Below are 54,080 nucleotides of genomic sequence, written 5' to 3'. Positions count from 1 at the left end.
CTGCCGCCTGAGTGGCAGGGGGAAACCCCCGTACTTTGCATCGCGGGGCGGAGCTTAATCGATCAAGCGGCAGCCATCATGGTAGGCCAGCTCACTGCCGCACACGGCCTTAAGGCGAGAACAGAAGGTCCGGAGGCGCTGTCGACCACAAACGTATTTCGGCTCCAGACTGCCGGGATTCATATTATCTGTCTCGTTTACATGGACACGAGTACACCGGCCCACATGCGATACTCTGTCAGGCCTGCGACGCAAATTTCCTAAAGGGATCGTAATGCTTGTGTGCTGCAAAAATGAGGTCGATGAAGACATCCTTGAAAGCCTGTGTGAAAATGCGCGCGCCGATAAAGCGGCTGCCAGTCTGACGGATGCGACCCGCCTTTGTATTGATGTCGTTCGACCGCCCAACCTAGGCAGCAATGAGGAGAACGCGAGCTCGTCAGTAAAGACGGTTGCTTAAACAGGTCATTAAAGGTACGGAGCGCAAATTCCGTTTCGCAAAAACGGAACTTATGCCTTCGTCACGCGTTCCCCGGGCATTACATGGCCGCAATGCTGCAGACCCATGGCGCGCCTCTGCCGAGTCGTTTGCCGAACCCTGCCGAGAGGTCGTGCTCGTGTTTAGAGTCTCCAAGGCCTTTCTTCGATCGCCGAGGTGTGCCGCGTCTAATCGGCGATCCTTCGGCACCGACCAGTGGCGCTTTTCCGGGTTGTGATCAGCAATATCTCCAGATCATTATTTCGCGTCCGATAGGCGAGCGCTGCAAACTGTGTGAGCTTCACCGGCTATCCTCCGGAAGGCGTAGAACAACTTATACTAAGCGAGGTTCCTGGAAGGATTGTGGTGGGGTCTGCAATCCGCGAAAAGGAGCGAGGCTCTGCTCTCATCTTTCCACATACGCGCATTCACCTCCTTCAAACGCACGATCGTCGTTTTGCGCGGGTTAGGCGGCATCTACGTTCGGCAGGAGAAAACTCAATGAGTGAGATGGAGCAGGGTAGAAAGGCTGGCGGCAGCGGAAAGGCATTTACGACAGCGGTTGTGTTAGCAATCATCGCCTGCATGCGCTACTTGTCTGGAGCGTCTTCCTCTGAAACGCGCATTGATTGCTGGGGCGTTGGGCGTTGACATGGAGAGAGGGATTGCAGGCAGATAGTCCGACATTCTGATATAGAAGGGCCCACTATAAATTAATGTTCACAGTGCAAACGCTCCTTGCGCGCAGCTATGCTTTACCCCCGCCTCGGTCCCATGGACGCAGCAATTCCGGCGTCCTCATATCGTCGGGTATCTGGAAATCACGGGCGGCGCCACTTGCGGCTTGCAAGCCCTTGGGAAATCCACTGCGGCGGCTGTAATCGCGTATCGCTGTCTTCCGGTTACCTTTCTCTGCGTTCAATCCGTTGGCGCAGGCCAGATCGATCAGCGTCACGGCGGCGAGCGTGGCGAGCGCCAGTGTGCTTCTGCCCTTGCTCTGATTGTCCTGTTGGACCCCGGTCGCCACCGTTGCAATGTCGGCTAGATCGCCGGCCACGCGCGTCCAGATCCACGGCTCTGGATCGTGGCTTCCCAGAATGGCGATGCCAGTTGCGATTTCGCGCGCGCCGTAGCCGCGAACGACGGTTTCGAGACCCTTAACACCGGCCGCCCTACAGATCGCGCCCGGTGCAACCAGCTCGGCTATGCCAAGCGCTAAGGAGAAGTAGCCGAGCCCTCGCGCCATTTTGTCGTGCGACGATTGCGAGCGTCCGGGAAGTGCGCTTCTGCGGACCACATCATGCATGGAGCCCTCCATTCATTCCCGGTTTCAGCACCACCTTGATGCAGCCGTCCTGCTTGTCGCGGAACGTCTTGTACATCTCGGGCCCACGTTCGAGCGGCTCGGTATGGGTGATGACGAAGGAGGGATCGATCTGATTTTCGAGGACTCGGTTGAGCAGGTCGTCGGTCCATCGGTTCACGTGGGTCTGCCCGGTCCGGATGGTCAGTCCCTTGTTCATGACCGCGCCAAGCGGGATTTTGTCCAGCAGGCCGCCATAGACTCCGGGGATCGAAAGGATACCGGCGGGACGGCAGACATACATCATTTCGCGAAGCACATGCGGGCGATCCGTTTCCAGCATCATGGCCTGTTTGGCACGGTCGTACATCGAGTCCACCGAACCGGTCGCATGAGCCTCCAGGCCGACAGCGTCGATGCACTTCTCCGGACCTTTGCCGCCTGTGAGTTCATTCAGCCTTTCTACGACATTCTCCTCTTCGAAGTTGATCATGATTGCGCCGCCCGCCTTGGCCATCGAAAGGCGCTCCGGAAGCCGATCAATCGCGATAACCTGTCTAGCGCCGAGCAGCACTGCGCTTCGAATGGTCATTTGGCCGACGGGGCCGCAGCCCCAGATCGCCACCGTGTCCGTCGGCTGGATGTCACATTGCACGGCGGCCTGCCAGCCGGTGGGGAAGATGTCTGATAGGAACAGCAATTTTTCATCAGGGATCCCATCCGGGACCTTGATGTGCGTGGCATCTGCGAAGGGGACGCGCAGGTATTCCGCCTGACCGCCGGGATAGCCGCCGGTCAGATGTGTATAACCAAACAGTCCCGCTGTCGTATGTCCGAAGGCCTTGTCGGCGAGGTCCTTGTTGCGGTTCGTCGTTTCGCAGACCGAGAAGTTTCCGCGCCTGCATTGCTCGCATTCGCCGCAGATGATGGTGAAGGGGATGACTACGCGGTCGCCGACCTTGAGCGATTTTCGTGCCGCCGGCCCGACCTCTACGATTTCACCCATGGTCTCGTGGCCCATCACATCGCCGGATTTCATTCCGGGCATGAAGTGGTCGTAGAGATGAAGGTCCGAGCCGCAGATCGCGCAACTCGTGACCTTGATGATGGCGTCCCGCTCGTGTTCTATGCTTGGATCGGGGACGCTGTCGCAGCGGATGTCCGTGGTGCCGTGCCAAACGAGTGCCTTCATGACGATCTCCGCAGCATTGCAAGTTGTTGCGCTTGTTGAACATCAGGTGGAGGCATTCGTTCCACTGTAGCGCTCTGTAAGGCCGCTCGGTGAGGCGGCCTTACGATATGACGTTCCGTGGCATTTCCGGCTGAAATGCGTCCCGGGCCGCGGTTCAGGCATCCTCTTCTTGTTCCTCCTCCTCTTGCTCAGCTTCGAGGTTAATAACCGAGGTCGCAAGCTCGGTCAGCGCCTGATCGGTTGCTTCCTCCTCATCCAGTGTCGCCTGAAGCAGACTTGCGGCATCGGACATGCCGAGTTGTTCGGCCCAGGTGCGAAGCGTGCCGTAGCGCGATATTTCATAGTGCTCGACCGCCTGTGCGGCGGCGACAAGCCCTGCATCAAGGGCAGGCATTCCGCGAAACTCTTTCATGATTTCCGCGCCCTCGTCGGCAATGCCATTGATCGCTTGGCATGTCTTGCCACGCGGCGGTTTGCCAATTATTCGGAAAACCCGATCAAGCCGCTTGACCTGCCCTTGGGTCTCGCGGAGGTGCTTGTTGAATGCGGCGGTCAGATCCTTGGATTGCGCGGCCTTCGCCATCTTCGGCAATGTCTTGATGATTTTGTTTTCAGCAAAGTAAATGTCCTTTAGCGCTTCGTGAAACAGATCGCTGAGCTTCTTCTGCGGTCGGTTGCCGCGCCGCGCAGCCGACTTTGCTTTCTTCGCCCGCCTTGCCATGAGTTCTCCTTTAAATCCGTCTGAGAAATGTCTGCCCCGCGATCAAATGTTCCGTGACGACGAAGGTTCCAATGCGAGATCGGCCGCTCCGGCCGACCCATTACTTCAGCGTGTAAAGGAACGGGGTGATGTCGCGCGAATCCTGCAGCGTAACGTTCATTTGCGGGACGGCATCGGCGGGCAGGGCTTTTTGCGGGTTCTGAATCCACAAGGCCATGTTTTCAGGCGAATTGCTGATGAAGCCCGCGAGGTAGCTCCGCGTGCCCACATGCAGCAGCGGAAGGCCGACAGTGCCTTTGGCATCAGCGATCCGCGGAATCAGATGGCAGCCGCCGCAACCAAATTGCTTGATCAGGGCCATGCCGCGCTTGAGATCGCCGGAAAAATTGGGTGGACCTTGCTTGCTCAGATTTCGTATCGCGCGCCCAGCAAAAGGCCCAAGCAGGCGAGGGCGAGCAGCGGCAACAATGCCCTCGAGGGGTGCGTTCGCCGCTTTGGTTGGCCCGTCTGCAAGACATCCGCATTCGCCGGGCTGGGCGCGGGTCCAGGCGATCTGTGATTTCGTCCACCGTCACATCGCCTTCGGATACGAGCACGCGCGCGCCAGCAAGACAGCATGGGAAGCCTACGCGGAAAGGCAAGGGCGTCTGCCGCGACTCCGCTCTTCTCGCCCTCGCGTTCTGCCACTGCATGAATATTCCCGCGCGCTATTGCACGGGGTACCTAAGCGACATCGGCACGCCCAAACCCTCGTCCGCGGGGGATTTCGCCGGCTGGTTTGAAGCCCATATCGGCGGGCATTGGCGCACCTTCGATCCGCGCAACAACGTGCCGAGGATCGGCCGCGTGCTGATCGCACAGGGGCGCGATGCTTGTCCCGATCACCCAGACGTTCGGCCCAAACACAGTGGTCAGTTTCAAGGTCTGGACCGACGAGATCGCGTGACGAAGGATAATCTCACTTCCGAGTTTGGCACCTTTGAGACATGGCGACCCGCCCCGACGGTGTCCGTTTCAAGGGGAAGACCGGAAATCGTGGGCAGACTGTCAAATGACGCGAATGTGAAGGTTTGCGGATGCCGGCCCCATGATGGTGGCGCTGCGCACGCCGGAGGCCGGCGTACGCAAACCTCCAAGGGAGGAAACCGCGGGAGGTATGGCGAGGCCGCTAAAGCGACTTGCTGCGCCGGTCGACGTCACGATCCATCTGGAAATCCAGCCGGTCGAGAACGAGGTTGGGAGTCAACGGCGGATCGGGTGACTGGTTCCTGGCGGTCTTTGGTTGTCAGGCCTGACCCCGCCCAGTGTCTGGTACTGGCGACCGGGAGCTCGCGCGAGGGCGAGGACTGCTTTGGAACAATGGCGCGGACAAGGCGTTCAACGGCATTCAATCCGGAGGATGCCATGGGATTATTCACAAAAGAGATCAAGACAATGGACGACCTCTTCCTGCACGGGCTGCAGGATATTTATTATGCCGAGCAGCAGATCACGAAGGCCTTGCCAAAGCTGATCGAGAAAGCGACCAACCGCGATCTCATCGCGGGCCTCAAGGCGCATCTGGAGGAGACCAACAAGCAGATCGAGCGGCTGGACAAGGTGTTCCTGAAGCTCGAGAAGCAGCCGAGCGGTACCCAATGCCCGGCCATCGATGGTCTGATCAAGGAAACCGACGAGGTGGCTGGCGAAGTGGACGACAAGGCCGTGCTGGATGCGGCGATCGTTGCCGGCGCGCAAGCCGTCGAGCATTACGAGATCTGCCGGTACGGTACGCTGATCGCATGGGCCGAGAAGCTCGGTCACGACGAAGTGGTCCGCTTCTTGACGACCAATCTCAACGAGGAAAAGGCGACGAACACCAAGCTTAATACGATCGCGCTTCGGAAGGGCGTCAACGCCAAGGCGTCCAACGCAGCCTGATGCAGCAGTCCGTAGGGTGGGCAAAGCGACTTGTCCGCCGTAGCTCAACGAGCGAATGTCGATGGTGACGTTCTTCCTGGCGCACCCCAACTCTCGCTGGCGACCTGTCCGTTCGATCGCGGCCTTGCCCAGGTTCTGCAGCAAAAGCCTACCGCTCTGAACCGGTGCCGTGACTTTTGAATTCTAGGTCAATGGGCGTCAGCGGACTGCGAGCCGGGGAGTCATCGTACCGCGCCGCTAAGTCCAGAAGACGCCTTTTTGTGAAACGATCGGTTGCTATCGCTGCCAACTCACGCGCCGTTTGGGCGCGTTGTTTCTTAAATTCGGTATCCAACATGACACATCTCCAAAGCCATCACCCGAAAAGCTAGATGCTACTCAAGACAATGACATCCGCAAAATGGATGCGCGGATGAATGTGGATAAGCCGAACGGGGAGTACCAATCGCCGGTGTGAGCGGTTCGACATGCGCGGCCCGAGCAGGGTTCGCGAGTTCCAATCCTGCGATATTTTCGCCACACCGTGTACTCAATCGGATCCATTGCAAGCCACCCAAGTTTACAACGGCGCACCTCGGTAGATACTCGCGCCGACGCAAACTTCGAAGGGAGTCGTGCGGTGTCGGCAGTTCGGTTTGACAGCGAAATTGGCTGGGACGGTAATAGCCTGACTGACTGTCTGGGCTACCGTGAATGTTCCCGCGTGTTCTGCGAGATTCTTCGGTCTACTATTCATGGAGTGCCGCTCTTAAGCGACGAGATTTCGTGGGAGATTTCACGGGATCGTGCAGCAATTTTTGATCGTCTGCGACCAGCCGTTGTCGCGAAAGTCGTTCGCAGTCGTGACAAGTCGATACGGCTTCATTCGTCCGACGTCAGTGCGCCAGCACTCGAGCTGGCCGTGGGCTGATGTCCTGAAATTAGACGGGCAAATTTCGATAGTGCGTCGCCTTCTCTCTGTAATGCTGCCGCGAATGCTCTGCGGGATATTTTCTGCAATCAGCCTCTAGAGGTGGGGGTGTCGTGAGGCAAAGGGTATTGACGATGAGGTCACTGCTCATTCTCGTTGCTATCTGCTTTTCGGCAACCGCATTCGCTCAGAGTGCGCCGCCAAAGGTCGGTAACAAATCGCTGGTTCAGGTAAAGCCGAAAGAGCCGATGGGCTGCAAACTCGTTGGAACGGTCCGGGGCACAAAGCTATGGGCTGGTGACTGCATAGGGTCAGAGCTTAGGGGCTCGACAACCACGACGGAAACGCAAGCCTTGCCTGAGCAAGCGACCGCAGTAATCCCGCCCGGTCAGAAAGAGTAAACGCGGCTCAGACGCCTGCCCTCCGGGGAAACGCAGGAATGTACGTCGTCACGCTGGTCACGCAAAAAGGCGGAAGCGGCAAGAGCACGCTCACCGTGGCCCTTGCTGTCGCTGCGATGGAGGACCCAAACGGCGTTGCCGTGATCGAAGCAGATTCGCAAGGCACGGTATCAAGCTGGCGCCGACGGCGCACCAACCCCTATCCGCGCGTTGATCGGGTTGCCGATCGCGTTGAAATTGAGCGTGCAATACCTCGCCTCAGGGCCGAGGGGGTCAGGCTCGCAATTATCGACACCGCAGCCACGAACAACAACTTGAGTAGCTGCGCCATTTCGGTGGCTGATTTTTGTCTCATCCCGGCCCGTCCGAGCCCGGCAGATATAGAAGCTGCGCTGCCCACGCTTACCACCATTCGCAGGTTCAACCGCCGATTTGCCTTCGTCCTCAACCAAACGCCGCCTCGCGGCTATCGGCTGAGCGAAGCTGCGACGGCACTCAATTCGCTCGGAGTACTCGCGCTGCCCTTCATCGTCCAGCGCAACGACTACCAGGACGCGCTCGGGGCGGGTTTGGGCGTCACAGAATTTGCGCCCGAAGGAAAGGCCTCCGAGGAAATTCGCGCGTTGTGGGGCTGGGTTTCGAAACAACTCAACAGGGAGGCGGTGGTTCATGGGTAAACCGCGGTCAAGGCAGCCTGCTCATGCGCGCCCCGTTCGTCGCTCGCTCGTGGAGATCACGGCCGCTGCAGTGAGCAGTGCCGCACGTGATGGAGAGCGCGTGACGTCGCCCGCTCCGATCGCGACTTTCTTCGAGGACGTGAAAGCAGGTGAAACCGCAGCTGAGGGCACTGACCAGCTCACCATGAGCATCACGGTTGCCCCTCCGGCCACGGGGCATGCGGAGGCCTTGGCGGTAATCCAATTGCCTCATCCGGCAGACGCGCTCACCTCGAGCGCTCGCGCGATCTCGAATTCCGCCGATGGTGCCATCGAAATGGCTGTGGAGGCCGTTGAAGATCATCGTGCTCCTGTCCTGCAAAACCTGAAAGTCTGTGTGAGTGCCTCACTGGGTGATGTGAAGGACATTGCCAGCCGAGAGTTGCCGACCGGTCCAGTGCTGGAACCGGCGACTCAGGAAGCGATCAGCAGCCATGGTGCTGTAAGCTCGGACACGATCCCGGCGGCTACCATTGCTGCGACCGTTGCTGACTACCAGGCCAAGGCGTTTGGACTCACGGAGGCGAACATGAGTGCCGCACTGGAGTACGCGCAGCAGCTGGTCAATCTGAGGTCGCCCTCCGATTTCATCAAATTGTCGAGCACGCATGCGCGAATACAGATCGAGCTGATGGTCAAGCAGTCCAGCGAATTGCGGTCGCTTGCAATGAACTTGACGCCGTCCTACGACACCCACACCGCTGCTGATCCCCAGGTGTTAACAAATCCACTGACCGGCCGTAGAGCGCGTTGGTTCCGAACGTGATGTTTTCTTCCTGCGTGGACTGCTGATCTGGTTTGCCGAAGGAAGGATTGATGAACGGCACGTTCCTGATCGCGCTTGGCGCGGCTTGAGGAAGCAGGGCTTGGGCGCGCATCCGATCGCGAAGGCTCACTCCGAATCAGGCGAGCATCATTACCGTTCTCTTGAGTAATAAGGCAGGGGTGGTGCAAATGTTTGGTTGGTTCAGATCCGAGCGGCGTGAGCGCCGGAAGAAGGTTAGACAGGACCGCAAACAGCTTGAAGTAAGGGCGCGGCGATTCCTAAAAAGCTATCTAGAAGCCGATGAAGTGCGAAAGCCTGAGTTCTATCGCGCCGTTGAAGACATCAGCAGGAAATGCCGTCCCCCCGATTTAGATTTTTCCCAACCAGATTTGAACGATGGTCAAATTGCCGAGGCTACGTCGAAAGCTGCGATGCACATGGTTTTGGAACGTGAGAGCCGCCGAGTTGGAGATTTCGTGACTGATGCCTGCGCAACGGTAGCGGTCGCATACCATCGTGCCGCAGGGATCTACGAAGCCGACGCAGACATGCAAGAGTTGGGAACTGCCGCTGTCCACCTACTAACGATGGCACGTCCTATACCAACGCACAGGAAGAATGATTTACGGCAACCAATTTAGAACGCTAACAGTCGGTGACTGCGTTTGTTGGAAAAACATCGACATCGGACCTTGTCACGATTGTCGGGATTGCTTGGAGCGGAGTTTCGACTGATTGGGATGACGGTCATTCGGCTTCAATCCGGCGCAACGATATGGCGCGCGTCGAGAAAGTTAAGTGAATTCGCGTCGGCAGGGCTAGAGCCGAAGCGAAGGTCTAACAAGTAGGTGGTGGCCTTGTGTCTTAGGCTGTCCGCTTGGTACTTAATTCAGCCATCTCTTTCGAATACTTCCCGAGCATGGCGATCCGCTTGCTTGTGAATTCTGCAATGACAGTAAAAAACTCGACGGGCGACCTAATTGTCGCTAGCCTCTGGCTGAATTCAAAAGTAAATGTCATGTTAGCTTGCGCCATTTCCAGCAGCTTTGCTTGATAAGCGCGCACGTTTGCGGTGGCTGACGATAAATCAAATCCTTTGCTCAAACTGTTATCCGTCATCGTCCGGGAGACATCTTCTTGTAGGGCTGTCACTCGATTCTCGATTGCAAGGGGAGCCGCTGGTTTTGAGTCGTTATGAGGCTTGGGGGGCGATTCAGCCGAGCTTGCCGCAACCGAGCGATGGACCTTCGGGCTTCTGACGATAGTCTGAGCGGCCCGCTGGGCCTTCGTGACTATTTTCGGGCTGCGCGCGTGTTTTGACGCCGTTGCCGGTTTGCGTTTTCTCATCTGACACTCCAAAGGATGAATTGAGACCACGGGGGTCATTCGTGCAAAGACAACAGGCGCTGTACTTTAACGTTCCAAACGGCAAGTTATGGAAGTTCCACATGAGACTGTGGCTCTTCCAGATTATTTGGCGTTCAGACCTGAAGGTTCTATGCTTGCGACGCTACTTACGTCGGCGTCGTGTTCGCTTGAGCAAAAGGTTTCGGCCCTGGCCTGAAAGTCGCTTCGCATTTTTCGCCACATGCTGTCGGTATCGATGAACTATTTCATCCCCGGAAGCACCAGCCACTAGACTTGCGGTAGCTTCGAAAGCCGCGTTTATCTTTTCGCTGACCATTAAATTTGCTTCGCGCCGGGCGCTTCTGCCGCCCCGCATCAGCTTCATCATCCGAAGCGCAATTACTGCGTTTGCTTCGGCTGCCAACAACATCAAAGGATTGAACATCCGCTTTGCTCCACGTGATACAAGGCGAATAGTCAGAAATTGTTCCGGAAGCGCCCGCCAACTTGATCGTCAAACCGAATGCTTTAGACCGAAACGAAATGGGTCAATCGAGCCGGTTTGGCGATGTCCGAGCCACTTCCGCTTTACCCGCTCATAGCCGACATTCGCTGGGAGGATAGGCAGGTCCGTTTTGTGCCACTTTCGAGACATGCTCGCTGGCCCCGACTACGTCCGGTTACAGGGGAAGACCGGAAGTAGCGCGCAGATGGCCGAAGTGACGCAACTGACCCGATGCTGACATCACTACGGTGCCGGAGAGGCCAGTGGTTTTCCCTTCTCGACAACGTAAGTGGCAATCACTTTCGCGCCGTTCGGACCCGTCTTGGCGTCGTGGATAGCACCGGGAGGAATCTGGTAGCTCTCACTTGTTTTTACGGTCTTACCCGCTTGACCATCGACCATGAGGACCATCTCGCCATCAAGCATGAAACCTGACTCGGGACCGGGATGAGTGTGACGCCCGATATTTACGTTGGGCACGATTTCAGCCATTCCGATCACCGTCTCATAGTTCGTGCCGGGCACGTCAAACTTCTGTAGTGGAGTCCGCTTTATCGTCGCGGTTTGCTGGGTCACCGCGGGCAAATTCTGCTGGGCCGCGGCGATACCGGTCATCGACAACGTGACCACGGCGGTGCAGTACAATAATCTGAGAAGCATCGTTTTCTCCCAAAGACATATTGGAATTCGCGAAACACTATCAAATCTTCAGGTCTTTGCCATGTCTGAAACTGGCGCTTTTTGGACCTCACTCGATGTTCGACTTAGGTCCGAAATTCGCAGCAAAGCGGACCTGCGACCCGACCCGCATGGTGTTTCATACCCTAGGGCGATCCGGCTGCGGAAAAACGCGCTCGGTATTTGCATGGTATCTGCAAGGCCTGTGAGGCCGCGCTTGCCGAGCTGCGCCGGGAGCGCGGTGCGCGGCAGCTCAAGGCGGAGCCGTCGACGCCGAGCACGATGATCGCAAGATCGATCCTATCGACGAGCTGACGGAAATCACGCTGGCGCAATAAGCGGTGATCAGTCTGAATTTCCGAGGGGCTTTCGACCCTTTCCGGTCATCAGCCAACCCAGATCAGCACGGCACACCAAGCAAAAACGCCCAATGAGGTAATGCGGCAGGAGGCTCCGGCCCTCGTATTCCTTATATTTGTCCTGGGGAATGCCGAGCAACTCGGCAACTTGCCATTGCTTCAAACCAGTCGCCGCCCGAGCGGTTCTTACTCGGTCGGCAAACAATTGCTTAAATTGAGCCTCTGTCTCTGAAATGGCCATACGGACATCATGTCCTAGACAGTTTTTCACGTCTAGGCGCAGGGAAGGCGCAGGTCAACGCCGCCGCGGCGGCCGGCTCAACGAGGCGCAAGCGGCAATGCGCGATCACCTGGTGGCATGCGGTTTTGAATATCTGTGCACCGATAGCGTCGACGCGGCGAATCGCCTGGCTGCAAAGCCGGGTATCCTGGGCGGCGGCGTGGTGCTGATCGGGTGAGGCGGAAAAAAGACGGCTCCAGGTCGACGATTCGCGAAGGTCACCAACCATCCATCCCTGTGTTTCGCCGGTGAAAAACGTTGCAGCACGGCTACAACAAGAGCGAAATGGCACCGTATCTTTACGAGGAGGAGGCTTTTAGCACAACTATTGCATTGCGTGGTGAACACGGCCGCCTGTCCAATAGCTATCGAGGGTTGTCACTGATTCGCGGCAACAAACAACGAAAGCTGATGGCGATTGATCTCTATGTCGTGATGCCGTTCATACCCCGAAATACCGATAATGTGGGGATAGTTTAGTTCACCGAATACATGGGTGCCGGATAGCACTTATGTTGGCGTTGGCGGTCGTCGTTTCGCACCGCTCATGAAAAAACCGGGTCACACTTCCAGGCGGACCCGGCTTTCATGGTCTTTCAACCGGAGCCGCTTTCGCGCCTCCAACCATGAGGTACGCTACATTGGTTAAATCTATCGTTCAAGACAACATTCCGCGGAAAACCAAGTTCACATTCGAGGAAGCTGTGGACGTTTGGCTTCGGCGTTGGGCCGGTCAGTTTCAGCACGAGATAGCGGCGGCGTACGTGATCAACGTGCGTGCGGTCAATCAGGTGCTAAAGGAAGCTACTCACGTCGGCAGCAAGGAAGAAGCCGCTCGTCGTTTTGGACAAACTGCATAGCATGTGGCGGGTGGGCGGCCTCGGCCGCCCGCTTTGCCATCGTCTTGCGATCAGCGAACGATCCGAAAAACCTGGTTCCGCCGCGGCGCTGGTGTCGCTGTCGCGCTCTGCGGTTCAACGCCTTCATGACAGCGATCCGCGCCAGCATTTCCGGCCCATCGCGCTCGGCGACCAGCAACAGCGTTTCCATCGCGACTGCCAGTCGGCAGCATCGTGCTCGGTTTTCGGCAGCGCGTCGATATATTTGGCGGCGTCGCGCAGCGTCAACAACTCGCGCCCGTCGGGCAAATGATAGGGTCAACGAACCGTTTGAACCAGGCCATCAGCCGCACCCGGATCATCTTATCGGATGTGAAACGCCAGCAAAGCTCCAAGCGAAAACAGGAGCATCGAAGCGCTCATTGATGTCGCAAGGACGGTAGCGTAGGTCGGTCTTGGATTGCGGAAGGCAAATCGCTGGATTAGGTAGCCCGCAATTAGCCAGATTGCGGCGCCGGCGCCGAGTGTTGCGCCGGCAATCGCTGCCTCCACGACCCCGTCGTTCATACCCGATCCTCGATCAATGATTTCGCCGGATGCCATCCGGTGATGAAAACCCAATTGAACGTCGGCGAGCGGATTCGTGTCGGTTCGATTTGTAACCTTCGCGCCAGGAATTTCGTAAAGTGATGCATCGGCGCATCATTTTTGACGGCGATTACGCCTCCCTGGCTGGCACCATCCGGCGCCATGCTGTCGCCAGTCCGGCGGCATCCGCTCCCCGCGATCGAAGCGGCGATATTTTTCTTCTGTCCATGTGGTGATCACGCCACGCCTGAAAGTCGCCCTCGGTGCAGCGCGGCAGGTAGTGTTGCCAGGCTTTCGCAAAGGCGGCGGGCCTCATCGAACGTGCCCGTCGTGCCGCCGTATTGCTCGCCGCAGCCTGGATAGAACCCCCAACTCCATTGCCATTGCGGTTCGGCGTTCGGGCCGATGCAGCTCGCGATCGTGCCGACCCGAACGTCGCCATAGTAGACGAACCAGCAATCAGCGCGGTCAGGATCACGGCGGCGGGTGAGGCCGGGAGCCGATCGCTACAGGCCGAGGCAACTGGCGCGGCCAGGTCGCGCTGCTGGTCAAGCTGGTCGCTCGCCCGCGCCGGTTTGACCGGCTCGGCCTCGTCGCGCGGCTGGAGCCGGCGGACCGCTCGCGCCCGGTCATGGGACGTCCAGCGCGCGCCACAGCGCCGTTCTGGGATCGCCCAGCCGGATCTTGTCGACCCGTGGCCGGCTTAACCCGCGAAGGTCCTGGCCGGCGGCTGGCGGCAAATCATCGGGCAGGTAATAGCGCGCATTATCGAGCAGCGGCTCGACCAGCGGCAGCGAAATCCGGACGCGCGGGACCCCGCTGGGGCCGGACGAAACCGGAAGCATCATCACCGTCGTGGTCGCGCGCTGCATGGGCCGGCAGCCTGGCCCTGGCTGTAGGATCGGTCAACCGGGCTCGCTATTTCCTAGCGTTCTACTTTGGACGTAAAAATGGACGTAAAACCGATTTTTGATGATTTCTGTCGAATGGAATTAGAACGTCCGAAATGCAAGAAGTACCTGTGCCGTAATGGTTTTTGTTGGTAAGCGCGGAGGGACTCGAACCCTCGACCCCATGTTTAAAAGTCACGTGCTTATAGCTGCAAGTCCTGGGTACGCCGAGTCCAGCTCGGGTGGCACAGGTACAAGCTTTCATGACGCGTGGTGCGGCCGATCCAGGCGGGATGACTTGATCAAAGCGGTATTCACTACGGTCGAAGGCTGAACCTGCTGATCGACGTGCCCCGCTTCTCGGGTGTCCACCATCGCCGCCGGCGCAGTGTCTGCCGAGCAAATCTTTGATGACGTCAAGGCACTCGACATTCGCTCCAGTGAAGAAGACCGACGGAGATTGACCGGACAATGCTTGTGGATGAGGATCGACCGGCCGCACGGGTGTACCGAAATCCGAGGCGGCGTCCTAGTGGCGTAGCGCGGCGGCCTGAACCGGAGGAAATGAATGTCAGCGGCGATCCGACCGGCCACCATGAAGGGACCCGCCATTTTTCTGGCGCAGTTCATCGGCGATGCGCAGCCATTTAACAGCTTCGATGCCATCTGCGGTTGGGCGGCAGGACTCGGTTACAAGGGCGTTCAGGTCCCGACCTCCCATCCTCGCCTGATCGATCTCGACAAGGCCGCAGCCTCTCAGACTTATTGCGATGAAATTGCCGGCGTGGCTGCGAGCCATGGTCTGGTGATCACCGAATTGTCCACCCACCTGCAGGGACAGCTCGTCGCGGTTCACCCGGCCTACAACGAAGCCTTCGACGCTTTTGCACCGCCGGCAGTCAGGGGCAGGCCGAACGAACGTCAGATCTGGGCGGTAGATCAAATGATGAAGGCCGCGCAGGCGTCCCGCCGTCTTGGCCTTACCGGCAGCGTGAGTTTCACCGGCGCGCTGGCCTGGCCGTTCCTTTATCCCTGGCCGCAGCGGCCGCCGGGCCTGATCGAGACGGCGTTCGACGAACTCGCGCGCCGCTGGCGTCCGATCCTCGATGCCTATGAGGAAGCGGGCGTCGACCTCTGCTACGAGATCCATCCCGGCGAGGACGTCTGCGACGGCATTACCTTCGAGATGTTCTACGAGCGCACCGGCAATCACCCGCGCTGCGCGATCAACTACGATCCGTCCCATTTCGTCCTGCAGCAACTGGACTATCTGGCCTTCATCGACATCTACGCCGAGCGCATCCGCGCCTTCCACGTGAAGGACGCGGAGTTCAATCCGACCGGGCGGCAGGGCGTCTATTCGGGCTTCCAGCCCTGGATCAATCGCGCCGGCCGCTTTCGCTCGCTCGGCGACGGACAGGTCGACTTCAAGGCGATCTTCTCGCGGCTGGCCGCCATCGGATTCGACCGCTGGGCGGTGCTCGAGTGGGAATGCTGTTTGAAGAACGCGGAGGACGGCGCGCGCGAAGGCGCCGCCTTTATCCGCGACCACATCATCCGCGTCACCGAGCGAGCTTTCGACGACTTCGCCGGCGGCACCAGCGACGATGCGCAGATCCGACGGTCATTGGGCCTCAGTTGAGCGTCGGAATGAATCGACAGGAGCGCGCGACATGGCTGCGCCACGCATTCGACTTGGAATGATAGGCGGTGGGGAAGGCGCCTTCATCGGCGCCGTCCACCGTATCGCCGCGCGCCTGGACGATCGGTACGAACTCGTCGCCGGCGCGCTTTCGGCCTCGCCCGACAAGGCAATCCGATCGGCGGCGGCGATCGGCCTTGGGTCCGATCGATCCTATCCTGACTTTCGGACCATGGCGCAGGCCGAGGCCGCGCGAACCGACGGTATCGAAGCGGTTGCGATCGTCACTCCAAACCATATGCACGCACCAGTCGCCGACGCCTTCCTGGATGCGGGTATTCACATCATCTGCGACAAACCGTTGACCACAACCCTCGAGGAAGCGCGCCGCTTGCGCGACAAGGCACGCACGAGCGGACTGATATTTGCCGTCACCTATAATTATTCGGGTTATCCGCTTGTCCGCCATGCACGCTCTATGGTTCAGGGCGCCGAACTCGGCGCGATCCGGATCGTGCAGGTCGAATATCCGCAGGATTGGTTGGCCGATCCGCTTGAGGCCACCGGCCAGAAGCAGGCCGACTGGCGTACCGATCCGGCGCGCTCGGGCGCCGGCGGCTGCGTCGGCGACATCGGTACCCATGCATACCAGTTGGCCCACTTTGTCACCGGGATGATGCCTGAGCAGATTTTGGCCGAGACGACCATCTTCGTGCCGGGCCGCCGTGTCGATGACAACGTGCAAATTCTGCTGCGTTACGGGAACGGGGCGCGGGGGGCGTTGTGGGCGAGCCAGGTTGCGCCCGGAAACGATAACGGGTTGCGGTTACGGATCTTCGGCGAGAAAGGCGGTCTGGATTGGCGACAGGAAGAACCGAACCTTCTCGTCTGGTCGCCGCTCGGTGAAGCACCACGGTCGATCCGCCGCGGCACAACGTCCATGAACGCCGCCGGTCAGCGCGTCAATCGTCTTCCAGCCGGCCACCCTGAGGGATATCTGGAAGCGTTCGCGACGATCTATGCCGAAGTGGCCACAGCTATTGTGGCCAGTCGTACCGCTTCCCTTGCCGATCCGGCGCTGACCTTTCCAACGATTGAGGATGGCTTTGCCGGTGTTGCGATGGTGGACACCGTCCTACGCTCGAGCGCAGCCGGAGGAGTCTGGATGCCGGTTGAATTGTGAGCGGACCGACTACCCATCGTCGGAGCTCCGCGTCATTCTTAACGATGATGGGGCTTCGTTGGGGGAACGGTTGGTCGCCTGGAGTTGTCGTAGAGCAACGCTCTGCAAGGAGCCGCGCGTCACCTGCGCTACCAGTTCCGTGAACAAAACAAGACGGAAATGTTCATCAGAGCAATAAGAAAATCAATAACTTAGAAGATGCTCACAGCGTTCGGCACGCAGGATCTGTCTTAGAACGCGACGATCAGCGAAGGTCGGGAGCCCCCGGAACGTCCGGAGGGGGTAGCTTGGGCCGAATCTCGACGCCCTGGACCAGCCGCGAAAATGCTGATGAGAGTGATGCCCGATCCTCCGCCTAGTCCGCTGACCCGCACGGTCTTCGGCAATGTAATTTGGGGGATCATGCTGAAACATCATGAAGATCAATGAGGCACATTCTGCCCCTCAATAACACCTTGAAATCGTTGGCCACGCGAACTTCCGTAAGGACTGCCAGCCTCCCAACTGCGCGCGCCTGACATTGCGCGCTAACCCGCTGCCTGAAAAAGCAATTTGAGATGGTTGCAGGTCCCCGCAACCACCGATACCGACACTCCCGCAGTCGCCACTGCGGGAGTTTTCGTCTTTATAGACTTTATAGACTTTTCACGGTCTTGGCGGGTCATCCAGCTCAAGATCGTGCCCAATTCGCCATAGAGGGTCGCATTCATTTCGCCGCGACTGGGACCAGGTGCCAGAACTATTCGTTCGATTAGATGGCGCAGAGCTTCTGTGGCCTCCGCCCGGTCGTCCGGCTGGTTCAGTGCCTCTGTGAGACGTTCGACCTTCTTAGCGTAAATGTTTGAGGTGGTCGGCAGGATATCCGGCACATCCGATGGGCTTTCGCTCAGAAGGGTGACCAGTTCTGCCTTGCGACTTTCGAGCCCATCCATCGCCGCCTTCATGGATGGCTGGAACATGCCCTCTTTGATGGCCTCAATAATACCTTGATTTGCTTCTCCACCTTGGCCAGTTCCGACCGCCAAGTTTCACCATTCGAACGCCGTTCGCGATTGAGCCGGTTCGTCTCCTCTGCATAGGCGCGCATCGCTTCGGAAACCACCACCGGCGCCATCATCCGGTCCTTCAATCCGGCCAGGACGCGCCGTTCGAGTTCTTCGCGCGGAATGGTTCGGCCGTTCGAGCAAGAGCCGTTGGTAACGTGCGCAGAACAAACGAAGCGATCCGCACCTCGCAGCGAATAGGGCCCGCTACAGCAGCCGCAGAAGATCAATCCCGATAGGAGCGACCTGGGGCGACGCGCGCTGTTCAGCCGATTTTTGGCGTGGTGTTCGCGAATAGCTTCGGTCACGTTGACATATTTGTCAGCAATTTCGCCTTGACGAGTTTTCGCGGCCTGCCAGAGCGCGTCATCGAGAATGCGCAGCTCCGGAACGTCGGTGACGATCCACTCTGACTCTGGGTTGAGGCGCGACACCCGCCGCCCCGTCGATGGATCTTTTACATAGCGCTGTCTGTTCCAGATTAGGCGACCGATGTACAACTCATTGTTGATAATGCCGGTCCCGCGCTTAACGTGCCCTCGGATAGTCGTGTCGTTCCATAGCTTCCCTTCCGGGCCGGCGACGCCCTCATCATTGAGTGTCTTTGCAATAGTGCGCGGACTGATGCCCTTCGCGAAATCGCGAAAAATGCGACCGATGACGTTGGTTTGGGCTGGATCAATCTCACGATAGCCCCGGATTGGGTTCCCACGTTCATCTACTTTCTTGATGACGCGATAGCCGAAGCAGAGTCCGCCACCGGACTTGCCGTCCTCCACGCGCCCCCGCAGACCTCGGTGCGTCTTGGCCGCAAGGTCCTTTAGAAACAGCGCGTTCATCGTACCCTTAAGTCCGACGTGAAGCTCACTGATCTCGCCTTCCGCCAACGTGAGGATTGGCACGCCCACGAAACGCAATTGCTTGAATAGCGTGGCCACGTCGGCCTGATCTCGACTGATACGATCTAATGCCTCAGCCAAAACAATGTCGAACGCGCCGCATTGAGCATCCTGCAACAAGCGCTGAATGCCAGGCCGGAGGATCACACTGGCGCCAGAGATGCCCGCATCCTTATAAGAGCTGACGATTTTCCACTTCTCGCGCTTGGCGTACTCGCGGCAGATCCGGAACTGGTCCTCGATCGACGCATCACGCTGATTGTCAGACGAATAACGAGCATAGAGCGCAACGCGAGTCATCGACAAGCTCCTTACGGTTTCCCGCGAATAATGGCGCACAAGCGCCGCTCCTTCTCTGCAGAGCCAATCCGAGGAACTTGGCCTTAATTTGCCCAAACAACCTTTGCGCGATGAAAGCAGCCGATCGTTCGTCGTCTCCAGGATTGGGCCACGGGCCAGCGTTCCGTCACTCCTCGACACTAGCGGCACAGTCCTTGACGGTATGCTGACGCAAGCCGATGCCAGGTCAGGAGAGATCTGGTGGGTGGATGTGGACTCGTCGTCAACGTCCAGGTAGGGCCGCCGTTAAGGCGAGATTGATCGTGAAGTTCAACGTCATATCCATCTCGCCGAACGCGCAGCGATTGAAACCAGTCGGACCGCTATACCGTCGCGGGTCGCGCGACGTTGCCGGGCTTTACGCCCGCCATGGGCGGCACCTCGATCCGCCGGAGCGGCTGCTGCGGGCGCAGCCGCTGCAGGCGTTCCAAACGGTGCGCTCGGAACGGGAGCAGCTCGACTACAATCTGTTGTTCCGCTGGTTCGTCGGTCGGTCGATAAACGATCCAGCGTGGGATGCGACTGTGTTTTGCAAGAACCGGGATCGGCTGCTCGACGGCGACATTGCGGCCAAATTCTTTGTCACCGTGCTGAACCTGCCGCAGGTGCGTGGGCCCTCTCGGAGGAATAGCGGGCAAAAAGCGCAACGCGGGTCATCGCAGAAATCCTTTCAATCCCAATTGGCCTCGTCCTCCGTTCCTTCGGATACGATAGGCCTGTTGTCGTTGGCGGCGTGCAGCCGCTCAAAATCTTCCCTCGCCATGCGGCGGCCGATGATGCGGGCCAGCGTCAGCGCGGCGCGGTCGACGCGTTGCCACGTCCCGGCATCCGGTTGGTCGCTCGCATCGTTATTGTCGTTGGCAGGAACGATCCGGCCAGGTTCTGTGTTGCTCTCGTTCTCCACGCCGTCCCCGCTCTCGAATGAAGACAAACGGGAATGAAGCGGCAGCGAACTCACGACGAGAAGTCATAAATGATCGCCGGAGGGTTATAGCGCCGAAACGGCGGAAAATAGGATTGTTAGTCGAGATTGGCAGCCCGTCACACGAACTGCAAGGCTTTCTGGACCGGCAAGAAGACAATCCAACGGACCACAATAAAACCATGCCGCCACCTCTTCGTCGTGGGTTGGTAGCGCTGGGTGCGTCCCCAATCCGCCTTTGTCTGCTTGGAGAGCCCAAACCGGGGCGACGTCAGGCGGTCAAGGCCGAAGCCGCGAAGCGGGGGCGCGATAGCGACAGCCTTTACGGCCTGACGCCGGTCCGGTTCACTGTCATCAGGCAGCAAGCGACCACAGACCTCGTCAGCCCGCATCTGACTCGTGCTTCGGGCGCCATGCGACGGGATCGGCAATCCAGCGGTTGATATCCGATTCATGCCAGCCGGTCCCGTTGGTGCTGATTTTGAGCTGAGCCGGGAACGTGCCCTCGGCGATCTTGCGGTAGATGGTGGACCGAGACAGCCCGGTCCGGGAAAGAACGGTTCTCAAGCGGATGATACGGTCTGGTTCGCGCATGGCTGCGCTGCCTCCTGCTAGCTGTTTCTGACGGCAGCTGATCCAGACAGGAAAAGCCGTTGCGGGCGCGCAATAGAGTTTTTCGCGTCGCCGTACTATGGCGTAGAGCCGGCAGAAAATAGGATGGATCAAATTCCGAGGCCCCTGCCTCTACCGAGGCCGATGCCATGGGCCAAAGCCAATTCGTGGCCGAGCCGGCGGCCCGATTCGAACGCTATGCCGAGGTCTTTCTTGCGGTTGGCGAGGATGGATTCCAGTTGCGGATCGCGTTCGAGGCTTTTCGCCATGTCGCCCATCGCCGAGCGGGTCGCCTTGTGGCCGGATACGTCGCCGGCCTGATACTGGCGTTGGCTGGTGCGGTCGAGCTTCTGCCAGCGTTCCACGAAACGGTCGGCGCGGCGGCTCGGATTGGTGCGCAGTTCGGTTTCTAGCTGAAGCGCGCGGATGGCGCGGGCGGAGTTGCCTGAAGCGGCTTCAAGGGCGAGTTCCGGGTTCTTCTTGTAGGCGGCTTCGGCGTCGTGCGAGGCATAGGGCCGCACCTCCTCGAAGAGCTTGCGGGCCTGCTGCAATTCCTTCACCTGATCCGGGCTGGTCTTGCCGCCGTGGTCCTGCATATCGAAGATCGCATTCACGGCCCGGGCATGACGGATGAGAGCCTTCGTGCGGGCCCTACGCAGCGCCGCTTCCGGGTCGTCCGCAACCTTGCTTTCCGGCACTTTCAATTGCGGCCTCCGCGCGCTGCCAGTGCCAGGCACAGCTTCGGTAGATGGGCGCAGGCCATCGAACATGCCGCGCATCTTCTCGGGCATGACCTTGCGCACGATTTCGGCGACGCGCTCGCGGAAGGTGATCCCACGTCGTTCGGCATAGCTCTGTGCCGGATCGCCATGCTCGTAGTCCGATGCCATGTCCTTGCCCCGGTCGCGCGACAGGGTGCGGACAAGCCGGTCCTGATGGGCAAAATCGTCGCGGCCATAGTGCAGGTCCACGCCGTCGCGGTGCCGCGACAGGGCGACATAGCTGCCATGGGCGTCCATGCCTGGGGTCGCCAGCACATGGACGCAGTCTACCGTCATGCCCTGAGCCTTGTGGATGGTCGCGGCATAGCCATGGTCGATCCGGTTATAATCCTTGAGGTCGAAGCGAACGGAGCGGCCATCGTCGGTCCGCACGGTCATGGATTGCGCGCTGACCTGTTCGATGGTTCCCAGCGTGCCGTTCTTCACGCCAAGGCCGCGTTCATTCTGCAGGAACATGACGCGGTCTCCGCTGGCGAAGTTTCTCGCGCCGCGCTCGACCGTCACACGCACCTCATCGCCCAGATCGCTGGCGGTCCGCATCCGCTCGCGCGCTGCCTCATTGAGTGCGCGGACTTCGTCGTTGGTGTGGGTGAGGATGATCCGGCTGCGCTCCGGCGCTTCCTGCCGGCCGCAATCCCAGCGCTCGATCAGATCGCCGCGCGCTTGCTCGCGGGTTTGGGCCTCATGCACCAGGCCGTGGGAGCGATAGGTTTCCAGCGCACGGCCGGTTCTGCCCGTCGCCAGATCACGCGTGGCCTCGCGCTGCCAGTCCTCCCGCTGGCGACGCACCTCGCCGATTTCCGCGCCGCCGTGACGCTCATAGATCGACCGGAACGCCGCGCCCGCTTCTATTGCTTGCAGCTGCTGCGGATCACCGACCAGCACCACTTTGGCGCCGGCCTCTGCCGCATGGGACAGCACGCGTTCCAACTGGCGAGTGCCGACCATGCCCGCCTCGTCGATTACCAGCACATCGCGGGTCGTGAGCAGGTCCCGGCCCTGTTGCCAGCCATGCTCCATGCTGGCGATGGTGCGGGAGGATATGCCCGATCCGCTCTCGAGGTTTTCCGCCGCAATGCCGGACAGCGCGACGCCCCGGACCTCATAGCCCGTCGCCTCCCACGCCTCCCGCGCCACGCCCAGCATCGCGCTCTTGCCGGTGCCGGCATGGCCGACTACGACGGCCAAATCGCGCCCATCCGTGACGTGCGCCAGCGCATCGGCTTGCTCGCGTGACAAGACAAGGCCGCGCGCTTCCGCACGCGCCCAGGCGGCTTCGCGGTCCGCGCCACGCAGCTCATGGCGTTCCCGTTCCGCCATCAGTTCGGCGGCGCGATGCAGCCGCTGTTCGGCATCGATCATTTCGTGCGTAGTGAAGCGACCCTCGCCGCGAGCGTCCTTGCCAAGTTCGACCAAGCCAGGTGCGCCGTGCATCGCGCCCATCACCGCGTTGAACTGGTCGAGCCCGTCGCTGTGACGATGCGCAAACTTCGCCATGTCGCGCTGCGTGAAGGTCGATTGTTGCTGGGTGATCGCATCCAGTGCGACCGAAGGATCGGCAATAATCCTCTCGCCATTCTTCCGCGCGATCCCGCGGTGTATCTCGGCGCGGTCGGCGGCCTCGATCCTTTCGCCTTGGATACGCTGCGCTGGCGCGCCGATCTGGCTTTGCGGCTCCAGCGCGATGCCCTGTGCTTCCAGACTGCGGTGGTCGATGCGCGCGTCGATGTCGAGTTCGGCAAGGCGCTCATTGGCAAGTTCGGCCCAGCGTTCGCGCCAGCGCTCGACCATCTCCGTGCGGTTCCAGTCTCGCACCTTCAGACCAAAGCCGTTCTCATCCACCCCGCGCAAGGTCAGCATGACATGAGCATGGGGTTTGGGCATGCCATCCTCGGTCATGTCCCAATGCACATTGAGATCGGCGATCATGCCCCGATCCACGAATTCGCCCCGAACGAAGTCGCGCGCGAGTTCGATGCCCTGTGCCTCGCTCATCTCACGCGGAAGGGCGAATTCGATCTCGCGGGCAAGCTGAGCGTCCTTGCGGACCTCGAAGGCCTCGACATCGTTCCATAGTCGTTCGCGATCGCTCCACGCCTTCGGCGCGTTCTCCGGCAGCAGCACCTCGGAATGCACGATGCCGCGCTTGGCCGAAAAGTCGTGGCTGCGATCAAGCCGCTGGTCGCGCAGACGCGAGCCCGAGCGGTAGGCCGCCGATGCCACTGCGCTTGAGCCGGACTTGCGGCCAATGACCTTGACGTGAAGATGATAGATCGCCATCGCGACCAGATGATCTACACGGCAAAGCCCACGTCGGAACGACGTATAAGCGCTCCCTCCCTCGAAAAATTCTCGGGCGGGACTACCCCGTCCCAAGCCGTCCCGGCAGCCTTACAGCATTCTGGAGGCCGCTCAAGTAGTATTGCTCCATCGCCATCTTATACAGCTTACGGAGGGTATGATGCGCAAGCCACGGGACTTTGATGCGGAACTGAAAGCGCTCGACGACAAGGCGCGCGCGCTGAAAACCCGCAAGGTGCGGCAGCTCGGCGAACTGGTCATCGCCACGGGGGCTGACACACTCACCGCCAATGAACGGGCGGGCGCGCTGATCGTGCTGGCCGAGACAAAAGAGGCCGAAAAGAGGGAGGCATGGGGCAGGCGCGGGGCCGCGTTCTTTCAGGGACGGTCGCGGCGAAATGCACCGGCAACTAATCGCGACTCGGACGGAGCTCCGGCGCAACCGGGCGGCGCGCAACCGGTACCAGGCCGCAAGGGCGCGACATGACATGCGCACATGGCAGGTCGAGCGCCGCAAGCGAACACGGCAACTCATCGAACTCGGCGGCCTCGTCGTGAAAGCTGGGGTCGTGGACCTGACCGGCGACGATCGCGCCATCATTCTCGGCGCGCTGCTCTGGATGGCCGACAAGCTCCAAAGCGATCAAGGCGAACGGGCGCGAGCGCTATGGGCCGCAAAGGGGAAACAAGCGTTCGAGGCGGACCCGGCGACACACAAGGAGACAGATCGAACTGATCCGGCGGTTCGTCGTTGATGCACGACAATGGCACGTCAGCCAAGCGACGGCTGCCCGGAGGCTTGATGGCAGGTCGATGCGTATGCTCGATGAATGCGCAGCGACGTGCTAATCCGTCCGCTGCTTCAAGGCCTCCCGCGACATCTGCTTTGTGTACGAGCGCGAACGCAGCCTTTCGCTGACGACCGCACCCCTGTTATCCCTGCGGCCTCATCACCGGGATCCGTTCAGACTTGCCTGGTCAGATCACCGCGCAAGTTACAGAAAACGTTTACGACACCCGAACCGGCCGTGCCATGCTCATCCTACGGTCGACGGCAGCCGCCTGGACGTCGCAAAACAGTTTCGTCGCTTCCTGCCCCTTGATTTTCGTCATTTCGCTCACGAGGTCGTCGCAGAGCGGCGCAAGATGCGCAGATGTGCGGGACGTCATGCCGCCGGCGATTGGACCTCGATCGATGACGGCCACCGATTTGCCCCGTCTGCCGAGTTCATAGGCGGTCGATAGGCGGGCGATGCCCGATCCAACTACGGCCACCTCGCATTCGAGGTCGCCCGGCAGCGAGCCGGCCGCGGGCATGACGTCAACGTCCATCCAGAGTGATTTGCTGGCCATTCGTCGCTCCCAAACCTCTGAGAACGCCGGCGCAACGAGCGGGGTTCCTATTGCTTAGCCTACTATCGATACGGCCGTGCCGACGATGAACGAGACCATCGTCGCCGTCGCGAGCCAGCCAAGCCAGCGGGCCGGGCCCGTCAGCAGCAGATCGCCCGCGGGTACGTGATCAGCATCGTCTATCCGATACCGAATCTGAGCTGCGCCCGGCTGGCTGTACGTGCCGATACCTGATGGATCGTCGTCGGAGGCGCTGGTAATTAGCCCGGCCCGAGGCGCGGTAGAAAGCTGTCCCCGTCCTTGTCTGCGATGCGCTTTGCCCCTCGCCAATTGTTCACCAAGTCATCGTTCCCGACTGCCATTTCCGTCCGGCAAAAGCGGCAACACGCGCAGCGGCTGACTTGCTCCAAAGCATTGTGTGCTGTTTTGAACATTACCTGGGCGACATTGCATGTTGTACGGAGCGCGCTCGCCATTGCGGGTAGTCCTGAGCGTCGTCGTGAAATCAGAGCCTGCAACTCTAGCCGCGCGCCTTTGTCGTCCGCCAGACGTTGCTTCTACATCCCGACCGACGCCATCGTCTGCCCGAGGAACGATTCAATACAGCGTGAGTTCATCCCGAAAGAAATCCAAGGGGATAAGTCATGACACGATCAGTGGAAGATCTGAGGCGTGAGTCCGAGCGGAGCCGTGCCGAGTTGGCGGCCACGGTCGAACAGTTGAGGGAGCGGATATCGCATACCGCCGATGACATCCGTCATAAGGTTTCGCCGCAACACATCAGATCGGAAGTTTCGGGTTACATAAACCACACGACCCAAAGCTGGGTCGAGGCGCTGAAGCAGCAGGCCATGGATAATCCGATGCGCGCGGTCGCCGCGGGCACGGCGGTCGCGGTCCCGCTGCTGCGCCTCGCGCGTGGTTTCCCGCTGCCGCTTCTGATGATCGGCGCCGGCCTCGTCCTTACCTCCAAAACAGCCCGCGACCGCGTTGCCGAAGCGGCCGCCCCGGCAGTGGAGAAGGCCGGGGAAATGCTGGGTGAGGCGGCGGATCGCGCACAGGCGCTGCGGGGCGACGTCAAGGACCAACTCGCTTCGGCTCAAAGCCATGGCACCGGCATGGCCATTGACGCGCGCGATACGGCTGCCGGCGCGGCCGACGATCTCCGGAGCCGGGCAGCGGAGGCTGCCAGCACGGTCGGCGACAAGCTCAAGGGCAGCGTGGATGCCGTCATGGACACGGCTGGCGCGGCAAAGGACGCGGCGGCGACAGCGCCTGCAAAGGCCCGCCAAGTCATCGGCGACAACGCGGCGCTGATCGGTGGCCTGGGGATCGCAATCGGCGCGATCATTGCCGCGGCTCTTCCCGAGACCAAGGCCGAAGTCAACGCGATGGGCGAGGCGAGTGACAGCGTGAAGCAGGCGGCGGGCGAGGCGGCGCAATCCGGATTTGAGGCCGCCAATGATGCGACGATGTCGGCGGCCGACGCTGCGGCGAAAAGCGTCGCCGAGGCCGATCTCGGGCGACACACCAGCCGCATGACACAAAACATGGCCGACACGCTCAAGGAAACTGCCGACGACGTCGTGAGGGCGGCCTTCAATCCTTCCCGAAACCCGAACATCTGAAAGAGCTATCATGAGCGATTTGGACCTGACTAAAAAGACGAATTTCACCCAGAATCAGAATACCGGCTCTTCGCAGAGCCTAAAGGACCAGATGGCGGATGCTGGAGCCGGAATGAAACAGCGCGCCGGCGACGCCCTGCAAGCGTCGACCGATGTTGCGCGCGACAAGTTCAAGGAAGCGGCTGACGCCGCCAAGGACGTGGCCTCCGAGACAGCGGACCAGATCGAGGACCAGGCGCGTGACAAGCAGCGGTCGGGCGCCGACTTTGTCGAGCGTCTCGCCGGCAACATTCGCGAAGCGGCCCACGCCTTCGAGAGCGACGCGCCTTTCGCTGCCCGCGGCATCAATTCCGCCGCCGGATATGTCGACGATGCCGCCGAGAAAATCCGCAACGGAAGCTTCCGCGACCTGGTCGACGGCGCCACCGACTTCGCAAGGCGGCAGCCAGCCGCGTTTCTCGGGATCTCCGTGCTTGCTGGCTTCGCGGCAGTCCGCTTCCTCAAGGCGTCCGGCGGGCAGTCTTCAGCTTCGAAACGGCCCGAAAATTCCCGGGAGCAGGCATCATCCTCACAGCGAAGCAACGTGTCATGAGCATCCAGAACGATATCAGAACGAGCAAGGACAACCTTCGAACCATCTCCACGCTTCTGGGCGATGCTTTGTCGCAGTTCGCCAAGCTATTTCAGAACGAGGTAGATCTCGCCAAGGCCGAATTCAGCGAGAAGGTTCAGAAGGTCGGTGGCGCGCTGGGCTTCATTGCCGGCGGCGCCGTCCTGGTGATCCCCGCCCTGGTCATGGCGCTTTTCGCGTTGTCGGCGGCGTTGATCGCCGCAGGTTGGTCGCAGCCGGTTTCGTATTTGGTCTCGGCCATCGTGGCCGCGGTAGTTGCCGGCGCGCTGTTTGCGATCGGCATCAACCGCCTCGACACGCGCAATCTAGCGCCGCATGAAACCATCCGGCAGCTCGAAAAGGACAAGGATACCGTGAAAGGAATGGTGCGATGAGCAGCACGCAAACCGGATTTTTCGACAGTTTGGTGGCTGGGGTTCGCGAAAATCCCCTTGCCGCGGCCCTTATCGGAGGCGGCGCGTTGTGGCTATTGGTCGGCGACGAGAAGCTGAAGAGCGCTGCGCGATCAGCGACGGCCGCGGCTTCGCCTATGGTCGATGTCGGCGCACGCAATGTTCGCGCGGCCGCCTCTGAACTCCAGCGGACCGCGGCGCCGCCGACCGCACCTGAAATGGATCAAGATGGAACCGTCGGTGTCGGTGAAACCTTACGCGAAGCCGGTAAGGCCGCTTCCGATGCCATGTCGGGAGCGTCCGACAAGATCCGGGAAGGAATCGACGAAGGTGTCGCCTATGCGCGGGAGAACTTCGGCAAGCTGGGCAATGCGCTTCCCGGAAAAGAGGCTCTCACGACAGCGCAATCATCGCTGGCCGACGTGCTGGAACGGCAGCCTCTCGTCCTCGGAGTTGTGGGCTTGGCGATCGGAGTAGCAGTGGCGGGAGCGTTCCGGGCGTCCGACCTCGAGAACGAATGGATCGGCGAACTCAGCGACGATCTGAAAGCTGATCTGAATACACGTGCTGGCGCGGTATCGAAAAGTCTGCGCGAAGCTTCCGATACGCTCAAGGCCGAACTTGGCGACACTGGCGCCGAAGCCGTCGATCGGGTGAAACAGGCCGGTATGGATGCCGCAGATGCCGCACGGGAAAAGATGAAGTCATCGTAGCTGAGGCCAGGGGTGAACCGGAGGCGCTTCGATGTGGTGGACGGTCTCGAAAGAGGCGGCAGCCAACTGGTCGGGCCATAAGGATGCCCGGCAGGGTGCGGCCCTCGCATACTATTCGGTGTTCTCCTTAGGCCCTATCATCGTGATCGCCATCGCGATCGCGGGACTTTTCTTCAATCACGATGCGGTCACCTCGCAGGTTATTGCCTCCTTGAAAGACATGCTCGGAGAGACAGGAGCCAAGGCAATCGAAGCGATGCTGGTAGGAGCCAGCCGTCCTGCAGAGGGCGCTCTCGCAACGATCCTCGGCGTCGGCGCCCTGCTGTTTGCCGCTATTGGCGTCGTTGTGCAGTTCGCGCTCAACGTGGTGTGGGAGGTAGAGGAATCAAAAGGGGGCGGCATTTGGCATTTCGCCCGCAATTACGTTCTGTCTTTCACAGCCGTTCTAGCTCTCGGCTTTCTTCTCCTCGTTTCGCTCATGGTAACGGCGGGGCTTGCCGCGGCCGGCAAATTTGTGGCTCCATACATGCCAGAGGGCATTTTGCAAGTCGTCAGCACGCTGGTGTCCTTCGCCGTTGTGACGGTGCTCTTTGCAATGATGTTCAAGTGGCTGCCGGATGTTTCTATCGGCTGGCGGGACGTCTGGCTGGGAGCATTCTTGACCGCCTTGTTTTTCGAGGCGGGAAAGGCGGCGATCGCCTTTTACATCGGCAAGCAGGGCCTGGAATCGACCTATGGTGCGGCCGCTTCGATCGTCGTGGTGCTCATCTGGGTTTACTACAACTCCCAGTTAATCCTGATGGGAGCGGAGATCACCCACGCCTACGCCAAGCACGGAGGCTCGCTTAAGCAGCGAGAATCGCAGAGCGCCGCGAACGTTCGGCCCCTGTCGCAGCCGGTTGAGCGGTCAAGAAAGCGAGCGAAACGGGCGTTTTAGAAACTCGTGGAGCTCTAATCGTTCGACGAAGGCCCACGTTCTCCCCCACCTCGTGCACAGTGGTAGGTCGACAGGGGAGGGAAGCCGATAACATTTGCCTCTCAAATTGAGCGGCTCGAGACGTCAATCTACGATTGAGGCGCCCTCTCTCAATCCAATCAGTAGCGCAGTAGGGAACCCCAAAGCCGGTGTGACGTTCTCATCCTATGGCAAAGCGATTCGCCTCGGTCCCAATGGTGACACAGCCGGTCCGTCTTCCGGCCGCTCAACCGATGGCCGACAGTGTCCCCGCGAAGAAGCCACGGCCCGGATCGAATACGTTGAACTTGGCTAAGGCCAAACTTGTGAGGCGACGTGCCCTAAACAAGCAGTGTTCGTTGCTCGCTAATTCGAGTAAGAACGTCAAGACCTGAACGGGATCTCCGATACGATGATGGGGGCGTTGGCGCGGATGGTGGTTCACCTTGGGTGATCGCAAATTCGTTTTGTCGTTACCCTTTCGCCGGAGCAAGGCTCAGTCTCAGGGTTTCAAGTGCGAGAGTTCCACTGTCCATCCTGTCGTGGCCAAGTGCCATTCGAGCAATGCGAATGCACGAGCTGCGGCAACAAATTGCTTTTTGACACCGCAAACTTGAAGATGGTGAGGCTTCAGGACGAAAACTCCCGCGACAATCGCGAAATCATTGGCTGCAATTGGTCGGTAGAAGGCATGGGTCCGTATTGCGCTTCTTGCTGCCTTAACCGCACAATACCTAACCTTTCCGTTCTTCGGAATGTTCTCCTGTGGAAGCGCGTTGAGGAGGCCAAACGCCGCCTGGTTTACGATCTCAGACGACTTCAGCTTCCCCTCGTATCGCGGAACGGCGATCATATCGCCTTTGAAATTCTCTCGGACGAGTCGGGTCCAGTTCTAACTGGCCACCGCTCAGGTCTCATCACACTGAATCTTGCGGAGGCCGATGATGTTGAACGCGAGTCACGTCGCATTGCCTTTAGAGAGCCGTACCGTACTCTGCTCGGCCACTTCCGACACGAGGTCGGACACTTCTACTGGGACCTGTTGGTCGAGGGTACCAAACTGCGAGCGTCTTTTAACCTGATTTGGCGAGTGAGACCGAAGCTCGTAGCCTGCGACGCCGTCGGCTTCTGCGATGGCCTATGCCGCTTTGATCGGAGCCATCTGGCTGACTCAGCGCGAGCCCCTGTACGTTAATTTCGCCCCGTGTTTGGCCAGGGGACTTGCTGGCGACCACCACAGAGCTCCTGACGCGATCAGCGGGTGAATTGAGGGACACCGGCGCTCTCCGAGAGCGCGGGGGTGGCGAGGCCCGGGGGCGGTATCTCGGGATCGCGATCGCTTGGGACTCCTGTACCGGTGACTGCCCCATATTTTCGCGAGCCGAAATCGCAGCGCCCATTTCGATAGACTGGAGAGAAACGTCCGCTTAGCCCGCCGATATTGTTGCAAAAGTCCTTTGGGGTGGCGAACGAAAATTCCTAGAGCCGCTGATGCGCTTTACGCGCGGCAACGTGAGGGGGACCATATTGTTTCATCCAAAATCGATCACGGACCTCCGCAGTGGCGTTGAAAAGCGACGCAGTTGCGGAGAAGTCCAAAGATCAACTTTCGCGAGATTTTCGGGGTCGCTCGATTTTCGGCTTTTGCAACAATATCGGCCAGCAGCTGACGTCGGTTCCGGCGGCATCCGCCCGAATGGAACTTCTCGATCGGGAACCGTTTCTGTACTACTCTGCGCCGCTGGTGTTGAGGTGAACTGCGAAATGCATCTGGAAGACTTGTATAGGCTTTTACGCAGCGAACATGTTCAGGCGCAGGGGATCGTAGACACCCTTGAAGAGCCTTTGCTCGTGCTTGACCAAGCTGGCTGTGTCATCACTGGGAATCGCGGGTTTTTCGAGACGTTCAAGGTGGGCCGCGATGACACGGTGGGCCGCAGCTTGTTCGCGCTGGGCGATGGCCAATGGGTATTCCTGAACTCCGGCGTCTCGTGGGCGAGATCATTCCCAAGTCGGCTGCTATTATTGGCTACGAAGTGAACGCGGACTTCCCCGCCATCGGAAGGCGCACGATGTGCGTAAGCGCGCGACGTTTGGTACACCCTGACAATAATAGCACCAGCATCCTGATCCTGTTTGAGGACGCGACCGAAAGGCGACGCATCGAGGCTGAAAAAGATATTCTCCTCACCGAGACGCGCCATCGGATGAAGAACCTTTTAGCGATCGTGCGCGCTCTCGCCACTCAGACCGCTGTCCAAGGCCGGTCTGGTGAGGAATATCGAGACGCTTTTTTGGGCCGGTTCGAAGCCGTGATCCGAGCCGAGGCCCTCGCCCTCGCCGGCAGTGCTCAAGGCGATCTGAACGAGTTGGTCGAACAAGCTCTCGCGCCCGCAGGGCCCGAGCGATGCCGCGTCGATCCGGGGCCACCAGTTAGGCTCAAGAGGTCCCAAGTTGTTCCGATCAGCCTCATTCTGCACGAACTGGCCGCCAATGCCTGGAAATACGGAGCGCTCTCGAGGCCGGGTGGGACCGTGCATCTAACCTGGAGCGTTGCCTCTGAGGCCGCCAGAAGCGTGCTTCACCTCACTTGGCACGAGGAGAATGGCCCACCCGTAGCTCCGCGCCAACTCGCTTCGGTTTCGGATCCAGGCTAATTAAGCACAGCGCTGAGCAAGGCTTGGGCGGCACGCAGGAACTAAACTACGCGCCGACGGGTTTAAGAGTTCATCTGACCGTACCTATGGAGTAGGGAGATCGCGCGAGAGTTCTACTGTGCACCGGACTCCCAGAATTCTAGTCGTGGAAGATGAGTTCCTTATCGCTATGGAGCTCGATATCACTCTGACAAGTGCTGGCTATCAGGTGCTGGGACCTGCGGCAAACGTCAGTGCGGCCCTGGGTCTGCTCCGGACGGAGCGGCCAGACGCAGCCGTTCTTGATGTCAACCTCGCAGGAGAATGGGTCACCCCAGTCGCGGCAGTGCTCCGGACAATGATTGTCCCGTTCATTCTAACCAGCGCGTATGGTGCTGCTGACCTGAACACTGAACCGGTGCTCCGGGATGCGGTCAACGTAGGAAAACCCTCGAGGTCCGAGTTGCTCCTAAAGGAACTGCGTGACGTGCTCCGGAGCATGGAACCTGAGCGGCGTTGACTAAGGGTAACTGATTAACTTCCGCTTTGGGTCGTCAAAAGCGTAAGGCTCAGAGCGAGCGAACGTTTTCCGGTTTGCGCCTCAAAGCAGACGCGAGGCCTTTATGAGTTCGCGCCCTCAGGCGTGCCTCTGGCTAGACTGACAGCCGTGGATCCTCCGCTCTGCCGAATCTACGGAGGCGTGGCCTCGTCGGCGACGGGGCGGCCGGACCGCGAAATGGAGACGGCCCCGCGTGAGTGGAGTCCTCTCCCCGCTCACCGCGGACAGGCCGTCAGTGAGCGCTCCGCCGCTAACCGGGAGATCTCCAACGCCGCGAATGCGGCATCACGCGGTCGGCGGCGGACAATGACTCTGAAGTCGGCTCCGTAAAAGTGAGTCGCTTTGACCTAGGACGAACCTATTCCTTAAACGGCCCCACCGACGGAGTGCCGAAGCTTTGCTAGCGCTGCAGCTCGGACTATCAGCCGCAGGTGCATCACGAGGCCTTAGAGGGCGCTGAGGGGCGCGGGGGTGGAGAGACCCGGGCGGTGATGCGGGATTGAAATCGCATCAGGTACCGCTACCGGTTACTGCCCGATACTTTCGCGACGTCCTTAGCAACTTAGCTGGAAGTCTATCTTCCACTTTATTCGTCGTCATAATCGTAAGGCCTTGGACCGTAGTAAGGCCTTGGGCCGTAGTCCCTGTCATAGGGCCTTGGGCCATAATCTCGATCGTAACGCCTTTGCCCATAGTCGCGATCCTCGCCGCGTGAGGGCGCTTCGCCTTGGGCAAAAACCGCGCGGCACCGATCGCTAAGTTGCGGAGTATTTCGCCGTAAGCATGCCACGATCCTGTTCGTATCGGGGATTTGCGCGCTGCATAGCCGCCAAACGTCGGGCGTGCAGGCCTGCTGTTGTTCCCACGTCCCCCGATACTCTTGCGAATACGCGGCGCTCTGGACGGTGATGCCGCAACCGATCGCTATTGTAGTGCTCAGGAAAATTCGGCTCGCTCGCATGTCTACCCTTATTTGATTGAACGTGCGGAGTATCCGCACGAAGTGCCTTCGCCCTGCGATTGAAATAAATACAGCTCGGGAAGGTTCTTATTTGTCGCACAACAACATTGTGAACGGGGAAGGGACGCCAGCCGCGACGTCAATTGAGCAGACATGCCACCTCGAGAGCGTACTCGACGCAGACTTTGTTCGGATACTGCGCCAGCTCCGGCGGGAACTGAATGGCGTGCGGGCACAGCATGCGCTCGCCGATGACGTGGTTGGGCCGAAGCAGGGGCTTTTCCGGCGGCGCGAACCGCGCGCACACCTCGGCACTTGCGAGATCATCATCGGTCACAGAGAAAAGGTCGCGCATAGCGTGAAGGCCGGTTCTGCGTAGAGTCAATTCGGAATCTTTTGGAACATCGCATGAAGCGCCTTCACCGCATAACAAATGTTAGTTCCTAACCCGCAGAACTACGGTGCCGCAATCGGGTAGAGGCCGGCAAAGTTGGCAGATCCGAATCCGTGCTATCCCTGTATCGTCTGTTGGTGCGGGAATGGCTTTTCATTGCGGGCGTGGTGGCGATGGGTCTGGCCCCAGTGGTCCTGACCATACTTGCGCTTTTATGGGACTAGTTCTCCTTCAGCCCGGGAGCGGCCCCTGACGCTCGCTATAAACGCCAGAATCGCCAATCCTTGGGGACTGAAAAGGGTTGGCTCCCAGCCGGTTTCAAGCCGAAAGCAAAAACGCTGACCTGCAAAGCGGATATGGTCCTAACAACAAAGAACGGCCCCGTGGAGCGTCGGGGCCGTCAGTAAGCTTTGACCAATTAGTGCCGGGAGCATCGCCCTGGTACCAACTCGGCTATCTGCCGGTTCATCGGCACCACGACGACGAATACCTCGACGCGATATGGCGCGGCGAACGCTGAAGATGCACGAGAGCGGCCCCGACGATGTCACAACGGCCAGAGCCGCCAACCCTCGTGAGAACGGGCTGCTTCCGGCCGGGGGCTGCTGGCCGAAATCAAAACGCTGACTCCTGCAAAGTGGAATCGTTCCTAAGATGCCATCGTCGCTGGTCCCGGCTCCTTTCCTCACCGGCGTTGACGGGCTTTCAGTGACTGGCGCGGAGACTCCGGGGGAGGGCGCCAGCCGCATCGCAGTCGAAGACCGAATCCGCGCCGGCGCTCATTGCCGGCGCGGTACCGGAGAGCTTCTTGCCATGGGCACCGATCCCCGAAGGTGTAGCGAGCATCAGGTTCCGATTTGATCTGGATCGAGTAGGCAAGCGGCTCCATCCATAATCCGCGTTAGGAACGCTGGATCACAAGGCGTGTTGTCTTTTTAGAAATGACCGACCTTTGGAGCGTCAGATGAGTAAGCGTAAACCAGCCAAGGCGTCAAAACGCGCCCACAGCCCTAAAATAGCTGCGCGGGCCCACCGGAACAAGCAGGACATTGTTAGAAGCGCTAAAGACGAGCTGCTGCGCTCTGTTGCCGCTGGCCCGATTGAATCGCCTCTTGAGCTTCATGATGATTCAAAACAAAAGGCTCCCATTGTTGAGAAACAAGAGGCTTCCAGCGTTGAGAAACAAATGGCTCCCATCGCTGAGAATCGGATGGCTGTCTTACGAGATCGCTTCGGTCAGACGGAAGGGTTTGATTTTTCTTTAGCGACGGCAAACATGCTGGCTTCTCAAGCGAAGCTTCTGGAAATGGCACAAACCAACATGCGATTTGCTTTTGAATTCAACCAGAGGCTTGCGAGAATCAGGTCACCATTCGAATTTTTCGACTTGACTGCGGAATTTACAAGACGGCGGATCGACATGTTCAGGAAGCATTCGAACGAAATTGCTGCACTCACAGCTGCCGCGCGGAGCGGCTCAACACCTGACGGTGTAGTGCGCATGACGTGACGCCCCGATCACCCTCGCAGCATTAGGGGTCGCTTTTTCCATATCCTGGTCCCGGTGATCCGGGCTTGATCTCGGCGCCGCCGCATACCTTGCAAATAAAGATAGGCTCAATGTCGGAGAGCCTTGCGCTATCGGCCCATCGCTCCGCGATGATGATAACTGAATGGCTGCACTTGTGATCAGCGCAACAAACGCGAATACCGTAACGCAGGATTTCCTCAACCAAGGTGATTTTTACGGCCGATTCTGTTCTCCATCCTCAATGGTCCGCAACGGCTGCTCGAGAAAAACATTCAGGCAATCGACGGCCTGAGCGATGGTGCCACCGTCGGCATAAGTCACCATGTGCCCGGAATTATTCACGAGGTGCAGGTCGGAGCGGCTGAGAACTTTATGTAGACGTCGAGCCTGTTCGGGTTCGATCAGCTGGTCCCCTGTTCCGTGGAAAATATAGACCGGGCACCGAATGCTTGAATAGTGAGACTGCAGCCGCGCCGCCTCCGGAATGAGAAACGCACTTTCCTCCGCGGCCGCCCTCAGTTGCTTCGGCCGGAGCGTCAGGGAGACTGGAAAGCTATCCTTGAAGTTCGCCGGGACAGAGCGGGGTGCAAAAAGCTTGCGTATCACCGCCGGCACCATGAGCCATGAGATGACTGGCGCGACCGTGTAGCGCATCATATCACCCAACACCGGTACCGCTGGACCTGACATCATCCAAAAGTCCCACCGCCGCGTCGGAAAGTAGTAACCGGAGGCAAGCACCAGGCCACCGATGAGGTAGTTACTCTGCAGTCCGATGGCGACAGCGACCAACGCACCCCATGAGTGGCCCAGCACGATAGGATCGCGCACGCCGAGCTGATTAAGGGCCTTCACGAACAGCGCCGCCTGGGATGTCGCAGTCCAGATGCGCGCGCGGGGCCGTTGACTGTATCCGAAGCCAGGCCGATCAAAGCATAGAACCCGGTTGTGGCGAGCAAGACGGTCCACAAGTCCGCTGATGATGAAATCCTGAATCATCGAGCCATTGCCATGAAACAGGACTACGCACGGAGCCGCGTGCTCACCACGCTCAACGTAGTGGAGGCGCACTCCGTCGCACTCCACGAAACTGCCAATAGGCGGGTTCTTCAGTTCAGCCATGAACGAGAACACGATGTTCCCTATGACCAAAAGAAGGACAAAGCCCACAACGACGACGAACACGGTTTCAGCAGTAGACATTCGCGGTGCCTCGCAAGCAGCCGGCCGAATTGCGGCAGAAGAGCCAGTCTGCGACATAACCTCCACACTTTGCTGTCGTTCCTAAGCGACCTTGGGATCGCGAAAGAGGCCGGCGTGCCGCCGAAAATATCCGTGAGCAGCATGCGAAGATTGCCAGCGCTTGTTCAACTTGCTACTCCGGCATTCCCCTTGAGTTTACCTTGCGGGCGCTCAACTACCCGAAGGCTAGGTGACCTGAGTTGATCTTAGTCAAGGCTGCTTTGTGAATTTCGCTTTGTCGCCCGCCTGACACTTGGCCAGACGCACAGGATGATCGCTACAGTGATGCCGATTATAAGACCGGTGCTTGGCATCGTTCAGGTGCTTCCCTTTCGTACTGTGATCGGTAAGCGCTTCGATGCTTTACAAAGGCAAATCGGTCTTCATTCGGCTACGGGCGTGCTTTCCGCGGTCTGAATACCGACTAACCGACCGCTGCTGCGTTGCTTGCTGAAGCAACATGTTTGTCGACCAAAGTCGCCGCTGGTAGGTCAATTGCCACTTTTTCCCGCTCTTATGGAACTCAGTGTTTCGTTGGGCGTTTGCCCAAAATAGGAGGAGGTGGCGAAATGGATGAAGGTGCGGAATTAGCGACCGCCGGTTTGGTCGTGGCATTTGCCGCTGTTTTGCTGGTCGCCTCGCACCTTTTCATCGAAGCCCAATCAGCGAAGCAGCTCGTCAAAGGCTCGATCGATCTCAAAATAACACTCATACAATCGCCAGCGGGCTATGACCCGGCTGCGGCAACGGAGCGCCGATGAGAATTGCGCAGGTTGCTCCTCTAGCCGAAAGTGTACCCCCTAACTTTACGGGGGCACAGAGCGGGTCGTCGCATGGATGGTCGATGAGCTCCTCAATCTGGGCCATGAAGTAACGCTTTTTGCGAGCGGAGATTCCGTGACTGGTGCGGAGCTCATTCCAGTTTGTCCCCGGGCACTTCGTCTCGATCGTCCGCGCACCGACCCCAGGGCTATTCAAGCAGCGCTCATCGAGGAAGTCGCCTTTAGGGCGAATGACTTCGACTTAATCCACGCGCCTATCGGTTGGCTGCACCTGCCGTTGCTAAGCAGACTTGGCGTCCCTTTTCTGACCACCTGCCATGGCCGCTTGGATTTCCCGCTCTTCCCGGACGTAATCCGCCGGTTTCCTATGGCAGCTTTCGTGTCGATCTCGGAAAATCAGCGTATCCCGCTGCCGGAAGCGAATTGGATCGGCACCGTTTATCACGGGCTGCCGGAGGACCTATTTCGGCCTTCCTTTGAACCAGGCTCCTATCTAGCATTCCTTGGCAGGTTGACGGCCGAAAAGGGACCAGAGCCGGCGATACGCATTGCTAGATCCGTTGGCATGCCCCTTCAAATTGCTGCAAAGGTACCGCGGGGCGAAACGACCTACTTCAGAGAGTGTATTGAGCCAAAAGTTGACGGAAAGCAGATCCGGCTTATCGGGGAAGTCAACGACCACGCCAAGCAAGGGTTTCTTGCCGGAGCCGCTGCGCTCCTCTTTCCCATCGATTGGCCCGAACCGTTTGGCCTGGTCATGATCGAATCAATGGCGTGTGGCACACCCGTCATCGCGTTTCGCTCCGGCTCGGTCCCCGAGGTGGTCGATGAAGGCGTCACCGGTTTTGTGGTCGATGACGAAGAGCAGGCTGTTCAAGCCGTGAACCGGCTGGGCGAACTCGATCGCGTGCGCGTGCGCGAGGGGTTCGAGAAGCGCTTCACTGCACGGCGGATGGCCGCAGACTACGTCTCGCATTACCAATCGGTGGTGAACGGCGGGTCCGCCGAATACCGCAGACAAGGGTTGCCTGCGGGTGAAGAGAGCGCGGCTCCGGCCTAGCCGCTGGCTCGGAAGCCCGGCATCAGCTCAACCGGAAGACCGGCCACCGCATCAAGTACATGAGGCAACGCGATTTTCTGAAACGCGTTCCTCACCCTTAGGATTAACCTGCCGCGGGGGGCTCCAACCAGCGCGCATCCGTGCAGTGCATTCGATCAAGCAGCCGCGAGGCGCGAGATTACGCCACTATCCGGCGCCGGTGTTGAGCAATGCTGGCGACGAGCCCGAAGCCAACTCCGCCACTTCCTTGCTTAGCGGCTCATCCTTTGCACCAGCAGCAGTTGGCTTTGCGGGCGTGGTTACGGCGGGTATAGCGCCGGTGGATTTGATCATCCTGCACTTTTCTGGCGCTAGGCTGCCTTAGCCCGCTCTTTGATGTCCTGGAGATTCCGAACCGAGGTGCCGGCGCGGCAAAGTCTCGAATTGAGACCGCACAGACGTCACTTCCCACAGAGAGCACCGAAGCCGGCCACGACGCGATCGGCTGGTATCAAAAAAAGAAATCGAACGATGGTCGAAACATCGGGCTCGATCCAAACCACGATTGGAGTTCGCACGGCGCAGACGGCTCGGCCTGATGTGCATCCATTACGACCAGCCGGAAGGTGCTCCCCATCCGCCCGAACGATACCGCGGGCGGCGCACGAGGAGCGGGGGCGGATCGTGGCAAAGTGCATACTACGTTAGTAGCTGCCGCCATCTGAGCACTTTGATCCACAGGCGATAGTTGAGTAAGTGCGCCAGATTCGCCTTGCTGAAAATAGTGCTTGGGCAGTCTAACTTTTGTTGTATCCGGCAGGGTCTAGCAGGCTCACACTTCTTGCCATCACCGCAAGGTACTGTGGCAGTTATCGGTGATGAGAACGCCCATTTGCGCTCCCGCCTTCTCTAACGGAGCAGCGCATGGTTATTAAGCGTCGCCGTTTCAAACAAACCCGACCCTTGGAAGAGCGTCTTGCCGGAGAAGCTATGCGTCTGCGCGAACAGGCGCGAACGCTTCCGCATGGACGTCTGCGTGATGAAGTCGAGAGAAAAGCTATCCAAGTCGAGGCCGCATATGAAGTGACCGAATTACTGCGGTTGCCCAGTGTGAGGGTTTAGCCTTATGTCTCCAGGGCAACATCGCAAGATCTACCAAAGCGAAAACGGTGATAGCTGGTGGCTTTGCCGCGAGGAGGGCGCTATCTTCGTTCAGCATGAAGCAAACGTTCCATCTGGCGCGATGATCACAAGGATGGAGCTCACACAATTTCTATCGAGCGGTAGAAACGCCCCTGAAAAAGAAGCACTTTTGGAGATGATTGGCGAACTCACACAGTGCGCAGATTAAGGCTTTCTGGCTTACAGTTGCCTAACTGAGTGCGCCGACCATATCTCATTTTCACTTCGACAAAGAATCGGTGACCGAGACGTTTGCGCCCGCTTTAGAGAGCGCTGACATGGCTATTTATTACTTCGATGTCCGCGATGGAGACGAACTCGTTGTCGATGAAGAGGGTATGGAGCTACGCGACATTGGGGCCGCGCAGGATGAGGCTGCGCGATCTCTAGCTGGTATCGCTTGGGACGGGATGCGCTCGGACGGTGTGCAAACCCAACAAATGGCAATCGAAGTGCGCGACCTGTATGGACCGGTGATGGAGGTCAAGTTCGCGTTCGTAATCAAACGAAAGCAATAAGGCCGCTTCCTCCGCCCGAACGATACCGGGGCCGACGCAGCTCGAGCAGGGACGGCTCCTGGCGACGCGCCTAGCGACGACCTCCAAGGGGCGCGCTGCTACAGTCACCCGATGAAGGACAGAAAAACGAGCAGGCCGATGCCCGCAAGCCCGATGGAGATCGCGGTAGCGATGGCCGCATCGGTCGACCGCCCTCGAAAGCCTAAATTTCCAGGCAAAACGTGCTTTGAGCTTCCCGTGAGAAGGGCGCGCGACCTTCGGAACGTAGCTTGGCAGGTGGTCCCCATGCGGGATACGGTACTTGCGCTGGGTTGGTGGATGTATTGCCGCAACAAAGACGCCATTACCCGACGCCAAAGTGACCACATTCTGATGACGACCGTGAGTGCGGCCATTCTTCCGCACATCATCAAAAAATTCGTCGATCAGGAGCGTCCGGACCGGTTGACGATCGAGGGACACCTCCATGGTGTGCCGTTCTCCGGAAAGAAATACGACGCATTTCCGTCAGGCCATACGTTGCACGCGGGAGCGCTCGCGTCTGCCGCCACGGTGCTGCCCCCAACGCAGCGCAATTCGGTGTGGGCAGGTGTCTTCTTTTTGGTGGCAACGCGCGTGGTGTTACTTGCGCATTGGGTGAGCGATGTCGCTGCCGGGTTTGCACTGGGCGTTGCGCTGGAGCGCTTCATTCGGCTTGCGACCGGATACGGTCAATTGCGAAAGGTGGCTAGTCCAGGCGCCACACGACCGGAAGCTCGCTTGAACTGATAAGGTCGATCTGCTCCTGCATGCGGGTACGGTAGATCGTCATCAGTCCCTCATGGCCGGCATCCGAGGAGCTGCAGAGTGCATCCTCGACATTCAGAGCTATTGGAGCGTCCAAACGTAGATGCCGCAGCACAAAGCTATGAAGAGGAAGATTGCCCATTTCCAGGGTGGCGATGAATGCATCTTGTCTCCTAAGCGATTGCGGATTTGGTTCATTCGGAAAAGGAGACCAAGTTGCAGCCTCTTTCGTTCCCGCCGCTGAGGACACCCGTCAGGCTACGTTCCGAAAGCCGGGCACAAGGGTTGAAATGCAAAGCCCGGCTTTTGGCCGGGCGATTTGCAAGGAAGAATAAGTGAATGACCGGATGGAAGTGAATGGCACAATGTTAGGGCAGCCAAACTCGGACCGTCTGTGAACTGTTTCACATTTACGGCGATTGTTTTCGCAGCCGGCGGCTTCTGAAAAGGCAACGGCCCCAGCTACTGGAAAGAAAGCTGGGGCCGCCTTCTCCCGGTTTGGGGCTTGGGGGCTGAAAAAACCGGAAGCCCGTTCCCGACTCTCTCAGCTCGCAAAAGTTCCAATCATCCCTGTTTATTCCAGAACCTCGTACTCAAAGGCCACGCCTAATGCCCGCAGGACGGCTGCCTCACGCGACGAACGATTAGCAATATCCTCTAAACAAAAAGACCGCCCGAAGGCGGTCTCTGTATTCTTGATCTTGATCTGATCAGGCAGCGAGTGCTGCGACCTTGCGTCGGCGATACGTCATGCAGCCAACGCCAGCAAAGCCAAGGATCATCATCGCCCAGGTAGAGGGCTCGGGGACGGCGCCTACCTGGGTTAAGGTAGTGAGTTGCCCCTGTAGTTGTATCCCGAAGGAGTCGAGGATAACTCGCGTGTCACCGAAGTCCGCGAGGTTAAACGAGGTTGGCAAGCTACTTGAGCTTAGCCCTTGGCTGGTCACATCTGAGAGGTAGATTCTCATTGACGTCATATAGGGTAGGCCGATTACTGGGCTCGCGGTTATTTCCGAACTGTTTCCCACATTTATCTGGAAGACGTCATTTGCGAATGAAGAGAAGGGAGATTGGTTCTGCACGTACACACTGGCGCCGCTCGCGCCTGTGTAAGATGCAGAGACCCCTTGAAACTGTACGGAAAAACTTAGCAGCGCCGGATACAGTGCGCCGGATCCATCGACATTCGGAAAAACCGCCGTTGGCGCAACCGCTGCGTCATAGGAAAATTCAACGGAAAAAGTAGATCCAACCGGACTATTGTAATTACTATACCCTTGAAAGCTGACCACACCAGTGAAGCCGTAGCTGACGATGGCGGCATTTGCAGGCGAAAGTGTCAGAAGAGACCCTAGAAGGGCGGTGAGCGCAATTCTCATAGCATCCCCCTTATACAAAGGCCCATTTGCTTTGACGGTCGAAGGAATGTCAATGCTAGGTGCTGCCATCACCATGGGGGCCCATTCACCCATTTGGGTGAGGTCTGTTCTCCGCAGAACTACGGGGATCGTGAATTCGCGGTCGGCACCTAAAGGAGATCGCAACCGCAACATTATCGCGGTTCACTCCAGAACTTCATACTCGAATGCAACGCCTTCCGAGTCGTTCTCCTGAAACCATCTATGCGCTGCATCCTCATCGGCGAAAACTTTCAGGTGATCTTTGTCGCCAACCTCCTTGCTCGTGTCGACGTATACCCAAACAGTCATTCGTCCCTCTTGAGCTTCCGTTTCCCCCAATGGGTCTCTTTCCGCTCGGGATTGAACACCCGTTCGACATGACGGTTCAGCGCCTTCATGACGCCGATCCGCGCCATCATCGTCGGACCGCTGCGGCTGCATAACAGCAAGACGTCGATTGCCGTTTGCCATTCCGGCAAGTCGGATTCCTTCTTCGGCAGCTTCGTAATGTAGTCGGCCGCGTCCTTCAGCGTGAGCAGCTTCCCGGCCACCGGGCAAGACGATGGGATCCTCGAACCGGGCGGACCAGGGCAATAATTTTACTCAGGCAATGATCTTGGGTGTTCCACGCAGCACAGCCTATTCCTAGCGGCTTGACGGTAGTACGCCGCAGGTGCTTGAGCCGCAGCAGCATGGTGAGCATTCGTTCGAGCTTGCGGTCGAGGTGGACCTCGTAGCGTCCAAGCCGCTCCAGCTTGTTAGGATCGAGAGCGTCGCCGAATGCCGGGTCGCGGATCAACGGCCCGGTTGGCCAATTCTTCCGCCTGTTCTCGAACCACGGCAGCACCTCGCCTTCGAGGAGGCGGCGCACGCCCTCGACGTCGGCAGTAGCTGGCTCTTTGCCTTCTCCGAGCTCGTTCGAATCGCCGGCGAGCGTGGCTGTGGACTCAACAACGAACGGCTTCCGCTGCCGCCGCCCGGCACGATCATGTGGACGTGTTGGCTGTGCCGCCGGCCGCAGCGCGCTACCGCGCGAGCGGTTTAGTCCAATGGCACTTTTCCGACATCCCAACCCGCCCGAGCCGATGGTCGCGATCGGCCAAAAGGTCATGACATTCTCAACCGCCGAGTTCATCCGCCGCTTCCTGATCCACGTCCTACCACGTGGCTTCCACCGCATCCGCCACTACGGCCTGTTCGCCAGCGGCATGCGCCGACAACATCGCCCGGGCGCGCCAACTGCTCGCCGTGCCACAGTCCGAGGCCGCAGATACCAACGGCGCCGAGGCCAACGAGCCCAAGCCGACCGCGCACCCGTGTTAGACGTTCGAACGCGGCTCCTCGCCGGCGCTATCGGCCGGCGGCATCCCCAATCGTGATCAGGATCGACACGTCATGATCGCGGCGGTGCGCGGCAAACTCACAAACCTGCGTATCAATTGCGCCGGCTCTCGACTGGCCGCCAAATCGCTCGCCGTCAGGGCCGCTTGGGCTCCGGCTTCCTCAACAAATCTCTGCTCAATGCCGGTTCTGCCCATCGTGGTCGTTCGATCAAGCTCGCCAACCTACTCGATCGCGTCCGCAAAACGCGTTCAACGAACCTCCGACACACACCGCCAGCGACGAAATCCCCATAGCACCTGACGCGCCACTTCGCCCCGACGTCCCGCGGTTTCCTCCCTTGGAGGTTTGCGGACGCCGGCCCCGGAGTGCGCGGCGCCATCATCGTGGGCCGGCATCCGAAAACCTTCACAACAGCAGAAGTTCCGCCTCTGAACGTCACCCAAACGGGTGAGAGATGCGACCTGACCTCGACGCGGGAATGGGTGAGAGCTTTCCACAGCCTAACTGCAAAGGCATGGCGGGCATAATATAATGCGCATTCACAGAGACCCGACAAGCAAATAGCCTTGTTAGAATCGGGGACCGTGCGTCCGGGCGTTTTGAAATGGGTGAATTGGATGCTCGACGCTGACGTTGTGGAGAGCACAGTTCACGTCGTTGATGATGATCCGTCATTTCGAACCGCGCTGGAGCGACGGCTAAGGACGGCGGGTTACATCGTCGCAACTTATTCCAGCGCCGAGCAACTATTGAACGACTTATCGGATTATAGCGGGCTTGGCTGCATAATCCTTGATGTTCGACTGCCGGGCCTGAGCGGACCGGAACTGCAGGGGCGGTTAAGGGAGCTCGGAGCGACGCTGCCAATACTGTTTCTCACCGGCTATCCAGACATTCCCACCACCGTGAATACGATCAAGCCGGTGCGGAAGATTTTCTGGTCAAGCCAATCAATTCTGACCAACTGCTCCGCACGATCGAACGAGCGATTGCTCGCCACAGGACTTCGCGAGAGCTAAAGGGCGATAACGACGTGTTCCGCGCTCGCTTTTTGACGTTGACGCCGCGCCAGAGACAAGTCTTTGAGCTTGTAGTCCGGGGAAAGCAAAACAAGCAGATCGCTCATCAACTTGGTGCGACAGTACGCACCATCAAGGCCCATCGTCACGACGTGATGGAAAAAATGGAGGCCCGGTCCTTGGCTGAACTCTTAATTGCGGCCGAACGTTTGAGCTTTTTGAGTGCACATGCAGCGCCGCGATCCACACCTGATGAGGCTTCGACGGGATAAGTCCGGTTTGGGTTATTCGCGTCGCTTTGGCCGGACCACGGCGACTTGCGGTCGATCGTTGCAGAACGCGACTATGATCGGAAGGCGAACCACCTTCTGCATGATGCATCGATTGTGAAGGATGAGAAGTAGCATGGCGATCTAATTCGGGGATCATCACTATGAACTTGGAAGAGGTTCGTAACTACTGGGCTAAGGTTCTAGGCATCCATGGCCCACAATGGATGATCATCGTAGCTCTGCAAGAGCTCGACCAAGGCGAGGGAGCGCCCGTGATGGCAGTTGCTACAATGCTGCACGTTAATCCGACCTTCGTCATGACGCAGTCGAGGCTTCTAGAAAGGAAGGGCTTTGTTCGGCGAACCGCGGTGAGCGATGGCTGGGGACTTGTAAGTCTGTCCCTCACGAACAAGGCCTACACGCAGTTGGCGAAACTAGCCTATCCTTGGTCTCGGCCGGAGCGATAGCACACGAAGTTTCAGCAAAAGGGAATTCACCAATCCGAAGTCTCGAGTCGGCATGACGGCAGCAACGCGAATGGCATTGGAGCGCTACGTGAACAGGCGCATTGCGGCTTACAACTCCTGGGTCGCCGATCCTGGCTGTGAGGATCATCGCCGAGTTGGAAGTATCCTCCCGTCAAGCTCGGTACACCATACCCCTACATGCCGCCCGAGCCGGTTTCGCGGTAGCTGTCAGACCTGAGACGACCTTAGTTTATGGCGAACCAAAATGCGTAGGCGACGGCCGTCATAGCGCATGAGATCAGAATTGCGGTGACAACCAGCTTGAACCATTCCCAGTAGGACACGCACGCACTTCCAGTCGGCCCCATGTCGCGACGCAACGTTACCGGGAAATATCGGAAAACGCCAGTGCACGGCGCAGCAGGCGGCTTCCGGCCCTGATGTCTGCTTCGGGTCTTGGCCGTGTAAAAACATCCTTCCCAAGGAAGGTGGTGAGAAGCCAGGACTGGTAGGTCTCAGGCCACGATCGCAGCCATCAGTGGCTTGGTCCCGACGATGTTCATGACCCGTGTCAGGTTGTAGGCCAGGACCGAGAGAGCCATCTCGGTGGCTACTTTTGGAAGCGTTTTGGTGAGGAAGTGTGTCGCCCCCATGCGAGCCTTCATCGTGCCGAACGGATGCTCGACCGTCTCGCGACGCAGGCGCATGGCTTGGGGCGTGGCATCAAGGCGCTGCTGCACCGCTTCGAGCAGATGCTCATGCTCCCATCGTGGTATCCGCCGCTCTGGCCCGGTCGTGCACTGCGATTTAATCGAACAACCTTGACAGGCTGTGGTCCAATAGCGCCGTAGCCGCTTGCCGTCCTCCTCACTCGTAAAGCGATATGGCAGTTGTTCCCCGGCTGGACAGCGATAGGCGTCCTCCTCAGGCAAATAGACAAAGTCCTGCTTGCCGAAGCGGCCATCTGACTTGGCACCCGACGTCTGCGGCTTGGGCAGAGTTACCGTGATGCCGGCCTCGTGACACGCGAGGATTTCCAGGCTGCTGAAGTAGCCGCGATCGGCAACGGCCTCGAGCGTCTCGGTCTTGAGAACTGCCTTGGCCATATTGGCCAGTTGAGCCCGATCTGAGCCACTGTTCGTTACCTCATGCGTCACAATCAGATGATGCCCGGTATCCACGGCGACCTGCACATTGTAGCCGACGACGCCGGAACCACGCCCGCTCGTCGCCATCGAACGGCTGTCAGGATCGGTTAGTGAGATTTGCTGGTCAGGCGAAGCAAGCATCTGCTTCTCGTAGACGGCAAGTTTGCCCATTTCCTCCTTCAGCTTCGTCAGTTTCTCGGTAAGCCTCGTCACTTTCGCGGCCAGTGCCTCCGTCGGCTCTTGCCGGTCGGCCGTGTCAAGCTGGCTCAGATAGCGCGCGACGCTCTCCTCCAGCTGGGCATGCCGCCGTTCCACCTTTGCCCGTGTGAAGTTCTTGTCCCGGTTGTTCACGGCTTTGAACTTGCTGCCATCGATGGCGACGCTCGCCGTCGCGAGAAGCCCCATCTCGCGGCAGAGTTCAACGAAGCGAGCACATACCTTGCGCAGTGCCAGGCCATTGTCTTTGCGGAAGTCTGCGATCGTCTTGTGATCAGGTGCGAGCCGACCCAGCAGCCACATGACCTCGATATTGCGTCCGGCCTCGCGTTCGAGCCGTCGGCTCGACTGAACCCGGTTCAGATAGCCGTAAATGTAAAGCTTGAGCAGAACCGAGGGGTGGTACGATGGCCGACCAGTCGCCGCCGGCTCTACCCCCTCAAAGCTCATCTCAGCCAAATCGAGCGCATCGACAAATACGTCGATCACGCGAACAGGGTTGCTTTCGTCAATGAAATCATCGAGGCATTCCGGCAATAGCGTACACTGCCCACGATCCGCCTGCTCAACGAAGCGCCTCATCAGCTTCCCCCGCAGAATCATGAGAGAATCATAGCAAAGTAGCCGCGTTTTCACACAGCCAGGGTCATTCGCGTCGGTTTGACCGGACCACGGCGACTTCCGGTCTACCCCGGTGAACGGACATTCTCAGGTTAAGCGGTCATGTCTCAAAGGTGCCAATAGGCGACACTCGAAAACGATTGGCACTCGCAACTGAGGCGGGCCTCAGTGCTCTGGCTCAAAACGTTATATGAAGCGGTCGGCTTGCCAAGCTCAACCGCGTGGTCATCAACGGGGACTTTCGCGAGCCGCCGCGCTTCTCACGCTCATGGCAATATAATTTTCTCGCGGATGGCATAGCGAACCAACTCGGCTGTCGAAGACAGGCCCAGCTTTCGCATGGCCGCTGCGCGATGCGTTTCCACAGTCTTTATGCTCAGATTTAGCATCACACCGATCACTCTATTCGAATGTCCTTCAGCGACCAACTTAACAACGCTTTGCTCCCGCGAAGTAAGGATCGAAGTTGTGCTGTTTTGTTTGTTAAGTTGATAATTGTGGAGCAGCTTTTCTAGAAGAACGCTGGTGAGGTAAGGCTCCCCAGCCAGCAACGTCTCAATGGCGGAGATCAGGTGCTTTCGGGCGTCGGACTTCAGGAGGACCCCCCGTGCACCCGCGGAGACGGCTTGGGTCAGGATATCCTCGCTTTCGTGCACCGTAAGGAACAGGATCTGGGTCGCGAGACCGTGGGATCGGATACGGCGGCAAACCTCCACGCCGTTCATAGATGGCATTGAGTAGTCGACGATCATGATGTCCGGAGACGTTGCGTACGCTAAGTCGATCGCCTGCAGCCCATCTGCCGCTTCTCCAGTCACGATCCAACCGGAAATGGTCTGAATGATCTCACGCAGCCCGGTTCGAACGATTTCGTGATCGTCAACGATTAAGAAGCTTTTAACTGCAACGTTCTCTGCCAACGCCGACCACCTGGGCCCACTTGCAAGACCAGCGAAAATGGAACGTCTTCTCCGGCCGAAGATTGGCCATATTAAAAGGTCGCAATGCGCAGCATACGTTGGGTTCGATATTCGCGCTCCATCATTTGGGGAGTTCTGATATGCGTCGAATTTCAACCTTGTCGGTCTTGCTGGTGCTGGGAATGCTATGCCCATAGATGTCATGGCACAGAGCTCCGCAGGACGCGGCGCCCTGGGAGGTGCTAGCGACAATGTGACATCCGCGAAGCGGACTGCATTGATCCAAATCAATGGTTGGTCGGCGGCCTAAGTGCACGTGCACCTCCGGGGGCTAGACACGGATATGATGGCGCGGCCATCGTGATTGTGGTCGATGACGATGCGGGCCTTCTGAAGAGCGTGGCGCGGCTGTTGTCGCACCACGGCATCGAGTGCTGTACGTTCCCGTCGGCCGAGGCGTTGCTTGAGAGCGACAGCGTGCAGACGGCAACCTGTTTGCTGCTTGATATCCATCTCGGAGGAATTTCGGGAATTGAGCTGCAGCGCCGGCTTTCGGCATCAGGATCGAAGTGGCCTGTCATCTTCATGACCGCGAACGACGACGAGGCGATGCGCAATGAAGCGATGGACGCCGGGTGCATCGCTTATTTGCGCAAGCCGTTCGCTGGTCAGATTCTGCTGGATGCCATTGGGAAAGCTGTGGCCTAACCAGCGCGGCGCAGCAAAGGCACGCCGGGTCATCACGTCCGAGTTGGGTCAATCGCGTCGGTTTGGCGATGTCCGAGCCACTTCCGCTTTACCCACGCCGATCGCCGCCGCCTTCTTGCGCTGAAACGCCACAACAAACTCCACGCCACAAAGCTGATTCAACTGGCACAGACCGAATCCTTCCGGCCGGGAAAACTTCGAATGCGGTCTTTCGCATACGGGATAAATAAGCAACCGCAGACGAAATGCGAGTCTGATCACACCAGCCGAAGGGTCAACTGACGCCGATCGCGATCCTCGTGCCGTTCGACAAAATCAGAGATCGTGGAGGGAAAATCGCGCATCTGCAGATCGCAGCGACGGCGCAATTCGCGCGCGACATCTTCGGAAACATCTTCCGACCAGCGCTCGGCGGTGTTGAAGGCGACGACGCGGATGGGGTTGCTGTATTGGCCGGCCAGCATGTTTAATGACCGTCTCGATGTCGGTGGCTTCGTAATCGGCTTCGGGCCAGCGGTCTAGTCGACCGAGATCATCCGCCACCAAGTAAACCGTCTCATCATTGTCGTTCGGGACTATCGACGGCGTCCAACTAGGACATACGCATTATGAACTCCACGCACTGCGGAATTAAATTTATCTGACCTGAATCGTTCCGGCGGAAAGAACAGGAACCCGGCACATCATGACGCGTTGCCAGTCGCAATGGGAGGTATTGCAGGATGGCAAAGGCAAAGAAGCAGTCAAGCCGCGGGCGCAAGCAGGAGCGGGCGCGGGTCGCTGGTGGGCAGGATTACGAGGTGAGCTTCACGGGTAAGAAGATGAGGAAGAAGGCCATCAAGAAGGTTGGCAGCAGCCGCAAGCGGGTCGAGCGCGGACTCGGCTCACGATGATAGAGGCGTCAACTGAGGCGGCCTCTAATGTCTGTGCCGGTTAATTGCGAACGTGAACTTAACTTGTAGCACCGGCCCGTCGTCGTCCCGCACGTCGATTGCCATGTGGTGTCCCGCGCCGTCGGTATGTTTTCGGACCGCGTCCCTGGCCATGTCGGCAAGGGCACGGGCCGCTTCCTCCTGCACAGCTTCAATGGTTGCTAGTTCCATGCCCTCGTCATCGGGAGCAATATCGTCACCCTTTCGCAAGTCGAAATAATAGCGCTTCATCATAAAGCCTAAATTCGGCCGTGACGGGATCGTTCCTGCTTGAAGGTCGCGATCTTGCGGGCGCGGGAGAGAGGCATTTAGCTGTCGGGCCGCCAGTCCGGGAATAACTTTGCGAAGCGTTTGCGGAGGACGCCGTAGCACTCGCACGCGCGGCTCCGCAAAGCCTCCGGTTGCAGTATCCGGATATGGCCGCGGCTGGTATCGATGATCCCTTCGGCGTGCAGAACGCCGCAAAGCTGGTTGACCGTCGTTCGCTGAACTCCCACCATCCGGGCAAGGAATTCCTGCGTAATTTCGAGATCATCCATGCCGGATTGGTCCTGGGCGTTCGCCAGCCAGCGGCATAGACGTTCGCTGGCGGTGTGGACCGCATTGCAGGCGGTTGATTGACGTCCCTCGGCGATAAACATGGCATGGTGCCGGTTCACGATGGTGCGGAGCTTATCGTGGGAATGATATGCGCGGATGAATGATGCCGAGCTGATGCAGGATGCCGGGCTGCCAACCTCAACCGTTGCCTGATCGATGGCGTCCTCGACACCCAGAACAACGCCGGAGCAGACCAGCCCCTCACGGCCGATCAACGATACTTCGGCGGTTTGTCCTGACTCCATCAGCACAACGAGCGAGACCAGTCCTCCATGTGGAAAAAATACATGCGTGATCGGTTCGTCGATCCGGTAGAGGACGTCGCCTTTTTTCAGCTGGACAACGTGCAAGTCCTTTTCGAGAAGCTCTCGCGCATCCGCCGGCAGAGAAGCGATAAAACGGTTCATCTTGCCACTCCAGGAATTTGATACGAAAACCGCACTTGCCAAGAGTAGCCTGTCACGCGTGAAGGCGGGGATCATCCATTAGGCTATGGGGCAGTGAAACACTCGCTGTTCTACGCTCTTCCGTGCGGTGGAAATTTTTGCCGCGCGCCACATGGCGTATGCGGTGGTTACATCGCCGTTGATGGCCAGGAGGCAATATAACTCTGGCGTGAATGCTGGTCACTATGTGATCCAGGGTTATGCGGTCCGGTGGAACACGCTAATCCATCTGAATAATACGGACTGCGCTTGGATAGCGCCGGATGCAATACGCTATCTTTCGCGCGGTGAATCATCAACTGCGCGACCTGAAATATAAGATCGTCTCGCGTCCGTCGCGCTGAACTTGCTTGCGTTCGATCCGTCCATCGCGAGCCATCAGCCTCAAAGTGTGCTTAATACTCATCGGTGACCACATCTTCAGTTGCTTCCAAAGCAACAGGCCAGATACCGCATTTTCTTCGCCAATAGGAATGAGTTTGGCCAGTTCGTCAGAAATAGACATGCGACAAAGCTCGACAAGCAATGATAACCCGGGCGATTAAAAGCCCCTTTGATAATCTATTACTTCAGACCAGTTCGGGCGCGGATCGACCCAGCCAACTGAGCCGCACCGCGTGAACTTGAAATGTGCGCAGATATCGTACCAGCCCCAATCGGGGAGTCCATCCAGCGGCACCACGGAATAGTGCTGGCGGCGGGGGCGGGGATCTCGATCAGGCGGGTCGGCACAGTGGATCTGGATCGTCTTGAAGCCTTCCGCCTTCATGTCGGAAGTTCACTCCAGCACCGTATAAGCACGGAAGGCTGTGTAGCTTGGATCGGCGAGGTTGAGCAGTTAGCGTTGCGCGCGGATCTCGCGCACCTGCGGAAATGGCGCAAGAGCGTCGAGCAGGCGCAGGGTCTCACCTGCTGACGATGATCGTTACCGGCTTCTGTGGCGCGGTCTGGCTCGGCGTCAAAACGGTCCTGGGCAAATAATTTCGGGCATCTCTCCGAATGTAGCGGTCGCATCAGTTTGGACGTGCCGGAGCTGCCGCTCTTAACGAGGGACAGGAGGGCACGGCTTGAAAGGTTCACTCGGAAACGGGAGATGAGGGAGTTCTTCCCGTGGTGGCTTTACCACGGGAAGGGGCACTTGAAAGGCTCACACGGAAACGGGGGACGAGGGAATTCTTCCCGTGGTGGCTTTTTCACGGGAGGGTCTTTTGTTGTGACCTCAGGTGCGCGCACACATTGCCATTCGCTGCAAACGGCTGCGTGTTCACCTAACTGCGTGACGCATACACTAGACTGCCTAGCGCAGTGGGGCATCCACCCGGACGGGCACGAAGGAGCCTCGAACCAGGGTTTGCCACAATTGAAATGGCACGACGAAAAGGCGGACAACTCGCCATGGATCAACGCACTCGCTGAACTGCGCCAGCGGGCGACGCGTGAAGGCCTTTGCTTCCAGCACGTCCAGGCAATCACGTTGGCGATCGACCAGGACGCGGAGGCGGCGACGGGCAACCGCGACTACTTCTCAACAAGCCCTACGGCGTCGGCTAAATGAAAACGGCCCCAGTACCCTGGGAGGCTGGAGCCGTCATTCCAATGCGCCAGGCCGGAAAGCTTAACTGGCGCCAGCATCAACACACCTCGCGCAACTCCGGTTCCTAGGGCACGCAATTCTGCCAAGAATCACACCCAGCGTGAATAGGCCATTTCGGGGCGCCTCGCAGTGGCAAGGCCCGGCGCATGAAGCTTTCGGCGATCACGTTTAGCCCTAGGATACCTAAGCCATTGCCGCAATGTGCTCGGCCTAGGCAAAATATCTAGCGTCCCGAGTGACAAAGGTCGGGGTAGTAGCGGATGCTGCGCTCGCAGAGAGCCTTCGGAACGCGGCTGTGTTGTCCGCTCTAGTTTTGAACTCGATGCCGCAGGTTCGATGAGTCGGGGCTATTTTGATTCTGTGGTCGAGGCATTGATCCGCTTGGCAGCGTTTGAAGCGCGTGAGTTCACCAATTTGCGCCAAGTACATCGAGACTTAAAAAGCGCTTTAATTCATGCACTTATCGGATGATCTCACGATTTAGTGACGTGGCAATTTTGCAACAAGCGCCCATAAAACGGACGATCCAGAGTCGATTGCGGCTGTCTTCTGTTGCCTGTTCGGAACTGTTCGTTTCTTATCGTCCTGCGACGGAGGGGGGCATCCCGAGGTCGTCCCGTTTTAGGTGGTTCGCTTAAGTCCCTCGCGTTCATGCGGGAGTGTCCGAAGGCGCGAAGCGACTAAGCGGGTTTCAGGGGATTAAGGGAACCAACCTTAGGGTGTCATGCACCCAGCGGATCCGGAACCTTCCCTACAGAGCAACTTGGAGGTTTAACATGAAGATGGTTAAGGGCTTTATGCTCTGCTCAGCGGCGGGTCTTCTCGCTATGAGTGGAGCGCAGGCGGCTGACCTTCCCGTAAAGGCCAAGGCGGTCGAGTACGTGAGGATCTGCTCCCTGTACGGTGCTGGTTTCTTCTATATCCCGGGCACCGACACCTGCATCAAGCTGGGTGGCTACGTTCGCGTCGACACCACGTTCAACGGCAACATCTACGGCGGTCCGTACTGGTCCGGCGACGGCGGCCAGGGCAACCGCTACCGCGATTACTTCACGTCCCGTTCCCGTATGGCAATCACGGTTGATACCCGTACCGCCACCGAATACGGCGTGGTCCGCACCTTCGGCCAAGGCGACTTCCAGTTCAACAACTTTGGCACGAGCAACCCGTCGGCGCTCGGCGCGTTCCCGGGCGGCGCTTCTAACGCGCTCAACGTCGCGGGCGGTGGCTATGTCGCGGTTGAAATGGTGTTCATCCAGTTCGCTGGTTTCACCTTCGGTAAGTCGGCTTCGGCCTACGCGACGCCTTGGAACGGCTATCCGGGCAACAACAACTCGTTCTTGATGGGCGGTCCTGACTACGTCACCGGCGTCAACAACATCCAGTACACTGCGCAGTTCGGTAACGGCGTGTCGGCCACCATCGGCCTCGATGATCCGACCGTGTTCAACCGCACCTCCGTGCTGAACCTGGGC

61 protein-coding genes and 6 pseudogenes (1 of these 67 running past the window's edge) are annotated in these 54,080 nt (G+C 58.8%); 37 read left to right on the top strand and 30 right to left on the bottom strand.

Annotated features, from left to right (window positions below; translation table 11 throughout):
* Positions 1-460, top strand: a pseudogene (locus tag IVB22_RS39470) (AI-2E family transporter); it begins 1,512 nt to the left of the window's first position.
* A 766-nt stretch (positions 461-1,226) separates the two neighbouring features.
* On the opposite strand, the gene IVB22_RS39465 reads toward IVB22_RS39470, so the two are convergent.
* From IVB22_RS39465 to IVB22_RS39450, 4 genes are all read right to left on the bottom strand, one after another.
* Entirely contained in the window at positions 1,227-1,784 is a 558-nt protein-coding gene (locus IVB22_RS39465) for a cyclase dehydrase (protein WP_247522529.1), read from the bottom strand.
* On the bottom strand, positions 1,777-2,973 hold the full coding sequence (locus tag IVB22_RS39460; RefSeq protein WP_247522528.1) for a zinc-dependent alcohol dehydrogenase: 1,197 nt from the start codon (positions 2,971-2,973) through the stop codon (positions 1,777-1,779). The genes IVB22_RS39465 and IVB22_RS39460 overlap by 8 nt, the downstream gene beginning before the upstream one ends.
* A gap of 154 nt (positions 2,974-3,127) precedes the next feature.
* A complete protein-coding gene (locus IVB22_RS39455) occupies positions 3,128-3,694 on the bottom strand; it encodes a ferritin-like domain-containing protein (protein WP_247522527.1) in 567 nt (188 codons plus the stop codon).
* Between the two features lie 100 nt (positions 3,695-3,794).
* Positions 3,795-4,055: a cytochrome C gene (locus IVB22_RS39450; protein ID WP_247522526.1), complete on the bottom strand. Its 261-nt coding sequence runs from the start codon at positions 4,053-4,055 to the stop codon at positions 3,795-3,797.
* Between the two features lie 166 nt (positions 4,056-4,221).
* On the opposite strand from IVB22_RS39450, the pseudogene IVB22_RS39445 reads away from it, so the two are divergent.
* The 3 genes and pseudogenes from IVB22_RS39445 to IVB22_RS39435 all read left to right on the top strand — a co-directional run.
* Positions 4,222-4,640: pseudogene (locus tag IVB22_RS39445) on the top strand (transglutaminase family protein); the annotation flags it as partial.
* A gap of 141 nt (positions 4,641-4,781) precedes the next feature.
* Entirely contained in the window at positions 4,782-4,955 is a 174-nt protein-coding gene (locus IVB22_RS39440; RefSeq protein WP_247522525.1) for a hypothetical protein, read from the top strand.
* A gap of 143 nt (positions 4,956-5,098) precedes the next feature.
* Positions 5,099-5,614, top strand: coding sequence for a ferritin-like domain-containing protein (locus tag IVB22_RS39435; RefSeq protein ID WP_247522524.1), 516 nt, complete (start codon positions 5,099-5,101; stop codon positions 5,612-5,614).
* Positions 5,615-5,762: 148 nt separating this feature from the next.
* On the opposite strand, the gene IVB22_RS39430 is transcribed toward IVB22_RS39435, so the two are convergent.
* A complete protein-coding gene (locus IVB22_RS39430; protein WP_247522523.1) occupies positions 5,763-5,951 on the bottom strand; it encodes a hypothetical protein in 189 nt (62 codons plus the stop codon).
* 1,012 nt (positions 5,952-6,963) lie between these two features.
* Between IVB22_RS39430 and IVB22_RS39425 the strand changes: the two genes are divergently transcribed.
* The 3 genes from IVB22_RS39425 to IVB22_RS39415 all read left to right on the top strand — a co-directional run bounded on the left by IVB22_RS39425 (position 6,964) and on the right by IVB22_RS39415 (position 9,048).
* The gene (locus tag IVB22_RS39425; RefSeq protein ID WP_247522521.1) at positions 6,964-7,602 is read left to right on the top strand and encodes a ParA family protein; all 639 of its coding nucleotides are present in this window, start codon (positions 6,964-6,966) and stop codon (positions 7,600-7,602) included.
* The gene (locus IVB22_RS39420; protein WP_247522520.1) at positions 7,595-8,407 is read left to right on the top strand and encodes a phasin family protein; all 813 of its coding nucleotides are present in this window, start codon (positions 7,595-7,597) and stop codon (positions 8,405-8,407) included. Before IVB22_RS39425 ends, IVB22_RS39420 begins: the two co-directional genes overlap by 8 nt.
* Positions 8,408-8,595: 188 nt before the next feature.
* Entirely contained in the window at positions 8,596-9,048 is a 453-nt protein-coding gene (locus IVB22_RS39415) for a hypothetical protein (protein ID WP_247522519.1), read from the top strand.
* Between the two features lie 223 nt (positions 9,049-9,271).
* Here IVB22_RS39415 and IVB22_RS39410 read toward each other — a convergent pair whose 3' ends face one another.
* From IVB22_RS39410 to IVB22_RS39395, 4 genes are all read right to left on the bottom strand, one after another.
* Entirely contained in the window at positions 9,272-9,754 is a 483-nt protein-coding gene (locus IVB22_RS39410) for a phasin family protein (protein ID WP_247522518.1), read from the bottom strand.
* Positions 9,755-9,917: 163 nt separating this feature from the next.
* Positions 9,918-10,199: a hypothetical protein gene (locus tag IVB22_RS39405; RefSeq protein WP_247522517.1), complete on the bottom strand. Its 282-nt coding sequence runs from the start codon at positions 10,197-10,199 to the stop codon at positions 9,918-9,920.
* A 303-nt stretch (positions 10,200-10,502) separates the two neighbouring features.
* Positions 10,503-10,919, bottom strand: coding sequence for a cupin domain-containing protein (locus IVB22_RS39400; protein ID WP_247522516.1), 417 nt, complete (start codon positions 10,917-10,919; stop codon positions 10,503-10,505).
* A 363-nt stretch (positions 10,920-11,282) separates the two neighbouring features.
* Positions 11,283-11,537, bottom strand: a complete 255-nt coding sequence (locus IVB22_RS39395; RefSeq protein ID WP_247522514.1) for a helix-turn-helix domain-containing protein — start codon at positions 11,535-11,537, stop codon at positions 11,283-11,285.
* Between the two features lie 297 nt (positions 11,538-11,834).
* Here IVB22_RS39395 and IVB22_RS39390 point away from each other — a divergent pair, with 297 nt between their 5' ends.
* The 3 genes from IVB22_RS39390 to IVB22_RS41760 all read left to right on the top strand — a co-directional run bounded on the left by IVB22_RS39390 (position 11,835) and on the right by IVB22_RS41760 (position 12,728).
* Positions 11,835-12,056 (top strand): hypothetical protein, encoded by a 222-nt coding sequence (locus IVB22_RS39390; protein WP_247522513.1) that lies wholly within the window; start codon positions 11,835-11,837, stop codon positions 12,054-12,056.
* Positions 12,057-12,217: 161 nt separating this feature from the next.
* Positions 12,218-12,436 carry a hypothetical protein gene (locus IVB22_RS39385; protein ID WP_247522512.1) on the top strand — a complete coding sequence of 73 codons (219 nt, stop codon included), beginning with the start codon at positions 12,218-12,220 and terminating at the stop codon, positions 12,434-12,436.
* A 1-nt stretch (position 12,437) separates the two neighbouring features.
* The gene (locus IVB22_RS41760) at positions 12,438-12,728 is read left to right on the top strand and encodes a hypothetical protein (protein ID WP_308200511.1); all 291 of its coding nucleotides are present in this window, start codon (positions 12,438-12,440) and stop codon (positions 12,726-12,728) included.
* Positions 12,729-12,978: 250 nt separating this feature from the next.
* Here the strand turns inward: IVB22_RS41760 and IVB22_RS39375 are convergent, their stop codons facing one another.
* Together IVB22_RS39375 and IVB22_RS39370 are read right to left on the bottom strand one after the other, a co-directional pair.
* Complete coding sequence (locus IVB22_RS39375) at positions 12,979-13,167, bottom strand: hypothetical protein (protein WP_247522511.1); 189 nt, start codon at positions 13,165-13,167, stop codon at positions 12,979-12,981.
* A gap of 465 nt (positions 13,168-13,632) precedes the next feature.
* Positions 13,633-13,875, bottom strand: a complete 243-nt coding sequence (locus IVB22_RS39370; RefSeq protein WP_247522510.1) for a hypothetical protein — start codon at positions 13,873-13,875, stop codon at positions 13,633-13,635.
* A gap of 586 nt (positions 13,876-14,461) precedes the next feature.
* Between IVB22_RS39370 and IVB22_RS39365 the strand changes: the two genes are divergently transcribed.
* Together IVB22_RS39365 and IVB22_RS39360 are read left to right on the top strand one after the other, a co-directional pair.
* Entirely contained in the window at positions 14,462-15,535 is a 1,074-nt protein-coding gene (locus tag IVB22_RS39365; RefSeq protein WP_247522509.1) for a sugar phosphate isomerase/epimerase, read from the top strand.
* Positions 15,501-16,718, top strand: coding sequence for a Gfo/Idh/MocA family oxidoreductase (locus IVB22_RS39360; RefSeq protein WP_308200510.1), 1,218 nt, complete (start codon positions 15,501-15,503; stop codon positions 16,716-16,718). The genes IVB22_RS39365 and IVB22_RS39360 overlap by 35 nt, the downstream gene beginning before the upstream one ends.
* A 527-nt stretch (positions 16,719-17,245) precedes the next feature.
* On the opposite strand, the gene IVB22_RS39355 is transcribed toward IVB22_RS39360, so the two are convergent.
* The gene (locus tag IVB22_RS39355) at positions 17,246-17,677 is read right to left on the bottom strand and encodes a DNA resolvase (RefSeq protein WP_247522507.1); all 432 of its coding nucleotides are present in this window, start codon (positions 17,675-17,677) and stop codon (positions 17,246-17,248) included.
* Positions 17,659-18,960 carry a recombinase family protein gene (locus IVB22_RS39350; protein WP_247522506.1) on the bottom strand — a complete coding sequence of 434 codons (1,302 nt, stop codon included), beginning with the start codon at positions 18,958-18,960 and terminating at the stop codon, positions 17,659-17,661. Before IVB22_RS39350 ends, IVB22_RS39355 begins: the two co-directional genes overlap by 19 nt.
* Positions 18,961-19,340: 380 nt before the next feature.
* On the opposite strand from IVB22_RS39350, the pseudogene IVB22_RS39345 reads away from it, so the two are divergent.
* Positions 19,341-19,610 (top strand): annotated as a pseudogene (locus IVB22_RS39345) (transposase); the annotation flags it as partial.
* A 59-nt stretch (positions 19,611-19,669) separates the two neighbouring features.
* Here IVB22_RS39345 and IVB22_RS39340 read toward each other — a convergent pair.
* The 3 genes from IVB22_RS39340 to traA all read right to left on the bottom strand — a co-directional run bounded on the left by IVB22_RS39340 (position 19,670) and on the right by traA (position 23,595).
* Complete coding sequence (locus IVB22_RS39340; RefSeq protein WP_247522598.1) at positions 19,670-19,903, bottom strand: hypothetical protein; 234 nt, start codon at positions 19,901-19,903, stop codon at positions 19,670-19,672.
* Between the two features lie 399 nt (positions 19,904-20,302).
* On the bottom strand, positions 20,303-20,515 hold the full coding sequence (locus IVB22_RS39335) for an AlpA family transcriptional regulator (RefSeq protein ID WP_247522505.1): 213 nt from the start codon (positions 20,513-20,515) through the stop codon (positions 20,303-20,305).
* A gap of 128 nt (positions 20,516-20,643) precedes the next feature.
* A complete protein-coding gene (traA, locus tag IVB22_RS39330; protein ID WP_247522503.1) occupies positions 20,644-23,595 on the bottom strand; it encodes a Ti-type conjugative transfer relaxase TraA in 2,952 nt (983 codons plus the stop codon).
* A gap of 181 nt (positions 23,596-23,776) precedes the next feature.
* On the opposite strand from traA, the gene IVB22_RS39325 reads away from it, so the two are divergent.
* The 3 genes and pseudogenes from IVB22_RS39325 to IVB22_RS39315 form a co-directional block, all read left to right on the top strand.
* Complete coding sequence (locus IVB22_RS39325; RefSeq protein ID WP_247522502.1) at positions 23,777-24,103, top strand: conjugal transfer protein TraD; 327 nt, start codon at positions 23,777-23,779, stop codon at positions 24,101-24,103.
* 1 nt (position 24,104) lies between these two features.
* Positions 24,105-24,371 (top strand): conjugal transfer protein TraD, encoded by a 267-nt coding sequence (locus IVB22_RS39320; RefSeq protein ID WP_247522501.1) that lies wholly within the window; start codon positions 24,105-24,107, stop codon positions 24,369-24,371.
* A gap of 182 nt (positions 24,372-24,553) precedes the next feature.
* Positions 24,554-24,670 (top strand): annotated as a pseudogene (locus tag IVB22_RS39315) (TrbI/VirB10 family protein); the annotation flags it as partial.
* Here IVB22_RS39315 and IVB22_RS39310 read toward each other — a convergent pair.
* Complete coding sequence (locus IVB22_RS39310; RefSeq protein WP_247522590.1) at positions 24,625-24,933, bottom strand: FAD-dependent oxidoreductase; 309 nt, start codon at positions 24,931-24,933, stop codon at positions 24,625-24,627. The pseudogene IVB22_RS39315 and the gene IVB22_RS39310 overlap by 46 nt on opposite strands.
* Before the next feature lie 899 nt (positions 24,934-25,832).
* On the opposite strand from IVB22_RS39310, the gene IVB22_RS39305 reads away from it, so the two are divergent.
* The 6 genes from IVB22_RS39305 (at position 25,833) to IVB22_RS39280 (ending at position 30,483) form a co-directional block, all read left to right on the top strand.
* Complete coding sequence (locus IVB22_RS39305) at positions 25,833-26,597, top strand: DUF3618 domain-containing protein (RefSeq protein WP_308200509.1); 765 nt, start codon at positions 25,833-25,835, stop codon at positions 26,595-26,597.
* Between the two features lie 10 nt (positions 26,598-26,607).
* Complete coding sequence (locus tag IVB22_RS39300) at positions 26,608-27,189, top strand: hypothetical protein (RefSeq protein ID WP_247522498.1); 582 nt, start codon at positions 26,608-26,610, stop codon at positions 27,187-27,189.
* Positions 27,186-27,602, top strand: coding sequence for a phage holin family protein (locus tag IVB22_RS39295; protein ID WP_247522497.1), 417 nt, complete (start codon positions 27,186-27,188; stop codon positions 27,600-27,602). Before IVB22_RS39300 ends, IVB22_RS39295 begins: the two co-directional genes overlap by 4 nt.
* Positions 27,603-27,757: 155 nt before the next feature.
* Positions 27,758-28,333 carry a hypothetical protein gene (locus IVB22_RS39290; protein ID WP_308200508.1) on the top strand — a complete coding sequence of 192 codons (576 nt, stop codon included), beginning with the start codon at positions 27,758-27,760 and terminating at the stop codon, positions 28,331-28,333.
* A 31-nt stretch (positions 28,334-28,364) separates the two neighbouring features.
* Positions 28,365-29,270 carry a YihY/virulence factor BrkB family protein gene (locus IVB22_RS39285; RefSeq protein WP_247522495.1) on the top strand — a complete coding sequence of 302 codons (906 nt, stop codon included), beginning with the start codon at positions 28,365-28,367 and terminating at the stop codon, positions 29,268-29,270.
* A gap of 532 nt (positions 29,271-29,802) precedes the next feature.
* Entirely contained in the window at positions 29,803-30,483 is a 681-nt protein-coding gene (locus IVB22_RS39280; RefSeq protein ID WP_308200507.1) for a putative zinc-binding metallopeptidase, read from the top strand.
* 596 nt (positions 30,484-31,079) lie between these two features.
* On the opposite strand, the gene IVB22_RS41755 is transcribed toward IVB22_RS39280, so the two are convergent.
* The gene (locus IVB22_RS41755; RefSeq protein WP_308200506.1) at positions 31,080-31,253 is read right to left on the bottom strand and encodes a hypothetical protein; all 174 of its coding nucleotides are present in this window, start codon (positions 31,251-31,253) and stop codon (positions 31,080-31,082) included.
* Here IVB22_RS41755 and IVB22_RS39275 point away from each other — a divergent pair.
* Together IVB22_RS39275 and IVB22_RS39270 are read left to right on the top strand one after the other, a co-directional pair.
* Positions 31,253-31,945: a sensor histidine kinase gene (locus tag IVB22_RS39275; protein ID WP_308200505.1), complete on the top strand. Its 693-nt coding sequence runs from the start codon at positions 31,253-31,255 to the stop codon at positions 31,943-31,945. The two genes, IVB22_RS41755 and IVB22_RS39275, sit on opposite strands and share 1 nt — an antisense overlap.
* A gap of 145 nt (positions 31,946-32,090) precedes the next feature.
* Positions 32,091-32,444 carry a hypothetical protein gene (locus IVB22_RS39270; protein WP_247522494.1) on the top strand — a complete coding sequence of 118 codons (354 nt, stop codon included), beginning with the start codon at positions 32,091-32,093 and terminating at the stop codon, positions 32,442-32,444.
* A gap of 1,139 nt (positions 32,445-33,583) precedes the next feature.
* Here IVB22_RS39270 and IVB22_RS39260 read toward each other — a convergent pair.
* The gene (locus tag IVB22_RS39260; protein WP_247522493.1) at positions 33,584-33,799 is read right to left on the bottom strand and encodes a hypothetical protein; all 216 of its coding nucleotides are present in this window, start codon (positions 33,797-33,799) and stop codon (positions 33,584-33,586) included.
* Between the two features lie 1,003 nt (positions 33,800-34,802).
* Between IVB22_RS39260 and IVB22_RS39255 the strand changes: the two genes are divergently transcribed.
* A complete protein-coding gene (locus IVB22_RS39255) occupies positions 34,803-35,348 on the top strand; it encodes a phasin family protein (RefSeq protein ID WP_247522492.1) in 546 nt (181 codons plus the stop codon).
* Between the two features lie 234 nt (positions 35,349-35,582).
* Here the strand turns inward: IVB22_RS39255 and IVB22_RS39250 are convergent, their stop codons facing one another.
* Positions 35,583-36,572 (bottom strand): alpha/beta fold hydrolase, encoded by a 990-nt coding sequence (locus tag IVB22_RS39250; RefSeq protein WP_247522491.1) that lies wholly within the window; start codon positions 36,570-36,572, stop codon positions 35,583-35,585.
* A 608-nt stretch (positions 36,573-37,180) separates the two neighbouring features.
* On the opposite strand from IVB22_RS39250, the gene IVB22_RS39245 reads away from it, so the two are divergent.
* From IVB22_RS39245 to IVB22_RS39225, 5 genes and pseudogenes are all read left to right on the top strand, one after another.
* Positions 37,181-37,372 (top strand): hypothetical protein, encoded by a 192-nt coding sequence (locus IVB22_RS39245; RefSeq protein ID WP_247522490.1) that lies wholly within the window; start codon positions 37,181-37,183, stop codon positions 37,370-37,372.
* A pseudogene (locus IVB22_RS39240) lies at positions 37,369-38,453 on the top strand (glycosyltransferase family 4 protein). Before IVB22_RS39245 ends, IVB22_RS39240 begins: the two are co-directional and overlap by 4 nt.
* A 903-nt stretch (positions 38,454-39,356) precedes the next feature.
* Positions 39,357-39,554 (top strand): hypothetical protein, encoded by a 198-nt coding sequence (locus IVB22_RS39235; protein WP_247522489.1) that lies wholly within the window; start codon positions 39,357-39,359, stop codon positions 39,552-39,554.
* Positions 39,555-39,892: 338 nt separating this feature from the next.
* The gene (locus IVB22_RS39230; RefSeq protein WP_247522488.1) at positions 39,893-40,132 is read left to right on the top strand and encodes a hypothetical protein; all 240 of its coding nucleotides are present in this window, start codon (positions 39,893-39,895) and stop codon (positions 40,130-40,132) included.
* Positions 40,133-40,417: 285 nt separating this feature from the next.
* On the top strand, positions 40,418-40,900 hold the full coding sequence (locus IVB22_RS39225; RefSeq protein ID WP_247522487.1) for a phosphatase PAP2 family protein: 483 nt from the start codon (positions 40,418-40,420) through the stop codon (positions 40,898-40,900).
* Between the two features lie 728 nt (positions 40,901-41,628).
* On the opposite strand, the gene IVB22_RS39220 is transcribed toward IVB22_RS39225, so the two are convergent.
* The 3 genes from IVB22_RS39220 to IVB22_RS39210 form a co-directional block, all read right to left on the bottom strand.
* The gene (locus tag IVB22_RS39220; RefSeq protein WP_247522486.1) at positions 41,629-42,297 is read right to left on the bottom strand and encodes a PEPxxWA-CTERM sorting domain-containing protein; all 669 of its coding nucleotides are present in this window, start codon (positions 42,295-42,297) and stop codon (positions 41,629-41,631) included.
* A 326-nt stretch (positions 42,298-42,623) separates the two neighbouring features.
* Entirely contained in the window at positions 42,624-42,869 is a 246-nt protein-coding gene (locus IVB22_RS39215) for a hypothetical protein (RefSeq protein WP_247522485.1), read from the bottom strand.
* Entirely contained in the window at positions 42,845-43,453 is a 609-nt protein-coding gene (locus tag IVB22_RS39210) for a hypothetical protein (protein ID WP_247522597.1), read from the bottom strand. Before IVB22_RS39210 ends, IVB22_RS39215 begins: the two co-directional genes overlap by 25 nt.
* Here IVB22_RS39210 and IVB22_RS39205 point away from each other — a divergent pair.
* The 3 genes and pseudogenes from IVB22_RS39205 to IVB22_RS41745 all read left to right on the top strand — a co-directional run.
* Positions 43,422-43,532, top strand: a pseudogene (locus IVB22_RS39205) (transposase); the annotation flags it as partial. The gene IVB22_RS39210 and the pseudogene IVB22_RS39205 sit on opposite strands and share 32 nt — an antisense overlap.
* A 747-nt stretch (positions 43,533-44,279) precedes the next feature.
* Entirely contained in the window at positions 44,280-44,681 is a 402-nt protein-coding gene (locus IVB22_RS41750; protein WP_308200504.1) for a response regulator, read from the top strand.
* Between the two features lie 14 nt (positions 44,682-44,695).
* Entirely contained in the window at positions 44,696-44,953 is a 258-nt protein-coding gene (locus IVB22_RS41745) for a LuxR C-terminal-related transcriptional regulator (protein ID WP_308200503.1), read from the top strand.
* 982 nt (positions 44,954-45,935) lie between these two features.
* Here the strand turns inward: IVB22_RS41745 and IVB22_RS39195 are convergent.
* On the bottom strand, positions 45,936-47,366 hold the full coding sequence (locus tag IVB22_RS39195; RefSeq protein ID WP_247522484.1) for an IS1182 family transposase: 1,431 nt from the start codon (positions 47,364-47,366) through the stop codon (positions 45,936-45,938).
* A 305-nt stretch (positions 47,367-47,671) separates the two neighbouring features.
* A complete protein-coding gene (locus IVB22_RS39190; RefSeq protein WP_247522483.1) occupies positions 47,672-48,325 on the bottom strand; it encodes a response regulator transcription factor in 654 nt (217 codons plus the stop codon).
* Between the two features lie 360 nt (positions 48,326-48,685).
* On the opposite strand from IVB22_RS39190, the gene IVB22_RS39185 reads away from it, so the two are divergent.
* The gene (locus IVB22_RS39185; protein ID WP_374207852.1) at positions 48,686-49,033 is read left to right on the top strand and encodes a response regulator transcription factor; all 348 of its coding nucleotides are present in this window, start codon (positions 48,686-48,688) and stop codon (positions 49,031-49,033) included.
* A 257-nt stretch (positions 49,034-49,290) separates the two neighbouring features.
* Here IVB22_RS39185 and IVB22_RS39180 read toward each other — a convergent pair whose 3' ends face one another.
* The gene (locus IVB22_RS39180) at positions 49,291-49,497 is read right to left on the bottom strand and encodes a hypothetical protein (protein ID WP_247522481.1); all 207 of its coding nucleotides are present in this window, start codon (positions 49,495-49,497) and stop codon (positions 49,291-49,293) included.
* A gap of 258 nt (positions 49,498-49,755) precedes the next feature.
* Here IVB22_RS39180 and IVB22_RS39175 point away from each other — a divergent pair, with 258 nt between their 5' ends.
* Positions 49,756-49,926 carry a DUF3606 domain-containing protein gene (locus IVB22_RS39175; protein WP_247522480.1) on the top strand — a complete coding sequence of 57 codons (171 nt, stop codon included), beginning with the start codon at positions 49,756-49,758 and terminating at the stop codon, positions 49,924-49,926.
* 24 nt (positions 49,927-49,950) lie between these two features.
* Here IVB22_RS39175 and IVB22_RS39170 read toward each other — a convergent pair whose 3' ends face one another.
* From IVB22_RS39170 to IVB22_RS39155, 4 genes are all read right to left on the bottom strand, one after another.
* The gene (locus IVB22_RS39170; protein WP_247522479.1) at positions 49,951-50,196 is read right to left on the bottom strand and encodes a hypothetical protein; all 246 of its coding nucleotides are present in this window, start codon (positions 50,194-50,196) and stop codon (positions 49,951-49,953) included.
* 77 nt (positions 50,197-50,273) lie between these two features.
* Positions 50,274-50,972 (bottom strand): Crp/Fnr family transcriptional regulator, encoded by a 699-nt coding sequence (locus tag IVB22_RS39165; protein ID WP_247522478.1) that lies wholly within the window; start codon positions 50,970-50,972, stop codon positions 50,274-50,276.
* 334 nt (positions 50,973-51,306) lie between these two features.
* Positions 51,307-51,516: a hypothetical protein gene (locus IVB22_RS39160; protein WP_247522477.1), complete on the bottom strand. Its 210-nt coding sequence runs from the start codon at positions 51,514-51,516 to the stop codon at positions 51,307-51,309.
* Positions 51,517-51,552: 36 nt separating this feature from the next.
* Positions 51,553-51,780 (bottom strand): hypothetical protein, encoded by a 228-nt coding sequence (locus IVB22_RS39155; RefSeq protein ID WP_247522476.1) that lies wholly within the window; start codon positions 51,778-51,780, stop codon positions 51,553-51,555.
* A gap of 591 nt (positions 51,781-52,371) precedes the next feature.
* Between IVB22_RS39155 and IVB22_RS39150 the strand changes: the two genes are divergently transcribed.
* Both IVB22_RS39150 and IVB22_RS39145 read left to right on the top strand, forming a co-directional pair.
* A complete protein-coding gene (locus tag IVB22_RS39150; protein ID WP_247522475.1) occupies positions 52,372-52,566 on the top strand; it encodes a hypothetical protein in 195 nt (64 codons plus the stop codon).
* Positions 52,567-53,381: 815 nt separating this feature from the next.
* The coding region (locus tag IVB22_RS39145) for a porin (RefSeq protein WP_247522474.1) at positions 53,382-54,080 on the top strand (699 nt) is incomplete at its 3' end.

This window comes from Bradyrhizobium sp. 190 (genome assembly GCF_023073415.1).
Classification (GTDB): Bacteria; Pseudomonadota; Alphaproteobacteria; order Rhizobiales; family Xanthobacteraceae; genus Bradyrhizobium.
This window is presented reverse-complemented; position numbering and strand designations above follow the sequence as displayed.

Excerpts from the sequence above, each read along its gene's own strand:
- IVB22_RS39465 (WP_247522529.1), bottom strand. The coding sequence starts at position 1,784 with ATGCATGATGTGGTCCGCAGAAGCGCACTTCCCGGACGCTCGCAATCG.
- IVB22_RS39460 (WP_247522528.1), bottom strand. The coding sequence starts at position 2,973 with ATGAAGGCACTCGTTTGGCACGGCACCACGGACATCCGCTGCGACAGC.
- IVB22_RS39455 (WP_247522527.1), bottom strand. The coding sequence starts at position 3,694 with ATGGCAAGGCGGGCGAAGAAAGCAAAGTCGGCTGCGCGGCGCGGCAAC.
- IVB22_RS39450 (WP_247522526.1), bottom strand. The coding sequence starts at position 4,055 with ATGGCCCTGATCAAGCAATTTGGTTGCGGCGGCTGCCATCTGATTCCG.
- IVB22_RS39440 (WP_247522525.1), top strand. The coding sequence starts at position 4,782 with ATGATGGTGGCGCTGCGCACGCCGGAGGCCGGCGTACGCAAACCTCCA.
- IVB22_RS39435 (WP_247522524.1), top strand. The coding sequence starts at position 5,099 with ATGGGATTATTCACAAAAGAGATCAAGACAATGGACGACCTCTTCCTG.
- IVB22_RS39430 (WP_247522523.1), bottom strand. The coding sequence starts at position 5,951 with ATGTTGGATACCGAATTTAAGAAACAACGCGCCCAAACGGCGCGTGAG.
- IVB22_RS39425 (WP_247522521.1), top strand. The coding sequence starts at position 6,964 with ATGTACGTCGTCACGCTGGTCACGCAAAAAGGCGGAAGCGGCAAGAGC.
- IVB22_RS39420 (WP_247522520.1), top strand. The coding sequence starts at position 7,595 with ATGGGTAAACCGCGGTCAAGGCAGCCTGCTCATGCGCGCCCCGTTCGT.
- IVB22_RS39415 (WP_247522519.1), top strand. The coding sequence starts at position 8,596 with ATGTTTGGTTGGTTCAGATCCGAGCGGCGTGAGCGCCGGAAGAAGGTT.
- IVB22_RS39410 (WP_247522518.1), bottom strand. The coding sequence starts at position 9,754 with ATGAGAAAACGCAAACCGGCAACGGCGTCAAAACACGCGCGCAGCCCG.
- IVB22_RS39405 (WP_247522517.1), bottom strand. The coding sequence starts at position 10,199 with ATGTTCAATCCTTTGATGTTGTTGGCAGCCGAAGCAAACGCAGTAATT.
- IVB22_RS39400 (WP_247522516.1), bottom strand. The coding sequence starts at position 10,919 with ATGCTTCTCAGATTATTGTACTGCACCGCCGTGGTCACGTTGTCGATG.
- IVB22_RS39395 (WP_247522514.1), bottom strand. The coding sequence starts at position 11,537 with ATGGCCATTTCAGAGACAGAGGCTCAATTTAAGCAATTGTTTGCCGAC.
- IVB22_RS41760 (WP_308200511.1), top strand. The coding sequence starts at position 12,438 with ATGTGGCGGGTGGGCGGCCTCGGCCGCCCGCTTTGCCATCGTCTTGCG.
- IVB22_RS39375 (WP_247522511.1), bottom strand. The coding sequence starts at position 13,167 with ATGGCGCCGGATGGTGCCAGCCAGGGAGGCGTAATCGCCGTCAAAAAT.
- IVB22_RS39370 (WP_247522510.1), bottom strand. The coding sequence starts at position 13,875 with ATGCAGCGCGCGACCACGACGGTGATGATGCTTCCGGTTTCGTCCGGC.
- IVB22_RS39365 (WP_247522509.1), top strand. The coding sequence starts at position 14,462 with ATGTCAGCGGCGATCCGACCGGCCACCATGAAGGGACCCGCCATTTTT.
- IVB22_RS39360 (WP_308200510.1), top strand. The coding sequence starts at position 15,501 with ATGCGCAGATCCGACGGTCATTGGGCCTCAGTTGAGCGTCGGAATGAA.
- IVB22_RS39355 (WP_247522507.1), bottom strand. The coding sequence starts at position 17,677 with ATGTTCCAGCCATCCATGAAGGCGGCGATGGATGGGCTCGAAAGTCGC.
- IVB22_RS39350 (WP_247522506.1), bottom strand. The coding sequence starts at position 18,960 with ATGACTCGCGTTGCGCTCTATGCTCGTTATTCGTCTGACAATCAGCGT.
- IVB22_RS39335 (WP_247522505.1), bottom strand. The coding sequence starts at position 20,515 with ATGCGCGAACCAGACCGTATCATCCGCTTGAGAACCGTTCTTTCCCGG.
- traA (WP_247522503.1), bottom strand. The coding sequence starts at position 23,595 with ATGGCGATCTATCATCTTCACGTCAAGGTCATTGGCCGCAAGTCCGGC.
- IVB22_RS39325 (WP_247522502.1), top strand. The coding sequence starts at position 23,777 with ATGCGCAAGCCACGGGACTTTGATGCGGAACTGAAAGCGCTCGACGAC.
- IVB22_RS39320 (WP_247522501.1), top strand. The coding sequence starts at position 24,105 with ATGCGCACATGGCAGGTCGAGCGCCGCAAGCGAACACGGCAACTCATC.
- IVB22_RS39310 (WP_247522590.1), bottom strand. The coding sequence starts at position 24,933 with ATGCCCGCGGCCGGCTCGCTGCCGGGCGACCTCGAATGCGAGGTGGCC.
- IVB22_RS39305 (WP_308200509.1), top strand. The coding sequence starts at position 25,833 with ATGCGCGCGGTCGCCGCGGGCACGGCGGTCGCGGTCCCGCTGCTGCGC.
- IVB22_RS39300 (WP_247522498.1), top strand. The coding sequence starts at position 26,608 with ATGAGCGATTTGGACCTGACTAAAAAGACGAATTTCACCCAGAATCAG.
- IVB22_RS39295 (WP_247522497.1), top strand. The coding sequence starts at position 27,186 with ATGAGCATCCAGAACGATATCAGAACGAGCAAGGACAACCTTCGAACC.
- IVB22_RS39290 (WP_308200508.1), top strand. The coding sequence starts at position 27,758 with ATGGTCGATGTCGGCGCACGCAATGTTCGCGCGGCCGCCTCTGAACTC.
- IVB22_RS39285 (WP_247522495.1), top strand. The coding sequence starts at position 28,365 with ATGTGGTGGACGGTCTCGAAAGAGGCGGCAGCCAACTGGTCGGGCCAT.
- IVB22_RS39275 (WP_308200505.1), top strand. The coding sequence starts at position 31,253 with ATGGGTATTCCTGAACTCCGGCGTCTCGTGGGCGAGATCATTCCCAAG.
- IVB22_RS39260 (WP_247522493.1), bottom strand. The coding sequence starts at position 33,799 with ATGCGCGACCTTTTCTCTGTGACCGATGATGATCTCGCAAGTGCCGAG.
- IVB22_RS39255 (WP_247522492.1), top strand. The coding sequence starts at position 34,803 with ATGAGTAAGCGTAAACCAGCCAAGGCGTCAAAACGCGCCCACAGCCCT.
- IVB22_RS39250 (WP_247522491.1), bottom strand. The coding sequence starts at position 36,572 with ATGTCTACTGCTGAAACCGTGTTCGTCGTCGTTGTGGGCTTTGTCCTT.
- IVB22_RS39245 (WP_247522490.1), top strand. The coding sequence starts at position 37,181 with ATGGATGAAGGTGCGGAATTAGCGACCGCCGGTTTGGTCGTGGCATTT.
- IVB22_RS39235 (WP_247522489.1), top strand. The coding sequence starts at position 39,357 with ATGGTTATTAAGCGTCGCCGTTTCAAACAAACCCGACCCTTGGAAGAG.
- IVB22_RS39230 (WP_247522488.1), top strand. The coding sequence starts at position 39,893 with ATGGCTATTTATTACTTCGATGTCCGCGATGGAGACGAACTCGTTGTC.
- IVB22_RS39225 (WP_247522487.1), top strand. The coding sequence starts at position 40,418 with ATGCGGGATACGGTACTTGCGCTGGGTTGGTGGATGTATTGCCGCAAC.
- IVB22_RS39220 (WP_247522486.1), bottom strand. The coding sequence starts at position 42,297 with ATGAGAATTGCGCTCACCGCCCTTCTAGGGTCTCTTCTGACACTTTCG.
- IVB22_RS39210 (WP_247522597.1), bottom strand. The coding sequence starts at position 43,453 with ATGAACTCGGCGGTTGAGAATGTCATGACCTTTTGGCCGATCGCGACC.
- IVB22_RS41750 (WP_308200504.1), top strand. The coding sequence starts at position 44,280 with ATGCTCGACGCTGACGTTGTGGAGAGCACAGTTCACGTCGTTGATGAT.
- IVB22_RS39195 (WP_247522484.1), bottom strand. The coding sequence starts at position 47,366 with ATGAGGCGCTTCGTTGAGCAGGCGGATCGTGGGCAGTGTACGCTATTG.
- IVB22_RS39180 (WP_247522481.1), bottom strand. The coding sequence starts at position 49,497 with ATGCTGGCCGGCCAATACAGCAACCCCATCCGCGTCGTCGCCTTCAAC.
- IVB22_RS39175 (WP_247522480.1), top strand. The coding sequence starts at position 49,756 with ATGGCAAAGGCAAAGAAGCAGTCAAGCCGCGGGCGCAAGCAGGAGCGG.
- IVB22_RS39170 (WP_247522479.1), bottom strand. The coding sequence starts at position 50,196 with ATGAAGCGCTATTATTTCGACTTGCGAAAGGGTGACGATATTGCTCCC.
- IVB22_RS39165 (WP_247522478.1), bottom strand. The coding sequence starts at position 50,972 with ATGAACCGTTTTATCGCTTCTCTGCCGGCGGATGCGCGAGAGCTTCTC.
- IVB22_RS39160 (WP_247522477.1), bottom strand. The coding sequence starts at position 51,516 with ATGTCTATTTCTGACGAACTGGCCAAACTCATTCCTATTGGCGAAGAA.
- IVB22_RS39155 (WP_247522476.1), bottom strand. The coding sequence starts at position 51,780 with ATGAAGGCGGAAGGCTTCAAGACGATCCAGATCCACTGTGCCGACCCG.